Source organism: Candidatus Neomarinimicrobiota bacterium, assembly GCA_021734025.1.
Taxonomy (GTDB): domain Bacteria; phylum Fidelibacterota; class JAANXI01; order JAANXI01; family JAANXI01; genus JAANXI01.
The window spans coordinates 115,344-173,014 of the sequence record JAIPJS010000006.1 but is presented as its reverse complement, the minus strand read 5'-3'; the positions used below and the strand labels follow the sequence as shown (position 1 = coordinate 173,014).

Annotated in this window: 45 protein-coding genes and 1 pseudogene (2 of these 46 cut by a window edge); 44 read left to right on the top strand and 2 right to left on the bottom strand. The window is 50.3% G+C overall.

Translation table 11 applies throughout. The annotated features are described in order from the left end of the window. From K9N57_09085 to K9N57_09065, 5 genes are all read left to right on the top strand, one after another. A protein-coding gene (locus tag K9N57_09085; GenBank protein MCF7804331.1) for an adenylate/guanylate cyclase domain-containing protein crosses the window boundary here: on the top strand, positions 1–1,762 show its 3' portion. 437 nt of this gene lie to the left of the window's left edge; 1,762 of the gene's 2,199 nt are visible here — the last part of the coding sequence; its start codon lies off the left edge, out of view; its stop codon occupies positions 1,760–1,762. A 67-nt stretch (positions 1,763–1,829) separates the two neighbouring features. Then, positions 1,830–3,068 (top strand): M48 family metalloprotease, encoded by a 1,239-nt coding sequence (locus K9N57_09080; protein MCF7804330.1) that lies wholly within the window; start codon positions 1,830–1,832, stop codon positions 3,066–3,068. A 145-nt stretch (positions 3,069–3,213) separates the two neighbouring features. After that, entirely contained in the window at positions 3,214–3,921 is a 708-nt protein-coding gene (locus K9N57_09075) for a CsgG/HfaB family protein (GenBank protein ID MCF7804329.1), read from the top strand. A 21-nt stretch (positions 3,922–3,942) separates the two neighbouring features. Further along, positions 3,943–4,875, top strand: coding sequence for a hypothetical protein (locus tag K9N57_09070; protein ID MCF7804328.1), 933 nt, complete (start codon positions 3,943–3,945; stop codon positions 4,873–4,875). 60 nt (positions 4,876–4,935) lie between these two features. Next, complete coding sequence (locus K9N57_09065; protein ID MCF7804327.1) at positions 4,936–6,330, top strand: LPP20 family lipoprotein; 1,395 nt, start codon at positions 4,936–4,938, stop codon at positions 6,328–6,330. A 315-nt stretch (positions 6,331–6,645) separates the two neighbouring features. On the opposite strand, the gene K9N57_09060 is transcribed toward K9N57_09065, so the two are convergent. Continuing rightward, positions 6,646–7,893 carry a hypothetical protein gene (locus K9N57_09060; protein MCF7804326.1) on the bottom strand — a complete coding sequence of 416 codons (1,248 nt, stop codon included), beginning with the start codon at positions 7,891–7,893 and terminating at the stop codon, positions 6,646–6,648. Between the two features lie 567 nt (positions 7,894–8,460). On the opposite strand from K9N57_09060, the gene K9N57_09055 reads away from it, so the two are divergent. Next, positions 8,461–10,233: an SLC13 family permease gene (locus tag K9N57_09055; GenBank protein ID MCF7804325.1), complete on the top strand. Its 1,773-nt coding sequence runs from the start codon at positions 8,461–8,463 to the stop codon at positions 10,231–10,233. A gap of 495 nt (positions 10,234–10,728) precedes the next feature. On the opposite strand, the gene K9N57_09050 is transcribed toward K9N57_09055, so the two are convergent. Beyond that, positions 10,729–11,700, bottom strand: coding sequence for a GNAT family N-acetyltransferase (locus K9N57_09050; GenBank protein ID MCF7804324.1), 972 nt, complete (start codon positions 11,698–11,700; stop codon positions 10,729–10,731). A gap of 160 nt (positions 11,701–11,860) precedes the next feature. Between K9N57_09050 and eno the strand changes: the two genes are divergently transcribed. From eno to K9N57_08860, 38 genes and pseudogenes are all read left to right on the top strand, one after another. Then, the gene (gene eno / locus K9N57_09045; GenBank protein MCF7804323.1) at positions 11,861–13,138 is read left to right on the top strand and encodes a phosphopyruvate hydratase; all 1,278 of its coding nucleotides are present in this window, start codon (positions 11,861–11,863) and stop codon (positions 13,136–13,138) included. Between the two features lie 6 nt (positions 13,139–13,144). After that, positions 13,145–13,543 (top strand): septum formation initiator family protein, encoded by a 399-nt coding sequence (locus K9N57_09040; GenBank protein ID MCF7804322.1) that lies wholly within the window; start codon positions 13,145–13,147, stop codon positions 13,541–13,543. 123 nt (positions 13,544–13,666) lie between these two features. After that, on the top strand, positions 13,667–15,499 hold the full coding sequence (locus K9N57_09035) for a hypothetical protein (protein MCF7804321.1): 1,833 nt from the start codon (positions 13,667–13,669) through the stop codon (positions 15,497–15,499). A 163-nt stretch (positions 15,500–15,662) separates the two neighbouring features. Further along, positions 15,663–16,508, top strand: a complete 846-nt coding sequence (locus tag K9N57_09030) for a MotA/TolQ/ExbB proton channel family protein (GenBank protein MCF7804320.1) — start codon at positions 15,663–15,665, stop codon at positions 16,506–16,508. A gap of 6 nt (positions 16,509–16,514) precedes the next feature. Beyond that, positions 16,515–17,255, top strand: coding sequence for a flagellar motor protein MotB (locus K9N57_09025; protein ID MCF7804319.1), 741 nt, complete (start codon positions 16,515–16,517; stop codon positions 17,253–17,255). A 14-nt stretch (positions 17,256–17,269) separates the two neighbouring features. Next, positions 17,270–18,073 carry a hypothetical protein gene (locus tag K9N57_09020; protein MCF7804318.1) on the top strand — a complete coding sequence of 268 codons (804 nt, stop codon included), beginning with the start codon at positions 17,270–17,272 and terminating at the stop codon, positions 18,071–18,073. Positions 18,074–18,134: 61 nt separating this feature from the next. Then, positions 18,135–19,853: a hypothetical protein gene (locus K9N57_09015; protein MCF7804317.1), complete on the top strand. Its 1,719-nt coding sequence runs from the start codon at positions 18,135–18,137 to the stop codon at positions 19,851–19,853. Between the two features lie 36 nt (positions 19,854–19,889). Then, complete coding sequence (locus tag K9N57_09010) at positions 19,890–21,386, top strand: N-acetylmuramoyl-L-alanine amidase (protein MCF7804316.1); 1,497 nt, start codon at positions 19,890–19,892, stop codon at positions 21,384–21,386. Between the two features lie 2 nt (positions 21,387–21,388). Further along, positions 21,389–22,231, top strand: coding sequence for a glutamate racemase (gene murI / locus K9N57_09005; GenBank protein ID MCF7804315.1), 843 nt, complete (start codon positions 21,389–21,391; stop codon positions 22,229–22,231). Beyond that, positions 22,231–23,502, top strand: a complete 1,272-nt coding sequence (locus tag K9N57_09000; GenBank protein ID MCF7804314.1) for a bifunctional folylpolyglutamate synthase/dihydrofolate synthase — start codon at positions 22,231–22,233, stop codon at positions 23,500–23,502. Before murI ends, K9N57_09000 begins: the two co-directional genes overlap by 1 nt. 145 nt (positions 23,503–23,647) lie before the next feature. Beyond that, the gene (gene rho, locus K9N57_08995) at positions 23,648–24,913 is read left to right on the top strand and encodes a transcription termination factor Rho (GenBank protein ID MCF7804313.1); all 1,266 of its coding nucleotides are present in this window, start codon (positions 23,648–23,650) and stop codon (positions 24,911–24,913) included. Positions 24,914–25,460: 547 nt separating this feature from the next. Then, positions 25,461–26,648, top strand: a complete 1,188-nt coding sequence (locus K9N57_08990; GenBank protein ID MCF7804312.1) for a pyridoxal phosphate-dependent aminotransferase — start codon at positions 25,461–25,463, stop codon at positions 26,646–26,648. Between the two features lie 24 nt (positions 26,649–26,672). Further along, positions 26,673–26,948, top strand: a complete 276-nt coding sequence (gene rpmE / locus K9N57_08985) for a 50S ribosomal protein L31 (protein MCF7804311.1) — start codon at positions 26,673–26,675, stop codon at positions 26,946–26,948. 1 nt (position 26,949) lies between these two features. Next, positions 26,950–27,933, top strand: a complete 984-nt coding sequence (locus K9N57_08980; GenBank protein MCF7804310.1) for a DUF1385 domain-containing protein — start codon at positions 26,950–26,952, stop codon at positions 27,931–27,933. Continuing rightward, positions 27,930–29,015, top strand: a complete 1,086-nt coding sequence (gene prfA, locus K9N57_08975; GenBank protein MCF7804309.1) for a peptide chain release factor 1 — start codon at positions 27,930–27,932, stop codon at positions 29,013–29,015. The genes K9N57_08980 and prfA overlap by 4 nt, the downstream gene beginning before the upstream one ends. Positions 29,016–29,296: 281 nt before the next feature. Next, the gene (gene prmC / locus K9N57_08970) at positions 29,297–30,181 is read left to right on the top strand and encodes a peptide chain release factor N(5)-glutamine methyltransferase (GenBank protein MCF7804308.1); all 885 of its coding nucleotides are present in this window, start codon (positions 29,297–29,299) and stop codon (positions 30,179–30,181) included. 372 nt (positions 30,182–30,553) lie between these two features. After that, the gene (locus K9N57_08965) at positions 30,554–31,390 is read left to right on the top strand and encodes a geranylgeranylglycerol-phosphate geranylgeranyltransferase (GenBank protein MCF7804307.1); all 837 of its coding nucleotides are present in this window, start codon (positions 30,554–30,556) and stop codon (positions 31,388–31,390) included. A gap of 29 nt (positions 31,391–31,419) precedes the next feature. Next, positions 31,420–34,863 (top strand): DNA polymerase III subunit alpha, encoded by a 3,444-nt coding sequence (locus K9N57_08960; protein MCF7804306.1) that lies wholly within the window; start codon positions 31,420–31,422, stop codon positions 34,861–34,863. Beyond that, positions 34,863–35,309, top strand: coding sequence for a D-tyrosyl-tRNA(Tyr) deacylase (gene dtd / locus K9N57_08955; GenBank protein MCF7804305.1), 447 nt, complete (start codon positions 34,863–34,865; stop codon positions 35,307–35,309). Before K9N57_08960 ends, dtd begins: the two co-directional genes overlap by 1 nt. Before the next feature lie 149 nt (positions 35,310–35,458). Next, positions 35,459–35,869, top strand: coding sequence for a cobalamin B12-binding domain-containing protein (locus tag K9N57_08950; GenBank protein MCF7804304.1), 411 nt, complete (start codon positions 35,459–35,461; stop codon positions 35,867–35,869). Then, positions 35,866–36,579, top strand: coding sequence for a DNA repair protein RadC (gene radC / locus K9N57_08945; GenBank protein MCF7804303.1), 714 nt, complete (start codon positions 35,866–35,868; stop codon positions 36,577–36,579). The genes K9N57_08950 and radC overlap by 4 nt, the downstream gene beginning before the upstream one ends. A 181-nt stretch (positions 36,580–36,760) precedes the next feature. Continuing rightward, positions 36,761–38,311: an acyl-CoA carboxylase subunit beta gene (locus tag K9N57_08940; GenBank protein ID MCF7804302.1), complete on the top strand. Its 1,551-nt coding sequence runs from the start codon at positions 36,761–36,763 to the stop codon at positions 38,309–38,311. An 11-nt stretch (positions 38,312–38,322) separates the two neighbouring features. After that, positions 38,323–39,726, top strand: coding sequence for a hypothetical protein (locus K9N57_08935; GenBank protein ID MCF7804301.1), 1,404 nt, complete (start codon positions 38,323–38,325; stop codon positions 39,724–39,726). After that, positions 39,727–40,617 carry a glycosyltransferase gene (locus K9N57_08930; protein ID MCF7804300.1) on the top strand — a complete coding sequence of 297 codons (891 nt, stop codon included), beginning with the start codon at positions 39,727–39,729 and terminating at the stop codon, positions 40,615–40,617. 558 nt (positions 40,618–41,175) lie between these two features. Beyond that, positions 41,176–41,706: a hypothetical protein gene (locus K9N57_08925; GenBank protein MCF7804299.1), complete on the top strand. Its 531-nt coding sequence runs from the start codon at positions 41,176–41,178 to the stop codon at positions 41,704–41,706. Between the two features lie 90 nt (positions 41,707–41,796). Then, positions 41,797–42,327, top strand: coding sequence for an HAD-IA family hydrolase (locus K9N57_08920; protein MCF7804298.1), 531 nt, complete (start codon positions 41,797–41,799; stop codon positions 42,325–42,327). Positions 42,328–42,371: 44 nt separating this feature from the next. Further along, positions 42,372–44,780: a DEAD/DEAH box helicase gene (locus K9N57_08915; protein MCF7804297.1), complete on the top strand. Its 2,409-nt coding sequence runs from the start codon at positions 42,372–42,374 to the stop codon at positions 44,778–44,780. A 182-nt stretch (positions 44,781–44,962) separates the two neighbouring features. Further along, complete coding sequence (locus K9N57_08910) at positions 44,963–45,400, top strand: dUTP diphosphatase (GenBank protein MCF7804296.1); 438 nt, start codon at positions 44,963–44,965, stop codon at positions 45,398–45,400. Positions 45,401–45,561: 161 nt separating this feature from the next. After that, positions 45,562–46,162: pseudogene (locus tag K9N57_08905) on the top strand (transposase). A 428-nt stretch (positions 46,163–46,590) separates the two neighbouring features. Next, positions 46,591–47,868 carry a glucose-6-phosphate isomerase gene (locus K9N57_08900; GenBank protein MCF7804295.1) on the top strand — a complete coding sequence of 426 codons (1,278 nt, stop codon included), beginning with the start codon at positions 46,591–46,593 and terminating at the stop codon, positions 47,866–47,868. Positions 47,869–48,196: 328 nt separating this feature from the next. Continuing rightward, the gene (locus tag K9N57_08895) at positions 48,197–49,264 is read left to right on the top strand and encodes an endonuclease/exonuclease/phosphatase family protein (protein ID MCF7804294.1); all 1,068 of its coding nucleotides are present in this window, start codon (positions 48,197–48,199) and stop codon (positions 49,262–49,264) included. A gap of 27 nt (positions 49,265–49,291) precedes the next feature. After that, complete coding sequence (locus K9N57_08890; protein ID MCF7804293.1) at positions 49,292–51,283, top strand: S9 family peptidase; 1,992 nt, start codon at positions 49,292–49,294, stop codon at positions 51,281–51,283. 45 nt (positions 51,284–51,328) lie between these two features. Then, complete coding sequence (locus K9N57_08885; protein ID MCF7804292.1) at positions 51,329–51,613, top strand: 4a-hydroxytetrahydrobiopterin dehydratase; 285 nt, start codon at positions 51,329–51,331, stop codon at positions 51,611–51,613. A 147-nt stretch (positions 51,614–51,760) separates the two neighbouring features. Then, positions 51,761–52,453: a ribonuclease H-like domain-containing protein gene (locus tag K9N57_08880; protein ID MCF7804291.1), complete on the top strand. Its 693-nt coding sequence runs from the start codon at positions 51,761–51,763 to the stop codon at positions 52,451–52,453. Between the two features lie 368 nt (positions 52,454–52,821). Continuing rightward, positions 52,822–54,024: an MFS transporter gene (locus K9N57_08875; GenBank protein MCF7804290.1), complete on the top strand. Its 1,203-nt coding sequence runs from the start codon at positions 52,822–52,824 to the stop codon at positions 54,022–54,024. A gap of 568 nt (positions 54,025–54,592) precedes the next feature. Beyond that, complete coding sequence (locus K9N57_08870) at positions 54,593–55,465, top strand: homocysteine S-methyltransferase family protein (protein MCF7804289.1); 873 nt, start codon at positions 54,593–54,595, stop codon at positions 55,463–55,465. A gap of 158 nt (positions 55,466–55,623) precedes the next feature. Beyond that, a complete protein-coding gene (locus K9N57_08865) occupies positions 55,624–56,832 on the top strand; it encodes a glycosyltransferase (protein MCF7804288.1) in 1,209 nt (402 codons plus the stop codon). A gap of 507 nt (positions 56,833–57,339) precedes the next feature. Beyond that, positions 57,340–57,671, top strand: partial view of a ribonuclease H-like domain-containing protein gene (locus K9N57_08860; GenBank protein MCF7804287.1) — the start only. Its footprint extends 979 nt past the window's final position; only the first 332 of its 1,311 coding nucleotides appear in the window; it begins with the start codon at positions 57,340–57,342; the stop codon falls past the right edge of the window.

Here is a 57,671-nt window from a genome sequence, read left to right as displayed (position 1 = left end):
AGTTATCCTGGGGTGTGAGTTACTGGTCGATTCCTCCGGAGGCCTGATTCCGAAACAATTTGGTATTCCCATAGAAGGTAAGAACGATCTGTCCCACATCGCGTATCAGGGAGCTAAGGTGCCGATCGATACATTACTTCACGCCGCTGCGGGATTGGGCATCACCAACGTGCACACTGACCAGGATGGCGTACTTCGGCGGACCCGGCCGCTGTTTACCTATCGTAGTAAAACGCTGGCCAGCCTGCCGATCCGGGGATGGATTGAGAGCGGAGGCTTTGGAGAAATACGGACTGACGGCCAAAAAATCCGGGCGGGTGATCAGCAGATTCCGCTGGACGAAAATGGCGAGTATCTGGTGAACTGGTACGGGCCCGGAGGCCCGGAGGGCGCCTTTCAATACGTACCGATCAGCGCAGTCATTCAGACGGCAAGCGCTCTCAGGTACGGTGGTGAGCCTTCGCTCGATCCGGAGATGTTCCGGGATAAATATATCATCGTCGGGGCTTCGGCAGCAGGACTCAAGGATTTAAAGCCGACCCCATTCACCGGAATCACGCCGTACCCCGGTATGGAGATCTGGGCAACCGTGCTCAGCAATTTCACGCAGGGTGATTTTGTCCACCGAATGCCGGCCTGGCTCACATTTCTTAATACGATGCTTATTGCCTTCCTGGCATACCTTGCCTTCACACAATTTCGTATGCGCTACAGCCATTTGCTCCTGCCGGGAATCGCCCTATTTCTCGTTGGCCTCTCACTCCTTCTCTGGAATACACATCGAATCTGGATGGAGATTGTATTCCCGGCGACCGGATTTGTGTTGTCGTATGTGACGGCAGCGACGCTTAGTTTCGTCATGGAAGGCCGCTCCAAGCTGGAAATCCGCAAGGTCTTCAGCCGGTACGTTCATCCCGACGTAATCCAGAACCTCCTGCGGGAACCGGATATGGTCCAAATGGGCGGAGATGAGATCTACGCCACAGTTTTATTCTCGGATATTTATAACTTTACTACGTTTTCTGAAGGGAAATCCGCTCCGGAACTGGTACAGTATCTGAACGAGTATTTTGACAAACTCACCAGTTTCGTGCTAGACCACAATGGCTTGCTGGATAAATATACAGGAGACGGAATCATGGCGTTGTTCGGCGCACCACTTCCCAGAGATGACCACGCCGTCCTGGCCTGCCAGGCTGCGCTGGCTCACCGGGAGTTTGCGTATTCCCTGACTTCAAACGGAGAATCGGTATCACCGGCGGCACATTTTCACAGGAATACCAGGATTGGTTTGAACTCCGGGCCTATCGTCGCCGGAAACATCGGCTCGGAGCGGCGTACCGATTATACCGCCATCGGCGATGACGTGAACCTGGCCGCCAGGCTGGAAGGCGTGAACAAGGTCTTTAAAACGCAAATTATTATCAGCGAATCGACCTACGCACTGGTGAAGGAAGAATTCCTATGCCGGGAGCTGGACCTGCTCCGGGTCAAGGGGAAGACTGAGCCGGTGAAGATTTATGAACTTATAGATCGCCTCGAAAATGCCACCCGGCATAATACCGAACTCTACAAGCAATACCACGAGGGACTCCTGGAATATCGGAACGGGAACTGGAAGGCGGCGATTTCCATCTTTGGAGAACTGGCCGTTGAGCCGTATAATGATTCACCATCCCAAACCATGCTCGAACGTTCGCAGGTGTTGAAGAAGGAAAAGCCGAAAGAGTGGGACGGCGTGTTTACTTTGACGAGTAAGTAAGACGACCGAGTTTCGGTTCCGGAGTCAGTGCAATTGTGTTATGAATTATATGAAGAAGGGGCGTGCCATGAAAGGATTGCTGAATGTAATAATTTCATTGGTGGTTTTAATTATCGGGTCAACCGGATTCTGCGGCGAAACCGCCACTGTTGAGCGGGAACGGGCGACGCTCCGGGAGGGGCCGGGCTCATTCTTTCCGGCGGTTGCAGAGCTGCAGAAGGGCACGGAAGTAGAACAGCTGGAAGCGCAGGAACACTGGATTAAGGTGTCGGTCGAGGAATTGAACGGCTACGTCTCGGAAAAGGCGGTGCAGGCCGGAAAGGCGAAGTCGGAGGATCCGTTTGCGAAGATGAGCGCTACTCCCAGCGTTACGAAGGTGGCGCAGTCCGGCGTATCCGCTGCCGTCAAGGGATTCGCCGAGAAATACGCACATCGACTGGAAGGGGACGGATCCTTCCTGGAGACACTGTATTCCTACCGGATCGATCCCCGGCGATACCAGCAGTTTCGGCAGGAGACATATGCAGATCGCAATCTCCGGAAACTCAGGCGGAAGGTCGATCTGCCTCGCCAGCGGGGCAGAGATGTTTTCTCTTTCCCCGAGGAAGGCGTAGGACTTGGAATCGCTTCCAGGATTGCCGAACTCGGCATTTACGAAAACCGGAACCTGCAGAATTATGTGAACTTCGTCGGGAACCTGGTAGTGGAGGCCAGCGATTCATGGGATCAGGGGTTTAAATTCTTCATTCTCGACGTTGACAAGGTAAACGCGTATTCCTGTCCGGGCGGCATTGTGTTTATCACAAAAGGCGCCATAGAACGGATGCAAAACGAGGCGGAACTGGCCTGCTTTATGGGACACGAAATCGCCCATGTGGTGCTGCGCCACGGAATGAAGGAACTTGAAAAACGAAAGGTAATGGTCACAGCGGATAACGCTTTCATGGAGTTGGAGAGTGAAACTGAAATGTCTTCCGATATACAATCCACCAGTGACGACCTGGAAAATATCGCTATCGAGTCGTATGAAACTATTTTCTCCGGCCGGCTCCAGGAGTACGAGGACGAAGCAGATGAATACGGTTTAACCATCGCCGCCAGAGCTGGTTACGCCCCGTCGGCCATGGTTGATTATCTCGGTCGGATCTCTGCAGGTAAAACCCTCTCCGGGAACGAGCACTATACCACCGAGCAAAACGCCGAGCGCCGGGAGCAAATAATCCAATGGATTGATGATACCCGTTTCCCGGATGAGCTGTTAGTGAAGGACAGCTCACGATTTGCTACACAGACCGGTGGCATGTAAAACAATAATCTTATTGCCCTTTCTGGGAAATGGATTAAATTAAAATTCGAAATATTCTTGCCTTGCTGACCAGGTTGGTCCGACCGGTACTGGTCTGTTTAGATTCTGCATTCTAAAATAAATCTAATTGGTGAAAGGAATTCCTATGGGTACGGTGAAGAAGGTCACTGCTGTTCTCCTGAGTAGCCTGCTGATGTTCCAATCGCTGGTCCTTGCCCTGCCGCCGGGAGAGACAATCGTGATAGCGATCGTTGATTTTAAGAATACCAGCAATAATCAAGTATTGAATTACCTAGAGAAAGCGATACCGGAATCCGTCATCACGAGTATGGCGAGAAGCGGGCAACTGGAGATCGTCGAGCGGGGCCGTCTTCAGGATGCCATCTCTGAGATGCAGTTGGGTATGTCAGGTATCGTGGATGAACAGACTGCGGTGGAGGTTGGTCGTGCGGTGGGAGCGAATGCTATCCTCGTGGGGAGCTTTGTGACTATCGGAGAAATGATTCAGATAAACGCCCGGCTCATCGATGTGGAATCCAGCAAAATTATCAAGGCTGATACCCGGCGGGGAGCAATCGGGGAAGAGATCTTTGAATTAATGGATCAGATGGCTCAATCAATGGAATATCAAATGGTGGGGGATCGGTCCCGGCCAGTGGCGATCCAGCAGGTTTCCCAGGCGGATTTGCAGAAGAACACTGCGCAAACTCAAATGGAATCCCCTTTTTACTCCAGATGGTGGTTCTGGACAATCGTTGGCGTGGGCGTAGTTGGAGGTACGGCGTACGCCATGTCTGCCGGTGGGGGCGAAAGTAATATTTCAACGGTATCGGTCAGCGTACCGCTGCCGTAAATTGGAATCCGGGAGCCTATTATGAATACCAAGCGAATTATATTGGCGGTGACATTAGTAAGCGCATTCTTAACCGGTTGCGACAGCTTGCTCGTACAATCCCAGGAAAATCACTACTCAGAGGTGCAGTTGTCTCTTTTTTCTGATGATAATACGGGCTTTTCGAAAATTGCATTTATCGATCGGGTTGACCTCAAGATTACAGGTCCTGATATCGAACAGATGGAAGAGACACTTACCATCCGAACCATTGATGGTCAACGAGTAGCGATGGGGGAGTTCGAGGTAGAAAAAGGGGACCTGCGCCGGTTTGCGATCTCGGGGAAAGATGCGGCTGGCCGTCAGCTGTTCCATGGTATGGAAGTCAGGGACCTCGATAAAAACAAAGAAAATGTGGAAATCGCGCTGGAGTGGGATCCGGTGGTCCTCTCGTACGATGATGGGGATTTTGAAGAATTTAGGTATGCGTTGGAATCGCAGGTCGAGTTTATTACCGAATTTCATTCTCCTGTGTATCCCCTGGATTTGGTCGGGGTGCGACTCTATATCCGGGGTGACTACGACTTTGATATTGATATTCTGGATTCAGAAGGAAACTATCTTGATACCAAGCCGGCTGCAGTCCGGACCGCGGGCTTCGGATGGCAGATTTATGAACTTGAAAGCCTGAATCTTGATTTTTCTGACCGGTTCTTTATTTCAGTGTATATCTATGATGGCCCGGATCAAAACAACACCTACGGACCGCATATCGGCTTGGATACAAGTACCAGCGGAAATTCATGGATTTATGACCCATCTGGGGGGAGTTACCAGGAATTTTCCGAAGGAAATTTTGGTATCCAGGCCATTGTCTTGTTTGACGGAGTTACCAAAGCAATGCCTGTAAAGGGAACAGTATCAAACTTATCCCGGTCGTTTCCCAAAATTGAACAATCGGAACGAAACAGATAGGACTGTATATTTGACAAACGCGCCCATATTCGTAATGTAACCCCAGGAGAGGCTCCTGATATGTTTCGTGTATCTGCACAATCCCAAGTAACACAACTCATTTCATCCGTGGTGGGCATTATGCTGTTTGTATCACTCGGTTATTCGGCCGCACCGGATTGGGTGGAAAAACGCCCGGTTGATCCTCAATACTATATCGGTATAGGCGTTGTACAAAAGGATGGCGACTCCAGGGATTACATCCAGCGCGCCAAGAATGCCGCCCTGAGCGACCTCTCTTCGGAAATCATGGTGAATATCTCCAGCGAAGTGATAGACATCGCCGTGGAGCAATCCGGGAAGAGCCGGGAATCGATCAGACAGGAGATTCGGGCTACCACCAAGAGCGAATTGGAGGGCTACGAGGTGGTGGATACCTATGAAACCCGGAAGGAGTATTGGGTTTACTACCGCCTGTCGAGAGGGTTGTGGGAGATGCGAAAAATGGAGCGGATGGAAAATGCCATGGCTCTTTCCAAAGATCTATTGAGTCATGGGGGAAGCCTGCAGGCGGAGAACAATTTTACCGGAGCAATTCGCTACTACCTGCAAGCGTTTGTGCCTATTCAGAAATATGTTGCGGAACCGCTGGAGACCAGCATCAATGGAGAAAATGTTTTCCTGAAGAACAGGATATATGGAGAGCTGCAGGAGACGCTGAGCCGGATTTCGCTCGTACCCGTCAAAGATAACATCAATATAAAAATCGGGAAAAATCCGGGAACACAATTACTGGTCAGCGCAATCTATACCCGGGATGACAATACTGAGGTTCCTGTTATGGATTTGCCGGTAACGTTTACCTTCCTCAGAGGTAACGGGGAAATGCTGTCCAGGGGATTAACCAACCAAAAAGGGACGGCCGCGGTTAGGCTGACGAAAATTACAGCGCCTGATAAAACGCAATTAGTGCGGGCAGCCGTTGATATTGAAAGGCTGCGACCGCCGGATACGACTCTGACCATGGTGGAGGGCATGATCGGCGGCCTGGCTGCACCGGAGACGAGGATCATGTTGAACGTTTCCGGACTGAAAGCCTATATCAAATCCAACGAGCTAAATTTCGGTCAACCACTTGAAGTCCCGTATCTGGAACCGTTGATAAAAAACAGTCTGGCAGCGAATGGGTTCACATTTTCGGATTCCATCTCCGTCGCCGATTACAAAATAGAGGTAAATGCCCGATCCAGGAAGGGTTCCGTTGTATACGGACAACATGTGGCATACGTGGATCTGACGGTTGCTGTCCTGGATATGACCTCGGGCGAAGAAATTTACAAACAGGTCTATGAAGACGTCAAAGGCATACATCTCGATTTCGAGCGCGCAGGACTGAAAGCCTTCGAGAAGGCCGGCGAAAAGCTGGAATACGAATTTACATCGGATTTGCTGGCAAAGTTGTTGACGGAGGAGTGAAGCGTCAGATAACTAAGTCTATGTAAGTAGCGCCGTAGCATGCTACGACGCTATACAATGGATTCGACAAAACTGTTTCAGATGCCTAAAAGGATTTCTGAGAGTACTCTAAAAAGTACATTGCCGTTTGATAATTTAAGTTACTGATGGAAATTAAGAAGAATATGAATAGCCCCGGCATTTATGCCGGGGTAAATAAGAGTATATAGTAAAAGAGAGGGGCTTCAGCCCCTTTTTAGAGCAGACTCATTTCTAATAATAAAGATGCCATCTTTCCAAAAGATGGCATCTTTATAATACAAATATTTGCCCAGTCTAAAATCCGCTGAAGAATCCTACAGTAAACCGGTTCGCTTCGTTTTCGATGTCGAAGTTGTATTCCGTAAGCAATCGAATATTCGTCCCGAGCACGTACGTCCATGTGACTCCTACCGAATGATAATCCAGCGCGTAGTTCGCCTGCGACAGGCCGTTGGAGGCTATAAAATTCGTGACGCCCGGCGCATCCAACAGGTCGGAAGTCCTATAGTTGTAAAGACCGATCAGGTACCAGTTGCTCCGGTCTCCATTTGGAGCATAGATAGCTTCGGCAAGTCCACCCTGGGTTATTACCGGTTCCGCCAAATGAGTAGTATTCAGCATGGGATTGTCGTCCAGCCGCATCAGATACTGGAGGTTTAACTGGACTTTACCGAGTTCCAGCGTGGCATCCGGACCGACCATATTGGTAACATTGGGCCCTTCGCTGGCCAGAACGCCACGCATTGTGGTCTGGCCGTAGTATCCGAACGCTCCCAGCCTGAACATGCCGAAGTTGTGCGACCATCGCAGGAACATGTTTTTAAAATTATCATTGTCGAAGTTGTGCAATCCGTCAGCTTCCGGAATACCGTTTCCGTTCACCAGTTCGAAGATAAAGTCTGATCCCCACGGTGCGGTGTAACCCGCCATGAGTCCACGGTCGTATGTGAGAGCGGTGGGAACCAGTCCGACCTGGGTCCTATAGATTAGGTAATCCTCGTACTCTAGCCGCAGTGCCCTTTTGAACAGCGGATCGGAGACCTGAAACTGTCCGATGGAAAGTCCGATGGGCGTTCCCAGGAAATCCCGAAAGTAGAGGTAGGCATCCTCAACACCGGCAACTTCGCCCCGTTCGCTGACGAAAAAGTAAAAATAGTAGGAAATATTTTCGGTGATCCGGCCGCCAGACAGAAATTTCAGGCTGTAGGGTGTTCGTAGATCGTTAATACGGTGTGCATTATCAGCGCCCGGCTCAAAGTGGGCGTAGGCATCCAGGCGGAAGCCGATAGGCGGCAGTGCCTGGAGCAGCAGATCCGGATCGCCAGTGTCCAGGTGGAACCGGGATGGCTCTTTGCCTTCCATAACAAAACCGTTCCCGGCGAATTCCTCACCAAAATCTTTGAGTCGGGGTGCCGGATCATGGCAGGTGGTGCAGCTCATCCGGTATTTTCGGGCGAAGCCCGGATGTGCCTCCAGTTGGACTGTAATTATTCCTCCCAATAAGAATAAAAATATTAGTGAATGCAACAGTTGCGATCTCATCACATCCCTCCCTCGATTTAACTTGCTAATTCCCTGCGGCTTGCCGCAGGGAGATTCATTTAATAGGTGTCCACGATATCGATCCATGTTTCGTTATGATTGTGCCGAATAGTGCATGCCATTTGCATGTCCGCGAGAAACTAGATGATTCTGTCGTGTTTTTAAGAAAACCACGGGAATACCACCCTCCATTGGAGGCCGTATAACGCCGGAACAGCGGAATGATCATTATATCACCGACTGGCAATTCGGAGAATCGTATTAGGAAAAGCGCAAAAAATATTCCGCCGTAAAGTTTTTTAAATTGCAATATATACAGGGAGTTAATCCTGGATTTTGCAGGAGAGCAAATATACTCATTTGTATAATAATTGCTTTCAACACAGTTTTAGCAATATATTGTTTATTCATAACCAGAATACCTATCCAGGGTTTTTACAGATATCTGATTGATATCCTTCGGTGAAGCCCGAAACGAAAATTGAAGTTTTTGGAAGGTCCGCGAAAGAAACTGATGACCGGAAAACTCACACTTGCAATTTCCAGTGATATGCTTGGGGGTAACCCATGGATATTCTGATTTTGATCATCATTATCGTTGGGGCGGTTATCCTTTTCGCCTCTGAGATATTTCCCATAGATATGGTGGCGGGGCTGATTCTCGGAGCGCTGCTTTTAACTAATTTGATCTCAGTAGACGAAGCGTTAACGGGAGTCAGTAATCCCGCAACGGCCACCATTGCAGCCATGTTTGTGCTAAGTTTTGGGCTGAGTAAGACCGGTGCTATCAATTATCTTGGCGACCGGATTATCCACTATACCAAAGGGAACGTGGGGCGCATTTTCGTGATCTTCCTGCTTGTCGCCTCCATTATTTCCGGATTTATTAACAACACAGCCGCCGTGGCGATATTCTTGCCCATGGCGCTCCAGTTTGCTCACGAATTTCGGTTCAGTCCCTCAAAAATTCTGATTCCGCTCTCGTACGCCTCCATCTTTGGCGGGACGATGACGCTTATTGGGACCTCCACCAACATAATCGTCTCGAGCATCGCTGCGGATCACGGTCTGGGAGCGCTTGGCATGTTTGAGTTTACCAAACTGGGGATCGTATTCGTTGTCGTTGGCTTGCTCTACCTGTTCCTTTTTGCCAGGAAGAACCTGCCGGTCAGGAGTATTCTCTCCAGTCTGACCCAGAAATACCATATGACGCGTTATCTTACCGAACTTCAGGTCCCTGAGGATTCGCCACTGGTTGGTAAAACACCACTGGACAAACAGATCAGTAACCGATACGATCTTAACATTCTCGGCATTGTCCGGGGCAAGCGGAAAATCCTTATCGATATCCGTATTACAAAATTACGGCCCGATGATATTCTGTTGGTCCGAGGCCCGATCGACAGGATAATGCGGTTGAAGGAGCGGGAAAAACTGCTCCTACTGACAGATACCAAGTTGAATGATGAAGAGCTCGCCATTGGTGATAACACCCTGACCGAGGTACTCGTCTCTCCCAACAGCCGACTGATCGGAAGTACGCTGAAGGAGATCGATTTCCGGCGACGATACGGTTGCTTTGTGCTGGCCATCCGGAAACAGGGCGAGACACTGCGGAATAAGATCTCAAACACGCCGATGAGCGCCTCGGATACGCTGTTGATTTACGGATCGAAACGCCGGATCGACGCATTGAAGGATGATCAAAACTTTGTCGTCCTGGAAGAAGTGGACATTAAACTCCAGCGTGGGCATAAATGGATATTCGCGATTACTATCATCCTGGCTGTAGTGTTGCTTGCAGCATTGAACGTGATGCCGATACTGAAGTCGGCGATCCTGGGGGTTCTTGCGCTGGTATTAACGCGGACCATTACAATGCAGGAGGCTTACAAAGCGGTAGACTGGAGCGTTATCTTTCTGCTGGCCGGGGTGATTCCGCTGGGACGAGCCATGGAGAATACCGGACTCGCCCAGATTATCGGTGATTCCGTAGCACAACTTGGCGGTCCGTATGGACCGGTGGTTGTTCTGGGCGCTCTCTACGTAGCAACAAACGTGCTGACGGAAACAATGTCCAACAATTCCACAGCCATTATCATGGCGCCAATCGCTATCACGACGGCTAATGCGCTAAGTGTATCCCCATTACCGTTTCTGATGGCCGTGACGTTCGCGGCTTCCGCCTCATTTATGACGCCGGTGGGCTACCAGACCAATACCATGGTCTATGGCCCCGGTGGTTACAAGTATACCGATTATCTTAAGTTTGGTTTTCCCCTCAGCATCATGTTCCTGTTTATTGCCACGCTGCTTATTCCGATGATTTGGCCGTTCTGATGAGTTTGAAATAGCACACAGTCTCCAACCGTCGGGGAACGCAGATTGAGCAGATGACCGCAGATAAAATGGGTATAGGGTAGGAATAAATAACAAATAAATGAGAAAAGATGTTTGTGGTTCGTGGTTGTTCGTTGTACAGGGCGATTGAGTCGCAGGAGAAATCTGTTTTATCCGAATTGTAGAGACTTACAGTCAAATTGTCCGGAGTCCTCTGTTCACTCAGCCAGGATTAGGAAGGTTTCAACGGTTTTTTGGGATTACGACGAACTACGAACAACCAACAAACACCCGCTGAAGCGGGAACTACCAACAACCGATTTCAATAGACACAGAACTGAGATTGCCATACACTTAGCGGTGTCAACACTAACACTGTAACACGCTAACACTGTAACACGTTAACACTGTAACACACTAACACATTAACACGCTATTCAACTTGTCCCAAAGGTATCCCACTGTAAAACCCCTGAACACTCGAATACTATAACACTATAGTACTGTCTTAACAAACGTATCCCGGAACACGCCGCTGGCGCCGAAACTTTCCTTGAATCGTCCCAGTCCGAAATTGGGATCCTCGTTGACCGTAAATATCCCGAAGTCTAGGTACCGGAAGTGTTGATCAATAGCCCAGCGGATGATTTCATAAAAGAGCAGATTCACCGCGCGGTATTCCTGGTATTCTTCATCGTGACTAATATAAAACGCCAGCACAACGTCCCGGTTGCAGATAAAGTTGACCACGCCGGCGATCATTCGATCGTCCAGATACGCGCCGAACAGATTGATGCGATCCGGGAACAGGTTTGCGAGGTGCTCTAACTCCTCAAGGGTATGCGTTGGTTGTACATCGTGGCGGATTTTTAAGTTTTTCTTTAATATAGCATAGAAATCAGCATAGTCGTCGGTGCGGCGGACTACAACGCCTTCCTTAAGCGCTTTCCGGTAATTTCGCCGCGCGGAAGAACGGAATTTTCCAAGGTTACCCTCGATGGATGACTCCAGCGTCAACATGCTCGAAATTTCGCGCTTGAGATAATCAAAGCCGTGCTTGTAGAGCGCAAAATCCAGATAGTTCGTAATCCGTCGGTTGTAGATATACGGCGGATGCGTCATCACAATTTGCTCAATGTCGGAATCTCCGGCTTCCCTGAGGAGCCCTTCCACCATATTGTAAGCATCCCGGATGCTGATATCTTCCTGGTACACGAAGCCGCCATATGATGCGCCGCGGTGACTGAATAGCGTCGTCATTTCATCGTACTCCACTTTGACTGCCGGCAGCAGTGCATACGGCTGTTCTTTTTTCATCACCACGTATGATTGGTCCTCAAATCGATCTTTCGGATGATACGAGAGAAACTGTCGGGTGTGAAAAATGGTCCCGTTATTTGCGGACCAGACGAACTCATCCCATTCTTCATTGGAGAGTTCATCTGCCGGGAGAAATTCAATAGCCATAACGCCGGTAAAATTAGCAGTACGGCAGGACTGAAGCAACCAATAGAATCGATTCTGCCATCCGTTATTTCCTCACGCCAATCAAATTGACACTTCCTGTGGCAGGCGCTATATTGCCATGATATTTAAGAATCATAAATACCAAACGAACGGAGTGATGATGTTTGAAATTACCAATGTAATTGCGCGGGAAATCCTGGACAGCCGGGGTAATCCCACTGTCGAGGTTGAAGTCGTTTTGGACGAAGTTTTTCTCGGACGGGCAGCCGTGCCATCCGGCGCCTCCACCGGAGTGCATGAAGCCCTGGAATTGCGGGATGGCGACAAGGATCGCTACAACGGGAAAGGCGTGTTAACGGCGGTGCAGAATGTCAACGAGATTATTGCGCCCGAGCTCATTGGACAGGTCGGCTCAGAGCAGCCGCTGGTTGACCGGATTATGCTGGAACTGGATGGGACGGAAAATAAGGAAAAACTCGGTGCGAATGCAATTCTTGGCGTTTCATTGGCAACCGCCCGTGCCGCTGCTGACGCATACGGGCTGCCGCTATATCGGTATCTCGGCGGCTCCAATGCGAAGGTGTTGCCGGCGCCGATGATGAACATTCTGAACGGCGGCAGTCACGCCGACAACAATGTGGATCTGCAGGAGTTTATGATTTATCCGCTGGGAGCGAAAAGCTTTCGGGAAGCCCTCCGGATGGGCGCCGAAACGTTTCATCAGTTGAAGAAAGTCCTGAGTGATCGTGGACTGAATACCGCTGTTGGTGATGAAGGCGGTTTCGCTCCGGATCTGAAGTCCAATGAAGAAGCTATCGAAGTGGTACTGGAGGCGGCGGACAAAACTCCATACACTATCGGAGAGGCTCTCTTTATTGCATTGGATCCGGCATCCAGTGAATTTTATAACAGCGACAGTGGAAAATATGAACTGGCCTCAGAGAACCGGAATCTCTCCCCGGAAGAGATGGTCAAATTCTGGGAAGACCTGGTCGGCAAATATCCCATCGTTTCTATCGAGGACGGGATGGATGAGGATGACTGGAACGGGTGGCAGATGTTGAACGACGCCATCGGTGACAAGACTCAGCTGGTGGGTGACGATCTGCTGGTTACAAATCCGGTGCGGCTGCAGAAAGCCATTGACGAGGATGCTTGCAACGCTATTCTGATTAAGCTAAACCAGATCGGTACCGTGACGGAAACTATGGATACTATTGAACTGGCCAAGCAGCATGGGTACAAATCGGTGATTTCACATCGATCCGGTGAAACCGAAGACACGTTTATTGCGGATCTTGCCGTGGCTACCGGAGTTGGCCAAATCAAAACCGGATCGGCTTCGCGGTCCGATCGGGTGGCGAAATATAACCAGTTACTCCGCATCGAAGAGCAGCTGTTCGAACAGGCGGAATTCCTGGGGAAAGACGCGCTGTAATAATTCGTGGGATTCTTTTCAAACATATTTTCCAGGAGTACCAAAAAGAAGCGCAAGAAGCGTAAGAAAAAGGCTAAACGCGCCCGGCGGGAAGGTACCGGGCGCGCCAAGGCCTTTCTCTGGTGGCTCATCGGGTTATGTACCGCGCTCATCTTTATCATGGTGTTTGTCCTGAGTGACCATGGCCTGTATCAGCTGTGGCAGCTGAAGCAGGAACAGGCGGTCATCGAGCAGCATATCAAGGAACTGGAAAAGGAAAACGCCGAATTGGTCACCGAGCGGAACCGGCTCCGGGATGATCTGGAGTACATCGAAAAGTTAGCCAGGGAGCGCTATCGAATGGCCGAGGAGGGTGAAAAGGTGTTTCGGGTGATTCCCAAGACCAGTCAGAACAAATCGGAATAGGAAACGGTAACTTATTGTCCGGGTTTTCGTGATTTCTCCCATATTCGAAAAATGACATCACCTCCGTTGTTATTGAAATTCTACCTTTTTGGATTTGGTTATCTATAGAATCGGTGAGGTCTCTTGAAGTTTTCTCGTTGGATAGTTGGTAGTCTGCTGGTTTGTCTGGGACAGGGGCTGCTTGCCCAGCCCTCAGATTCCACCCAGTTTGGCTTCCATCAGCAGAATTCGACTTATCGATGGTATAATCAGTTTCAGTATGACGGCCAGATCAGCCAGGTGTCTTACGAGCTCACCAATTCGTTTATCAGTACCATGACAAAGATCCATGAATCTAACCGGCAGTGGAAGGATGATCAGCAGTTTGACGGGCGCTTTTACGGGCCGATGCCCAAGAGCTGGAACTGGGAACTTCGGGGAAATCTGCAATGGTATAATGATGAACAATCCGGCTATTTCAACGACGCCAGAACGGGACATGCGGCTCTTGGGGCCAGACGAAACAGCCGGAATCTGCAGTATTCGCTTTTTAGCGGATTCAAACAGGATATTCGTCGACAGTTTATAGATGACGGCCCGACACTTTCCGGTCGATTACGCCTCAATCAACAAAATTGGGGTGGATATATCACCACCGGTCAGGTGCAACTTGATGGCGAAAATCTGGATAACCGTCAAAACCGGACCTACGCCACCCGCTGGAACGTCTCCAAACAATTCTCCCCGGGGGTCTCAGACAATCTCTCGATGAATTTCAGTCAGAGAAAACGCTCCTACTACCTGAATTCCGGAGCAGTTGAAGTCCGGGAAGAATCACAGCAATACGTTTCGAACCAGCTTCGGTACAAGATTGCCGATCCATTGGCGATGAGGTTAAATACCGAATACGCCAAACGGGCGACGAATATTGAGACACCGTTTGTCGAATCCAGTGCAGTTCAGCATAAAAATCGGGAGAACTATGACCTTCGAAATTCTCTGGGATTGTTTTTGGATATTGGTCCGCTGAAAAATGAATTTTTTGCACGATATGAACTGCAGCAGAACCTGTATACAACCCAGGTACGAGATACGTTGATTGCCGCAGATCGCCTTCGCAGACAAACGCCTCCCGATGACAATAGTAATTTCATAGAACTCGAAGGTTCATCCCGGATGGGGATTGGCTACAGGGATTCACTCAAGTTTTCTTCTTCGGCCAGCCGGTTGCAGTACAACACGCCGGATTCCACGAACTTTGACGATCGGGACGAAGTGCGAACCCGGTACGGGTTGGAATATTTTCACTTGGTCGCCCCGGAGTACCGGTTCAGGGCCGGGACGGAGGTACTTCTGAATCACTATGTTTATCTCTTCAGCCGAAGAAGTGCTGAAAATTACCGAAACAGGGTATTTAGGCTGTATACAGGGTTGGATAAAAAGACCAAATCCTGGTATTGGAACACCTCGGCTGAGGTGCTCGCCAACTACTATGATTACGATTTCGATGATCTGCTCAACCAGGTCAGAAGTCTCGCGTTTCGCCATATGATTCTCAAACAGCAGATCCGGCATCCCATTTGGAATAATTGGCAGGGTCAGTTCCGGTTCGAACTTCAGCTGGAGGACCAGGGCAGGCTGGACTGGGAAGCTTTTATCGAAGAATTAATGCTGGAGCGCCAGATCGGAGAAATATCTTACCAGGTCGCATTAGTGGGAAATAGGGTCATAACCGGGTACGCCGGATACCAGTATCAACGACGTATTGATTGGCGCATTCAGAATGAAGAGAGGCTGACAGCGGAACGGATTTATACGCAGGGGCCGGTTTTTCAGATTATCTATCGTCAGGCTGGGATGCCGGTGCTGGTATGGGAAGGAACGCTATTAAATGTAACCCAGGAAAACGTGCAGCAGGGAACCCGAATTACCTATCCAATTACGCATCTCAGGCTGCAGGCCTCCTGGCGTTTGTAGATCGCTATTCACAATATCTGGGACTTTTTTTATTTGCAGTCACGCTGTAAAACGTGTACAATACGAGCACTCTTTTTTATATCGTTACTCAAGAATCAAACAGAGAATTTGGTTCTATTTTACGTATTCGTAGAATGACCAGCACTGCAGACAGGGGAACTGAATGGATATTGCGACCCTTTTTGGACTGTTAGCCGGAGCCGGGCTTATAGTGACTGCCATCATTACCCAGGGTACCACGGGAAGCCTTGTGGAGTTTATTCACCGGGAATCGCTGATGATTGTTTTGGGGGGCACCATCGCCGCCACCCTCATAAACTATCCGCTGAAGGCGGTTATTGGGGTATTCGGTGTCGTAAAGAATGCGTTTAAACGACATGGGTCAGAATACCAGGATATCATTACCTATTTTGAAGAAACCTCGAAAACAGTTTATGAGAAGGGTATTATGGCCCTGGAAGGGACGCTGGACGATATTGACGATCACTTTCTCAGGAATGGCTTGGCGCTGGCAATCAACGAGCGTAACCCAGACAACCTTCGGAACTACCTGGAACTGGAGCTGAACAATATTCATCGCCGGCATCAACAGGGATCCGAGATCTTTTTTTACATGGGACAATATTCGCCCGCCTTCGGAATGCTCGGGACGATTATCGGGCTCATCATCATGATGAAAACCCAAATTACTATACCGGATTCAACCGGGGCATTCACCATGGCGACGGATTTTAATTTGCAGCAACAATTCACCGACCTGTTGAACGGCATGGGTTTGGCGCTGATTACGACCTTTTGGGGAGTCTTACTCGCGAACCTGGTCTTTCTGCCGCTGGGAGGAAAACTCGAGCGACGTTCGGAAGATGAGCTGATGATGAAAGAGATAATGATTGAGGGCATTCTTTGTCTCCATGCCAAAGACCATCCGCTGGTGGTTAAGGATAAACTGAGTACATTTGTGCCCCAACGAGAGCGGGAGATGTTTGCGAACCAGAGCGGGGGGCGATAGGGAATTATGAGTGCCTCGAACACCAGTCAGAACCGGCGAACTCCTGTGACGCGCAAACGCGCATCCAGAAGCGTCTGGTTGATCACGTATGCGGATATGGTGACCGTGCTGCTGACGTTTTTCGTTATGATATTCATCTACATGAAAGAGGCGGAAAACAGTATTGATCGCTGGCTGGATCAACTCATGAATCAAACCTATGCTGAACTCACGCGGTACGTTGACCAAAATGAAATCCGCGGGCTGGAAATTGAACGGGTGACTAAAGGGATCAGGATTATTTTATCAAGCGGTGTCATGTTTGACCCTGGTTATGCGGAACTCAAACAGAAAATTCGCCCGGTGATTTCGGAGGTGGGGTCAGTCATCGACAATTCGACCCTTATTCATATTGAGGATAATCCGCAGTACAGTGAGCTGATACACAACCTGCGACAGCAAAATCGTGATTTAAAAGTTGATATACGCGTAGAAGGGCATACGGATAGCGATCCGTACGTGGGCCGCGAGTTTGAGTCCAACTGGGAGCTTTCTGCAGCCCGTGCGCTGGCAGTGGTCAAGTATATGGCCGCCAGCACCGGACTGAGCGAGAGCAAATTTTCCGCACTGGGATACGGCGAATACCGGCCCATTCTCTCCAATGATTCCGAGGAAAACAAACAGCGGAACCGGCGGGTGGAGGTCTATCTGGATGCCAACCTGGTGCAAAACGGCGGTGAACACGTTGTCGATCGCCTGAACGATTAACGGCTGCAAACATTATGGGACTTTATCTCCGGAGGATAGGACTTGTCTGTCTGTTCCTGATGGGAACCCTGGCTGAAGGCGCCTTCGAGCGCCAACGGGCCCCGGTGCTTCCCTGGAACAACCCCGCACTGGGAGTTGCTGGGGTAATAGAGGATAATCCCGCTCAACTCGGGATGCTTAATTCGCCCCTTGTTGCCGCCTCCTACACAAACCTGTTTGGGATCCGAGCGCTGCAGATGGGGCGAAGTGCCTTCGTTTTTCCAACGTCGCTCGGTGTAATCGGTGGCGGCACATCTATTTTTGGAAATACGGGGTATTCCGAACAACGATATGCTGTTGCTTTTAGTCGAACAGTGACCGAGGAGGGCACAATCGGATTGAGTGTCAACGGGTACCAATTGTCGGTCCCGAAATACGGTAATGCGGGGGCGTTTTCCATAGATATTGGGACGGCCTGGCGTGTCTCGGACCAGGTGAGATGGGAACTGGGGTACTCCAACCTGTCCCGAGCAAGTATCGGAAAAGGTGCCGAGCCAATTCCCCAGCAGATATTCTCTGCGTTTCGGTACTCGCTGCCGGAAACGTTCTCAGCGCAGATTTCACTTCGGCATGACCTGCGATATCCTGTCCGGCTTGGAATCGGCTTCGGGTATGTCCCGGTTCCATGGATTGAGGCCGCTGCCCAATTCCTTACTGAGCCATCCAGATTTCAAATGGGCGTAAACCTTCACTGGAAATGGATTCATGTCCAATACGTGCTGGAAACCCACCAGACTTTACCCCTTACTCACCGGTTTGGGCTTGTGCTTGATTTTTAATTTACCGCACGCTTCGGGGCAGGGAAATTTGCCCGGTAGATATGCGGACCAGCTGGAGAGTATGGAGTCTGAAGAGGCGGCCATCGCCCTTCATGATGAATTTTTGTATCTCCATGAGCACCCGCTATACTGGACCGATTTGAATTCGAAGAAACTCAATACAATTCCGCTCCTTACAGTCACAGAGCGGGATAGCCTGCTCACTATCAGAAGTCGGCTGCCCGATCCGGAATCCTGGGAATCGGTTGAAAAGTACTTCTCGCCAGATGTGATGGAAATTTTGCGTTACCTGGTACTTCTCGGGCAGGAGCAACCGGTCGCTGGAGAGATCCGGTGGCGGGGTAAATCGACTGATCCCGCCGACTTGCAATCGTATACCCGGTTTCGTCTGAGTCAGAAAGGGCGATATACTAGCGGCATAGTACTGGAACGGGATCAGGGAGAGTCGTCCATCACCGATCAAATTGCCGGTGGCATTGAGTTGCACAATGTACCATATCTTGATAAAGTGCTGCTTGGTGGATTCCGGATTGGGTACGGTTCCGGACTAGCCTTTGGGACATCAATGGGATTGTCGAAATCAAGCAGCGCGGTGGGGAATGTCGATCGAAACGGAACGCGCCTCCGGGTGAACGAGTCCAGCCTGGAATCGGCTGGTTTTACTGGCGTTGCGATACAGGAAAATTGGGGTAATCATCACTTTCAAGTTGCCGGAGCCTATTCCCTGAGAGACGGGGAGTGGGATGGACAGCAGCTCGTACTCTCCAAATCCGGACTCCATACAACGGAGAGAAGTGCGCTCCGTGCAAATCGAGTCGGTGAAGAACTCTTGACCGGTGCATACTGGTTCAAATCAAAAGGAAGAATAATCGGGTTCCAGGGATCGGGAATATCATATCAAGACAGAAGAAGCGAAAAACCCATCCGCCGGGATAAAACAAGGAGTGTCTGGCTGCAAACGGACAATTTCCAACACGAAACGGCATTAGATGCGTCTGATAATCGGGCGCATTTCTCTTCCCTTCGTCGGGATATTTCCTTTGCGGAATTCGTGGTTGCTCATCGCTGGTATGCCCCGACTTACCGCGCAGAATATGCCGGTGGATTTGGCGAGTATCACGGTACTTCGAATGAAGAGGGCTGGTATATTGGAATGGAATCGAAGCTGGGCGACACCCGCTGGTACTGGTATTTTGACGCCTTTCATGAAATTGAAGGAACATCAAATCCACCGGGCTCAGGGACCGAGTGGTTACTGCGTTGCGACTGGCGGCCGCGATCACGGATGCTTATTACCGGCTATATCAAAACCGAATCGAAGGAAATCCCTTTCACCCAATCGGCGAATGGCGTTGTACACATCACCAATTTGTTGCGTGAGAAAAGGCATTACCGTGCCGAGTGGCGGTATCGCTGGGAATCCGGGAGAACCATCACTGTGAAGACGGATTATATTGTTACGGACTATTCTGAACGCCAAATTACTGGCTCACAATGGGCGTATCGTCTGACCTTCCCTTGGCGAAAACGGAACCGCTATCAGGTATTTTTAGTCCCGTATAATGTTGCGGACAGTGAGGCGTCTACATACTATTTCGTGATGCCGGTGTACGGTACTATGCAATTGATGCGACAGACCGGTTCAGGGCTTCTGTTTGGCCATCAATTGCGAATACAAATGTCTGATCAAGCCGAAATAACCATTTTTCATTTGCAACGCCAAGAGGAAAGGTCAATATTATACTCCGTCCTTGCCGTACAAATGGATATTGCTTTCTAATACTGTAGGGCATATATTCATAGCAACTTATCGGATATGCTTAAGAAACTACTTCAAGTCATCGGTTCTGGTGTGGTCTTTACGCTCCTGTTAGGGGCGCCGAATCTCTGTGCCCAGCAGCAGGCTCCCGCGCAGACGGTGACCGAGTTCCGCAATCTGAACGGGATGAATTATCTGTCCGCCTCCCGGTTTGCCGATATCTTCAAGGTCAAGACCTATTTCAACGCCCAGTCCCAGAAAATGATCCTTTATCTGCCGGATCAGCGCCTCAAATTTTCGGCGTATAGTTCATATATTATGATTAATTCGGAGATATATCATCTTCCCACCGAAGTCTTGCCCTCGAAGGATGATTTGCTCATTCCGGTCGCTTCTTTTGTGGATATTATCCAGCCACATCTCGGATTTACCATGCGATATGAGGCATCGGTACCGGAGTTACAGGTCAACTATGAACCGGTGAACATTACGAACCTCATTGTCGAAGAGAAAAAGAACGGGACCTTAATTCGGTTTCCGGTTACCCGGACATTTCGCGAGACTGAATATAAGGCCTGGCAAGGTAATGCAGGCTGGTTTTACCTAACAGTTGCCGGCGGGTATATCAATGAGCAGGAGCTGGCAGGTGCAGCACCCGGCGGTGTAATCCGGAAAATCGTTCCGATTCAGATGGACGGGTCGGTGCAGTTCTCATTCCGGCTGCGGGAAAAAATTAAGGATTATGAAATCTATCAGAATTCCAATCCCAGAGAAATCGTGATCAGTCTACGGAAGCCATCGTTTAACGGTTCCGTGGAGCTAAATGAGGCCAGAAACCGGTGGAAACTGGATCGAATAGTACTGGATGCCGGACACGGCGGTAAGGATCCGGGCGCTATCGGGCATGGCGGCATGTACGAGAAGCATGTCGTTCTGGATGTGACTAAGCGTGTTGGCAAGCTCATTGAAAAGAATCTGCCGGATGTGGAAGTAATCTATACCAGGAAAACCGATAAATTTATCCCGTTGCGCGAGCGGGCGAAGATTGCCAACGAGAAGAACGGAAAACTGTTTGTGAGCGTTCACGCCAACTCCAACGGAAATAAAAATGTTCGCGGATTTGAGACATATTTACTCCGGCCCGGAAAAACCCAGGATGCTATCGATGTGGCGGAGCGGGAAAACGCCGTAATCCGGTTTGAGGAATCCACCGAAATATACGAACAGTACGAAAACGAGCAGCTTATCCTTGCGACCATGGCGCAAAGTGCATTTATGAAGGAAAGCGAAGATTTCGCCAGCCTGGTACAGCAAGGCCTGAACCAAATAGTGCCCAGCAAAAACCGTGGCGTGAAACAGGCCGGATTTTATGTGCTCGTGGGTGCATCTATGCCGAATATTTTGGTGGAAATTGGTTTTCTCACGAATCCCAGAGAAGGGAAAAACCTCGGCTGGTCCGAGTATCGCCAGAAAATCGCCAACGGCATCTACGAAGGCATCCGGGATTTCAAAACAAAGTACGATCAACAGATTACGGAACAAGCATCTCTGTGAGTATTTCATCGGGACACGCTCCCCTCGGCATTTTTGATTCAGGACTCGGCGGACTGACCGTTGTTCGCAGGATTCAGCAGGTTTTTCCTGATTTGCCCATTCTGTACTACGGTGATACGGCACGCGTGCCGTACGGCACAAAAAGCCCCAAAACAGTCACGCGCTTTTCACGCCAAATTGTAGAATTCCTGATTGCACAAAATGTGCAGGCCATCATGGTGGCGTGTAATACAGCCTCGGCCACGGCGGTCCCGACGCTGAAGACCGAGTACGACATCCCAATCTATGGGATGGTGGAACCGGGCGCGCGTGCAGCGCTGAAAGCAACCTCAACCGGACGGATTGGTGTGATTGGGACAAACTCCACAATTCGTTCCAGTGTATACAAAACTGCGTTAACATCTTTGGACACCAGCCTTGAAGTTTTCGTGAAAGCGTGTCCGCTCTTTGTGCCATTGGTTGAGGAGGGCTGGGAGGACCATCCGGTGGCGGAAATGACTGCCAGGGAATACCTGGACCCGCTGATTGAAGAGAAAATCGATACGCTGATATTAGGCTGTACGCACTACCCGCTGCTTATCAACACACTGAAGAAAATTTTACCTGATAAAATCCATATCATTGATAGCGGGGTGGCGGCAGCTAACGCCCTCCAGGACGTTGTTGAATCTGCAGTGCCTCCCGAAAATAAGTATAAATATTACGTCAGTGATACGCCGGAGCGCTTTGCGGAAATCGGTGCTCGTTTCTTGGGGCGTCCCATGGAAAATGTGCGCTATTTTGACGTGGACCGCCCATGGACCCACGACGAAATTCAGTCCGCGCCACGGATTAAAATCGCCTGATGACAAACTATCAGGACACACTCCGATATCTGTATAACCTGAAGAATCGCGGGATTAAACTAAATTTGGATCGGGTGCTCCGGTTTCAGGAAGTGCTCGATTTTCCGGATCGATCGTATCCCTCGTTTCATATTGCAGGGACAAACGGTAAGGGATCCGTGGCTCATTTCCTCGCTGCAATGCTCCAGGCCGGCGGCAATTCCGTTGGGCTTTATACTTCCCCCCACCTAATCAGATTTAACGAACGGATTCGCATTAACGGCACGGCAATCCCGGATAAAAATATCGTGGCGTTTGTGCGTAAATGGCGGGACTTCATCGACGAGAACAATCTGACTTACTTCGAAACCACCACCCTCCTTGCCATGGATTATTTTCGGCGTCAAAATGTCGATGTGGCGGTGTTGGAAACCGGGCTCGGGGGACGGTTGGACGCCACGAATATCGTGACGCCGCTGGTGTCGGTGATTACGTCCATCGGGCTGGAGCATACAGAACAGTTGGGGAGCACATTGCCAGAGATTGCAGGGGAAAAGGCGGGTATCATCAAGGCAAAAGTTCCATGCGTGATCGGCGATATCGCACCAGAAGCCGAACAGGTTATCGTGAAAAGGGCTTCGGAACTCGAAGCGCCTCTTTGGAAAGTGATGGATGAATTAGATCCGGGAATTATCCAAATCTCGAATAGGGGGGAGACTGAATTTACTATTACCCGAGATGGACAGACCGAGAAAATCTGTCTCGCGCTAATTGGCCGGCAGGCTGCGGTGAATGCGGCAATCGCTCTGACAGCGCTGAAGGCACAAGACCGTTTTTACCTTCCCTGGGAAAAACAAAAAGAGGCCCTCGAGTGCGTAACTATCCCCGGGCGGATGCAGCAGGTGAGCGAATCCCCGCGGATGTATTATGACGTAGCGCATAATTATGACGGTATGAACCAGTTACTTACAAACCTGCGCATTCTGCATCCGAATTCGAATTTTCGCTTTTTAATGAGTCTCAGTGAATTGAAGGATATCTCTGACTTTAATACTATTATTCCCAAAGAAAATCCGGTGGGAATCATGACGATTGATACAATGCCGATGCATCCGGAAGACTATTGGCGGGAAGCGCTGCCGGAACACGAGGTAATCAATTATGGCCGCAATTGCGAGGCAGTGCAACATTTCCGCGATGATTGCTCCGCGGAAGATATTGGTGTGATTGCCGGGAGTCATTATATTGCAGAATCTGTATACCGGGTTTTTAATTTTTCCCTTGACTCATAAACGTGGTGTATTAAATTCACTGCACTAAGCATCCGGTTAACGTGTACAAAACGATAGAATTGTAAGCGGGACTCACCAACCATCACTTTTACGAAGAACCTTCTAAAACAATACAAATAATTAACACAAAACGGCGGCAAACATTATGAGTGCGACAGAGCGATTAGATATTAACGATCTGCAGTCGATGAATATCAAGGAACTGACCAAAATGGCTCAGGACCTGCAGATCCCCGGTTATTCGGGATTGAAAAAGCAGAATCTTATTTTTCGGATTCTGGAAGCTCAGGCGGAACAGGAGGGCCTGATATTTTCCAAGGGGGTTCTGGAAATTCTGGAAGACGGATACGGATTCCTGCGGTCACCGGATTACAATTATACGCCGGGGCCGGACGATATCTACATCTCTCCGTCGCAGATAAAACGGTTTGGGCTGCAAACCGGGCATGTAGTGTCCGGACAGATTCGTCCCCCCAAGGAAGATGAGCGCTTTTTTGCACTTCTCAGGGTAGAGGCAGTCAACTTTAAGCGCCCGGACGAGATTAAAAACGTCATGATGTTCGACAATCTGACGCCGCTCTATCCGGAAGAACGGTTTCAACTAGAGCACGATCCCAATGATTACTCCACCAGAATCGTGGACCTGATTTCACCCATTGGAAAAGGCCAGCGTGGTCTCATCGTTGCCCAGCCGAAGACCGGTAAAACCATTTTACTCCAAAAACTGGCGAATGCTGTAATTGCGAACCATCCGGACTCAACGCTGATTGTACTGCTCATCGATGAGCGGCCGGAGGAGGTCACCGATATGCAGCGCTCGGTAGACGCGGAGGTCGTCAGCTCGACCTTCGACGAACCGCCGGAACGGCACGTCCAGGTAGCCAATATGATCCTGGAAAAGGCCAAGCGGATGGTGGAGTTTGGTGAGGACGTGGTGATTCTACTGGACAGTATTACCAGGCTTGCGCGAGCACACAACGCCATAATTCCGCACTCAGGCCGGATTCTCTCCGGTGGTCTGGATTCCAACGCCCTGCACAAACCGAAGCGCTTTTTCGGTGCCGCCCGAAATGTGGAAGAGGGTGGTAGTCTGACAATTATAGCTACCGCACTTATCGATACCGGTAGCCGGATGGATGACGTAATTTTTGAAGAGTTCAAGGGCACCGGTAATATGGAGCTGGTCCTGGACCGCGAACTCAGCGACCGGAGAACCTTCCCAGCCATTGATATTAACCGGACGGGTACCCGCCGCGAGGAACTCCTCCTCAGCGAGACCGAACTGGCACGCGTCTGGATCCTCCGGAAATTCCTCCAGAAGATGTCTGTGGTGGAATCCATGGAATTCCTGCTGGACAAGATGAAGGGCACCAAGGACAACGACGAGTTCCTTCGGTCGATGAATCAGTAGGCATACCGGTTTATCAGATTGGATTTCTCTAATACCTTGGGTCTCACCTGGAGCGAACTGTTAACGTTATCAAACCAGTTTTTATAGCCGGATTTTTTGGCACTTTTTTTAAAAAAAGTGCAAAGAGAAAAACTTTCTGCTGCTTATCATCCATTGCCTTGACAAAGAAGGAAGGGCATTCTGGATATTACGAATAATCCAATCTTAATTGCTTTTCCAAGCCTCAATTTTCTCCTTTAATATCTCTCCTTTTGTCTTGATACAAAAGGAGACAAAAAATCAAGGCAGTGTTTTCAATTTTGTCCGCTGATGTGGCTCACTCAGGGCCAAAACTCAGTCATTTCATTCTCTCAGACAGCTGGTTCTGGCTGTTCTTCACTCGCCACCGCGGTGCCCAAAATTGAAAACAAGGCCAACCCAAACAACGAATAACTTTGCATTTTTGACCTTTTGCATCAGGACAAAAGGGCTGTTTCGTATTGTCACTTGATATTCAACCAAGCTCAAACGAACTTACGCAAGCTAAATAAAAACGGAATAAAACCATATGAGATTTGCCGATAGAATAGAACGAATTCAGCCATCAATGACGATGGCAATGAAAGATAAAGCCACCACCCTGCGGAACCAGGGAGTTGACGTCGTGGACCTGGGCGCTGGCGAGCCGGATTTTGACACGCCGAAGCATATCAGAGAAGCGGCCAAACGGGCCCTGGATGCAGGGCACACTCGATATACTAAAAACGTCGGAATTGACCCGCTTCGGGAGGCGATTTGCGATAAACTGAAACGCGATAACGGGTTGCAGTATAGCCCGAATCAGGTGATTGTCTCCAATGGCGCTAAGCATGTACTGTTTAATACGATGATGTCAATTCTGGGTCCCGGAGACGAAATTATTATCTTTTCGCCGTACTGGGTTTCTTTCCCGGAGATGGCGAAACTGACCGGCGCCAATCCGGTGATCGTGACTCCAGAGGAGTCTAATAATTTCGAACCGGAAATCGAGCAGGTCCGGGAAGCGATGACTGAAAAGACCCGGGCAATTCTGGTAAATTCGCCGACGAATCCGTCAGGAATGGTTTATTCCGAGGAAACCGTACGTGGATTGACGGATCTCTGCCTGGTAAATGACCTGTATCTGATTTCCGATGAATGTTATGAGCGGATTACCTTTGGAAGGGAGGCAGTTTCGCCGGCGAAATATGAGGAGAGCGCGGAGCTGATTATTACTGTTCAGTCCATGTCGAAAACTTACGCGATGACCGGCTGGCGGGTGGGCTACGCCGCCGGGAATGAGACGTTGATTAAGAACATGGCTACAATCCAAAGCCAGAGTTCCTCCCATGCAAACTCCATCGCACAGTACGCGGCACTGGAGGGATTGACCGGGGAACAGAGCTTCCTGGAAGAGTTTCGGAGCCAGTATTTGGAGCGCCGGGATTACATCATTGGTCGAATAGAAAATATCCCGAACATGACGTGCGTTAAACCTGAGGGCGCGTTTTATGTCTTTCCGAATATTGGTGGTTATTTTGGAAAATCGTACAACGACAACACAGTGAATAGTTCTTTGGACATGGCAAATTTTCTGTTGGACGAGGCGCACGTAGCAGTTGTACCCGGTGGCGCATTTGGTGCCGATGAAAATGTACGTATCAGCTATGCCACATCATTGGAGGAACTTGAACGCGGTCTGGATCGTATTGAGGCTGCATTGGAAAAACTGAATTAAGCAAAGAATGAAGGAGTAGAGGTTATGAAAAAAGGAATTCATCCGGATTACGAGATGGTGACTGTTACATGTTCGTGCGGGAACACCTTTCAGACCCGGTCGGCATCCGGAGATATGAAGGTGGAACTCTGTTCGGAGTGCCATCCGTTTTTTACCGGGAAACAGAAGATGATCGACTCCGCCGGCCGTATCGATAAGTTCCGCGCCCGGTACGGAGAGAAGGATGACAAGAAAAAGGCCGAGGCAAAGAAGTCCGAATCCAAGAAAGAAGAAGCCGCCGCTGAAGCCGAAGAGAAATAAGGTGCGATTTCGTCTTTTGCCGCTGCTGGTAATGGCGAAATCCACTATACTGGTCGGTGGCCAGGCAGTCATCGAGGGGGTAATGATGCGTGTTCCGGGTGGATACGCCACCTCCGTACGACGCAAGGACGGATCAATTACCACTGACCGAAACGAGTGGACGCCGCTTACGCAGCGATTCAGGTGGGCGCAGTTGCCGATTGTCCGCGGCGTGGTTGCGCTGTTTGAATCCATGAAACTCGGGATGGGCACCCTTCAGTGGTCAGCAGATATCGCCATGCAGGATGAGGAAGACCATCCGGAAGATTACAAAGAGAGCAAACTCGCTACATTTATAACCACAGTATTTGCCCTGGCGCTTGCTCTTGGGTTATTTCTGGTGGCACCGCTCTGGATCACCACCAAAGTCCTCAACATCGAAGAACAGATGCTGGCGTTTAATCTGGTCTCCGGTGGTTTCAGAATTCTGTTTTTCCTGATGTATCTCATCATTATCTCCCAAATTCAGGACGTGAAGCGCCTGTTTGAATATCACGGCGCCGAGCACAAGGTTGTCTTCAATTTTGAATCGGGGCTGGATCTGTCGTGGGACAATACCAAAAGATTTACAACCTTCCATCCACGATGCGGTACAAGTTTCTTGTTCATTGTTATGATTTCTGCGATCCTGATGTACGCACTACTCGATACAGTATTACTAGCCGTTCTCGGCACCATCAATCTGCCGATTCGCGTTCTTGGCCATCTGGTCTTTTTGCCATTAGTTGCCGGAGCGTCCTACGAGGTTATCAAACTTACCAGTGCAAATATGGACAAGATTTTCTTTCGGGGATTGGCCAAACCCGGACTCTGGCTCCAGCGGATTACCACCAGCGAGCCGGATGAGAGCCAGGTTGGCGTTGCCATCACCGCCCTGGAGAATGCATTCGGCGACGAATATACAGAGTATGCCGGCAAGGAATATGTTGCGGAGGCGGTGGCATGAACAGCAACAACCTTGCAGAACTCCTGGAAAAGCTGGAGAAAGTGGAGGATCGGTATAATGAGATTACCCACATGCTTTCCGACCCGGATGTGATCGCTGATACGAACAAATTCCGGGATCTCTCCAAGGAACACAACGAACTTTCAGAGGTTGTGGAAGCGTACAAGCCGCTTAAGGAAATTAATGATCAGATTGAAGAGGACGAAGAAATCCTCGAGAGCGATGACGATGAGTTGAAGGAGCTTGTACGCGACGAACTGGACGAGCTGAAGGAACAGCGGGAAAAGATGGCGCAGGATCTCCGGATGATGCTAGTGCCCAAAGATCCCAATGATGAAAAGAACACTATTGTCGAAATCCGTGCTGGAACCGGTGGCGACGAAGCGGCCTTGTTTGCATCGGATTTGTACCGGATGTATCGGCGGCTTGCTGAAAAGAGCGGCTGGAAAATTGAGCAGCTCTCCAGCAATCCAACCGGAGTCGGCGGATACAAGGAAGTGGTGTTTGCGGTTGCCGGTGAAGGTGTCTACGGAACCATGAAATTCGAGAGCGGCGTTCACCGGGTGCAGCGGGTCCCGGAGACCGAGAGCAGCGGCCGGATTCATACCTCAGCAGCCTCAGTCGCCGTCCTCCCCGAGGCGGAGGAAGTGGACGTGGATATTGATCCCAATGATCTGAAAATCGACGTGTATCGTTCCACTGGTCCCGGTGGGCAGAGCGTCAACACCACGGATTCGGCAGTCCGAATTACCCACGAGCCGACCGGACTGGTCGTCCAGTGCCAGGACGAAAAATCTCAGCACAAAAATAAGGCAAAGGCACTGAAGGTGTTGCGCTCTCGTCTGTTGGCAAAGAAAGAAGAAGAACAGCAGCAGCAGCGGGACGCACAACGGAAGTCCATGGTGAGCACCGGCGACCGGAGTGCCAAAATTCGTACTTACAATTTCCCCCAGGGACGGGTCACCGATCACCGGATCAACTTTACCACGCACAACCTGGACAGCGTTCTGGATGGCGACCTTAAGGAAATTCTGGAACAGCTTAAGGTCGCCGACCGCATGGAAAAGCTGGAAGCGGTGTGAGTGGGTACCATAGTTTTATCATAATAGCCAATTTGTACAGTGGAGACGTTACATGATAAACCAAGCACCAAGTGTGTCATCCCGAGCGGAGTCCCACCTGGTCGGGACGCCGCCGAGGGATCTCGTCGTTTCTCCTCAATACCATTATTACTATGGGATTTAAGAAAGTTGGACGCAAAGTACGAGGAGGTTCTTCGCTTCGCTCAGAATGACAGTTTTTTTAACCTCACACAGCCTCCATGTAGCGTCTCTATAAAAACAGTTAATACTGCTTAGATAACATGTCCGAAACTACCACAGAACAAAAAACCTGGCGCGTCCTCGACCTGATAAACTGGACGACGGATTACCTCAAAGAAAAGGGATTTCCTGCGCCACGGAGCGATGTGGAGTGGTTGCTTATTCATGTGTTGGATTGCGAACGAGTGGAGTTGTATACCGATTTCGAAAAGCCGCTTCAACCTGGAGAACTCAGTGAATTCAAGGCGTTACTGAAGCGACGGCTCAGCCATGAGCCGGTGCAATATATCACGGGCGAGACAGAATTTATGGGGTATCCATTTGCGGTGAATGAATCGGTGTTGATACCCCGGCCGGAGACGGAAATACTTGTGGAACATGCCGTGGATTGGTTAAGGGAAAGAGAATCATCCGGAAGCAGGGTGTTGGATATCGGCACCGGCAGCGGTTGCATCGCCGTCAGTTTGGGGAAACTGGTTCCGGGAATAGAGGTTACGGCATTGGACAATTCGCTGGAAGCCCTGGACGTAGCAAGGAGTAATGCTGAGCGTAATGGCGTCGCTGAGCACATTGAATTCCGGGAGCAGAATATTCTGCAAACCGCTCCACCAGATAAATACGATCTCATCATTAGTAATCCCCCGTACGTCGCCAATAATGAGATAGAGGGTCTACAGGAGGACATCCGGAAATATGAGCCAGAAAATGCTCTTGTGGCTGGTGAAGAAGGACTCACATTTTATCAATATTTTGCGAAATATGCGCACCAGTGGATCACCGATGGTGGTCGATTCATGCTGGAGATCGGCGGGACGCATCAGTCGGAGGCAATCCGGGAACTTTTTGCAAATGATGGCTGGTCAGATATTTCAATCATTAAAGATTATAACGAACAGGATCGGATTGTAATAGCCGTACCGGAGTAATTCAGCAATTTTGTCTCGCAATTCGCCACATCGAATCATTCCAAGCCGGGATTCCATAAGTTTTCTGGGTATAAATCCCGCGTAAAATAAATTAATAAAACTGATAAAATTGTATTCTGCCGACCCTTTTAGGGTTGGTAAACCCTGAAAGGGTCTCTTTTGACGAGGGTTCGTAGCCAACGTTAGATTGACCTCACCATGAGTCTCCCGACTATGGGATGGGGCGAATCCCGAGTTTATTGATTAAGGATTTTAAGATGTTTAGCATTGCCAGTCCATCGTCGGGCTGATAGTGCTACTCCCTTCAAAAATATCCGTTTATTTTCCATCTCCCGTTTGTTTGCCAAGCTGCGAAATCCTATATTTTACCTTGTGAATCGAATAATCGCCTACATAAAACTGACGCGTCCGCTGAATGTGGTGATTGGGATTTTGGGCGTTCTCCTGGGCGCTTACCTTACCGGTGATCTTCGGATTGCGGCGGCACTGTGGTGTGCGGTCATAACGGTGATAACCTTCACCGGGGCCGCCAACGCCATTAACGATTATTACGATTACGAAATTGATAAAATTAATCGCCCCGAGCGACCTCTGCCTGCTGGTCTGATCCCTCGATCTCATGCCCGGATTTTTGCATACGCCATGTTCACTATCGGAGTCGTTTCTTCAGCGCTGATTTCATCGCTGGCATTTGCTATCGCTGTCGGCTCTGCCGGGTTCTTGGTTGGCTACTCCAGGTGGTGGAAGCGCCAACCCATCTTTGGGAACGTTGTTGTGGGACTGATGATCGGGGTCGCGTTTGTCTATGGTGCCGCCGCGTTCGGGGATCCCTGGGCAGCTTGGCCTCCGGCGTTTATGGGGTTCCTGTATACCTGGGGGCGCGAGATAATTAAAGACCTGGAAGATGCCGAAGGAGACGCATCACTGGACGCAAAAACCTTACCGTTACTTGTGGGGGAATCCAGAGCAAAATTTTTCTCAAGTGGTCTATTTCTTCTGTTGATTTTTGGAGTGCTCGCCCCCTATCTTATGAACATCTATAACACGCTTTATTTGATCATGGTGGTGGTAGGCGTCGATGTCCCGATACTCTACATTACAGTTCAGTTGTGGCGGTCGCAATCCTCTGCAGACTATCGCCGTTTAAGCCAGATCCTAAAGGCTGATATGTTCGTCGGTCTGCTGGCAGTATTTGTTGGAACTTTTTAACCTAAAAAATCACGGATTAGCATACAATTATGTCAGAATTTGTTCATCTTCATAATCACTCAGATTACAGCCTGCTGGACGGCGCATTCTCCGTGGACAATCTCGTCGGCGCGGCGGTTGAGAATGATATGTCTGCCGTGGCCTTGACGGAGCATGGCAATCTCTTTAGCGCAATCCAGTTTTACAAGAAGGCGAAACAGGCCGGCGTCAAACCGATTTTCGGATGCGAGTTGTACGTGGCACAGAAGTCCCGGTTTGAGAAAAAAACCACTAATCGCGGGGGCTGGGGTTACAATCATTTGGTAGTGCTGGCGAAAAATAAGACCGGCTGGAAGAATTTGATGAAGCTGGTCTCCTTTGGCTATCTGGAGGGGTTTTATTATCGCCCGCGGGTGGACAAGGAACTGCTCAGGCAGTACAGCGATGGTCTGATTGCGTCTGCGGCGTGCCTGAAGGGTAGCGTGCAAGAAAAGATTCTGGATGATGACTACGAGGGCGCAAAGAAAGAGGCTCTGGAGCATTACGAGATTTTCCAGGGGGATTACTTCCTGGAGCTACAGCGACACTTCATAGAAGCTGAGGACATTGTTCGCGAGGGGCTTAAAAAGATTTCCAAAGAGACCGGGATTCCGATGATCGTGACCAACGACAGTCACTATATGCGGAAAGAGCATCACAACGCGCATGATGCCTTAATCTGTATTGGCAGCGGAAAGTTGATCACGGACCAGAAGCGCATCAGTTACGCGACGCCGGAATTCTACTTTAAAACACAGGATGAGATGTTCGACCTGTTTCCGGACGATATCGAGGCGATGGAGCGCACAGCGGAAGTCGCCGAAATGTGCAACGTGGATATCGAAATGGGCAACCTGTTGTTGCCGGAGTTCCCAATCCCGGAAGATGAGGATGTGAAGGAAGCCGATGGCTACCTCCGAAAATTGACCGAGGAGGGCGCCCGTGATCGTTACGGCAGTATGTCGCCGGAGATTCAGGAACGGATGGATCATGAGCTCGGCATTATTGAGAATATGGGGTTTGCCGGATATTTTTTGATTACCCGGGATTTTGTCCAGTATGCCAGGGATAAAGACATCCCGGTGGGACCGGGGCGGGGATCCGCAGCTGGCAGCTTGGTTGCCTACGCGCTTGAAATTACCGATATCGATCCCCTGGAACACGATCTGCTGTTTGAGCGATTCCTGAATCCCGAACGTGTCTCTATGCCTGACATCGATATCGATTTCTGCTACAATCGCCGGAACGAGGTGATCGAATACATCCGGGATCGCTATGGTGGAGAATCCGTTTCCCAGATCATCACCTTCGGAACTATGAAAGCCAAGGCGGTCCTCCGGGATGTGGGCCGGGTACTCGGCATGTCCTACGGCGAAGTGGATCGCATCGCCAAACTTGTTCCGAATACGCTGGGGATATCTCTGGAAGAGGCTATCGGTCAAGTGAAAGAACTTCAGGAGGTAGAGGAGCAGGACGGCGATCACAAGAAACTCATTGAATATTCCAAGGTGCTGGAAGGGATGCACCGGCACGCCTCCATTCACGCCGCTGGCGTTGTGATCGCACCGGGTGAACTTACCGATTACGTTCCGCTCTACAAATCCACGGACGGCGACGTCACCACCCAGTGGGACATGGTAAACCTGGAAGAAGTCGGCCTGCTGAAGATGGATTTCCTCGGGCTTCGCACGCTTACGGTCATTCAGGATGCCGTGGATATGGTGCGGGACAGCCGCGGCATAGAGATCGATATCGATGAAATTCCCATGGATGATCAGAAGGTCTACAAGACCTTCGCCGACGGCAATACCACCGGAGTATTCCAGTTCGAATCCTCGGGGATGAAGGAGTATCTCCGGAAGCTGAAGCCGAATGCATTCGAAGACCTCATCGCCATGAACGCACTGTATCGTCCGGGCCCGATGGATATGATAGACGATTACATCGCCCGGAAGCACGGAAAGGCGGAAGTCGAGTACATTCATCCTTCGTTGGAACCGATTCTGGAAGACACGTATGGCATTATCGTCTACCAGGAGCAGGTGATGCAGATCGCGCACCAGGTGGCGGGATTCAGTCTGGCCAAGGCGGATATTATGCGGAAGGCCATGGGCAAGAAGAAGCAGGACGTGATGGACAAGCTGGCATCCGAGTTTGTGGACGGCGCTGTTGAGAACGGTTTGGAAAAGGCGACGGCCGAAGAAATTTTTGATCACATCGTCAAGTTCGCCCAGTACGGATTTAACAAGAGCCACAGCACGGCATACGCCCAAATCGCCTATAAAACCGCCTATCTGAAAACCTACTATCCCGAGGAATTCATGGCGGCCAACCTCACCAGCGAGATGACCGATACGGATCGGGTGGTCATCCTGACCAACGATTGTCGCAAGATGGGTGTTGAGGTGCTGCCGCCGGACGTCAACTCCAGCGAGGCAAATTTCTTTCCCAGGGATAACGCGGTGGTCTTCGGCCTGAACGCCATCAAGAATGTCGGATTAAAAGCGGCCGAAAATATCGCTGCCGTCCGCAAGGAAGACGGACCGTATGAATCCATCTTCGATTTCGTGAAACGGGTGGATCTCCGGTTAGTGAATCGCAAAGTGCTGGAGAGCCTGAACAAGGCCGGCGCCATGGATTCGCTCCCGGGCAACCGGGCGCAGCGGGATCAGATTATCGAATCCGCTCTGCAATTCGGCCAGCGGTACCAGGCCCAGATGGACGACACCCAGGTGGATCTGTTCGGCACTTCTGCCGGTGGTGTGGAGAGCGTGATTAGTACGCCGTCTCTCCCGGATACGCCGGAGTGGGGCGCACAGGAGCGGATGAAGGAGGAAAAAGCGCTCATCGGATTTTACCTCACCGGGCATCCGCTCCAGAAATACGAAGATGTGCTCAATGCCTTCAATTCCATCGATATGGCTGACCCGGAATCGGTCAACGGGAAGGAGAATGTTCGGGTCGGCGGTATGGTTTCCGATATGAAGATCCATTATACCAAGCGCGGCAACAAGGAGATGGCGTTCGTGACCCTGGAGGGACTACAGGGCCAGGCCGAACTTGTGGTCTTTCCCGATACGTATGCCGAAACGAAAAATATCCTGAAGCCAGATAATATGATTTTTATCGAGGGGAGACTTTCCGATCAAAACCGGGATGACGACGAAATCAAACTCATCGCGTCCAAGATAATCCCGCTGGAACAGGCGCAGGAAAAATTCGCAAAAAATCTGCATATCAGCGTTGAAGTCGATAAAATGAAAGTCACCGATGTGGAAGATCTGAAGCGGCTCACCGCCCGGTTTGACGGCGATTGCGGTCTGCTGTTCCACATCAATACCGCCACCCAAAATACCCGGATCGTCCGGGCCAACAGTTTTACCATCAATCCGGATCAGCAGCTCATCAGCCGGCTGCGAAATCGGTTCGGCACCGAGAACGTCTGGTTCGACTGATGATTGCGATTCTGCAGCGCGCCACCGACGCCCGGGTGGAGATCGACGGGAACACCACGGGCGCCATCGATCACGGTTTGGTTATCCTGCTGGGTGTGTTCGAAGGCGATACCGGGGAGGACGCCGATTATCTCGCCGATAAATCCGCCAACCTGCGGATCTTCAACGATGAAAACGATAAGATGAACCTTTCGGTCAAAGATGTTGGCGGCAGCGTGCTGGTTGTGTCACAATTTACGCTGTGTGCAGATACAAGAAAAGGGCGCCGACCGAGTTACATCAATGCGGCGAATCCGGAAGTGGCGGACGAGTTGTACGAATATTACATCGAGCAACTCCAGGACGCCGGAGTCCCGGTGGAGAGTGGAGAGTTCGGCGCCATGATGGATGTGCATTTGACCAACAAGGGGCCGGTCACCATAATCCTGGACAGTCGGGATCGATAATTACCGAGGGGGTGAAGACCCTTATTGGATTTGGATAGAATACCCCGCCATAAATGGCGGTGCTCTTCAAAAGGAAATTAATAGTCCCCGGCTTCAAACCGGGACAAAATACATTGAAGCCTAACAGGGCTTTAAAATCGGATAAATAAATGAATAGAAAAATTCGCGTCATTATTGCCAAGCCAGGCCTGGACGGCCACGATCGGGGTGCCAAGGTCATGGCAAACGCCTTCCGGGATGCCGGGATGGAGGTTATCTACCTCGGGCTCCGCCAGACTCCGGAGATGATCGTGGATGCCGCGGTGCAGGAAGACGCAGACGTTATCGCCCTGGGAATTCTCTCAGGCGCTCATATGACCCTGTTTCCCAAAACATTGGAGTTAATGAAAGAGAACGATCTGGACGATGTACTCCTTACAGGCGGCGGAATCATTCCCGAAAAGGACATGCGTGAACTGAAAAAAATGGGCGTTGGGGAGCTCTTTGGCCCCGGGACACCGACGACTGACATAGTCGATTACGTTAAATCCTGGGTCAAGGAACACAGGGAAGCGGGATGACTGACCAACTCAAAGATCCGGCGGCGTATCACGGTCGCATCACAGACTGGCCGGAAGACGAGCGTCCCAGGGAAAAGCTGGCCAAGCTCGGCCCGGATCAATTATCGGTGGCAGAATTGCTGGCCATCGTCGTGGGCGGCGGCACCAGGAAGATCACCGCCGTCGACCTGGCAAAGACCATGCTGAAACAGTCCGGCAGCCTGCATAGATTGGCCGAATCCAGCATCGGCGACCTGAAAGATTATAACGGGGTTGGCGACGCCAGGGCCATCACGCTCCAGGCAACATTCGAACTGGCACGCCGGCTGGAATCCCAACGCAAGAGCCGGGAGAAAATATCAGTCAAATCGCCTAAGGATATCGCGGGGAAATACATCCCGCTGATGCAGAACCTGAAGCACGAAGAGTTCCGGATTATCATTCTGAATAATTCCAATTACGTGGAGCGGGATGTTGTAGTGAGCAAGGGACATCTCACCGCCAGCCTGGTGCATCCCAGGGAAGTCTTTAAATTAGCCATTGCCGAAAGCGCTGCCGGCATCATCCTGTTGCATAATCATCCCAGCGGCAATCCCGAGCCGAGTCCCGACGATATCAAAATTACGAAAAAATTGCGCGAAGCCGGGAATATGATGGATATTCCGGTTCATGATCATATAATTATTGCCGGCGACGATTATACGAGCTTCGTAAATCGCGGTCTCATTTAATCTTGAAATGGTTTATTCCTCTCACATATTAGCGCCTATTACCAGACAATCTCTGGATGCCGCTCTGGGAAGTCACTCTGAGCCCGTCGTGAGCCGAGTCGAACGACCTGTTGAAGAGCGACTTCCCCTTTCAGGAACATTCGCTAAATTCAAAACCTAACGAATACCATAGAAATTTATCATGGCCAATCAGGATAAAATCGACGAACTACGCAAACTGAAGGAAGAAGCCAAACTCGGCGGCGGTGAAGATCGGATCGAGCGCCAGCACGAGAAGGGGAAACTGACCGCCCGGGAGCGGATCCAGCTCCTGTTCGACAAAGGCACCTTCGAAGAGATGGATATGCTGGTGACCCACCGGTCGCATAACTTCGGGCTGCAGGAGAAGAAATTCCGGGGCGACGGAGTGATTACCGGATACGGCAAAGTAAACGGCCGTGAAGTCTTTGCCTACAGTCAGGATTTTACGGTGCTCGGTGGTTCCCTCTCGGAAGCACACGCCGAAAAGATCGTCAAGATAATGGAGTTGGCCATGAAGACCGGCGTGCCGGTCATCGGTTTAAACGACTCCGGCGGCGCCCGGATTCAGGAAGGCGTAGTGAGCCTAGGCGGGTACGCGGATATCTTCCTGCAAAATACCCTGGCCAGCGGCGTTATTCCACAGATTTCAGCCATCCTCGGCCCGTGTGCTGGCGGGGCGGTCTACAGCCCGGCGATCACCGATTTCATTTTCATGGTCAAGAATACAAGTTACATGTTTGTCACCGGGCCGAATGTGGTGAAAACGGTGACTCATGAAGAGGTCTCTTCGGAGGAACTCGGCGGTGCCATGACCCACGCTACAAAGAGCGGTGTGGCGCATTTTGCATACGATAACGAAGTTGACGTCATCGAAGGAATAAAACATCTCCTGGAATATATCCCCCAGAATAACCTCGAAGACGCTCCGGGGATCGAGATCTCTGATACGGCAGATCGAATGGATGAAGATCTGGATACGCTGGTACCGGACAATCCCAACAAGCCGTACGATATGCACGAAGTAATTACCCGGATTGTTGATAAGAAATCGTTCTTTGAGGTACACGCAGATTACGCTAAAAACATCATCGTGGGATTTGCGCGGCTGGACGGACGCTCCATTGGTATCGTCGCCAACCAGCCGGCGGTTCTGGCTGGAGTGCTGGACATCGACAGCTCAGTAAAGGCAGCGCGATTCGTCCGGTTCTGCGACGCGTTCAATATTCCGCTGGTCGTCTTCGAAGACGTGCCAGGATTCCTCCCCGGAACGGAACAGGAGTGGGGCGGGATCATCAAGCAGGGCGCTAAACTGCTTTACGCTTTTAGCGAGGCTACGGTCCCGAAAGTGACGGTGATTACCCGAAAGGCGTACGGCGGCGCATATGACGTGATGAACTCCAAGCATATCCGGGGCGATATGAACTTTGCGTGGCCCACTGCGGAGATAGCCGTCATGGGCCCCAAAGGAGCTGTCGAGATTATTTTCAGACGCGAAATCGCCGAGGCGGACGATCCTGAAAAAGTAACGGAGCAGCGCACGGAAGAGTTTCGGGAAAAGTTCGCGAATCCTTATATTGCAGCCGAACGCGGATTTATCGATGAAGTTATCGAGCCGCACCGAACGCGGCCAAAACTCATCGCGACACTCAAAATGCTGGAAAATAAGGTGGATTCTAATCCCCGGAAGAAACATGGAAATATTCCATTATAAAGGTTAGAAGTATGGTACTTTCACTCGAATATGTTAAAGAACACGTAGAAGCAAATCCGGATTCGCCCCTGTTTGCCTATTATGCAGATCTTCTCCTGCAGGCAGGGGACACGGCCGGTGCGTATCAAACCTGCAGCGAAGGGCTGGAGCATTATCCGGAATTTGCCACTGGATGGTATATTTTCGGAAAGATTTCCCAGGCCAGAGAGGAGCCGGAATTTACAAAGACTTGCTGGATGAAGGCGCTCTCTATGGATCGGATGGCACTTCAAGCGGCGGAAGATTTACTTCAGTCAGAAGATCTGGATCTCTCTCCGGAAGAAATCCGATCGGCGGCACAGGCAATATTGACGGTAGACAGTGAGCATGGGTTAGCCCGGAAGCGGCTGGATGAAATTACGACGCAGGAAGAAAAGGAGGCCGGGGAAACAACCGATATTCCGACCTCCGAAATGGCGGAAACCTCAAAAGTATCAGAAGAGGGAGAAGGGGAGGCTGCTGAAAGTGCCCGGGAGGAACTGACCGAAGAATTACCTGCCGAAGAACAATCTGAAAAAGAACAAGCCCCGGACGCTCCATTAAAGGGAGCGGAAGTGCAGGAAGAGCCGGAAGATTTTGAGGAAAATGAAAAGGAAGAGGTGCCGGCAGAGCAGTCCGAAGACGATTTAGTCAAGGAAGCGTTCAAGGAAGCCTATAAAGACCAACCGAAATTTCAACCGCCGGAATTCAGCGGGGAAATGGCATCTGAGGGGAAAGAGGAAGATGAGATTGAGTTTAGGCGTCCGGAATTTGAACCGGAGACGATTGATAATGAAGCGGGAGAAATCGACGAACCAGAGGACATTGATAAAGAGGTTGTAGCGGAAATTGCCCGCAAAAAAAGTGATGACGACGAAGAGATAAACTTCGACGATTTTGATGTGGAGCGGGAAGAGATTGAAAGCGTGATGAATGTCCTGCGAAATCGCCTGGGAAAGGATTTTGACCCCTCGGAAATCTCACAGGAAACCATCGACGAAGTCCGCGCAGAACTACGCGGACGATCTGAGCCGGATATGACTGATGAAGAATTGGCAGCAGATTCTGACACCGGGAGGAGAGAAGAAGAACCGGACGATAAGATCACAGTATCGGAAGAAGGTGACAGCGGACCACTGGTGGTGCCGGGGCCTGAGGAGACTACAGGGGATGAGTCGTCTATGGTTACAAACCGGTCCAGCATAAAGATTACTTCCCGGATGGCTACGTTCACCTTTGCCAACGTCTTGAAATCCCAGGGATTGTACGAGCAGGCGTACCAGGTGCTGGACCTGATGCGCGAGAAATCCGACGAGATTGACCGGATCGAGGAAGAACAGTCCGCGCTGGAGCAACTGATCGAAGAACGCCGGCAACAGAGGCGCTCTGCGGAATAGATGCCCACCGAACTTTCTATTGTCATCGTCACCTATAATAGTGGCAAAGATATCGATACCTGTTTGGATTCCGTATTCCGACAGGCGCAGTTTTTCAACGCCGAAATCATTGTCGTTGATAATAATTCCCGTGATAATACTCTTGAAGTAGTTAACCGGTATCGTGAGCAGTCCACACCACTGATTACTATTACCAATGAAGAAAACCGCTATTTTGCACCCGCTGTTAACCAGGGGCTGGATATGGCATCCGGCGGTTACCTATTGATTTTGAATCCGGATACCAGGTTGGAGCCGGAAGCACTGTCGCTGTTGCTGGGGTATATCCGGGGCGACCGAAAAACCGGAGTGGTAGCGCCCCAGTTGGTGAATCCGGACGGTACAATTCAACCATCCTGCCGGCGGTTTCCAAGGCCACGGGACGTTGCTTTTAACATCTTTGGAATCAACCGGATATTTTCGAATAGTGAGTTCTTCAACGGGTGGAAGATGGGGGACTTTGACCATCGACAAATCCGGGAAGTGGATCAGCCGCAGGGCGCTGCATTACTGACGTCAAAAATTGTGCTGAATAAGGTAGGCGGGTTCGACGAAGATTTTCCCATGTTTTTCAACGACGTGGACTGGTGTTTCCGGGTGAAACAGGCGGGATACCGGATCGTATTTAATCCCCAGGCCAAAGTCGTCCACACCAAAGGCACCAGCGTGAACCGATACAAAGTCCGGATGGTTATCTTTTCCCATGTGAGTTTCTTTCGGTTTTTCGAGAAACATTACGACAGAGTACACCAACAACTATTTAATCTGATGGCCGGTATGCTCCTTTATTTCAGTATCCCGTTTCGTGTGGTGGGGATTTGGGTTCGAAGTCTGATTGAAAGACTGGGATAGGGTATTAGGTATAAGGGTATAGGGGATTCGGGCGTAAAAAAGCAGAGTCTCCCGCTTAAAGTCCGCGAAGCGGGTTTAAGCGGAGGTTCAGAAAAGAGGGAGAAAGGTCTCGTTTTCACCAAACACAACTCACCCACTTGTTCTCCCTCTCTTCGAAAGAGAGGGAGAGACGTGAGGTCGAAAGGGGTAGAGCAACGTTCCACTTCCTCTTCGGAAGAGGAAGGGGACAGGGGATGGAGTTGTGTTGTTGGTGCAGAAGAGACAACACTCCCTAAACCAGCATGAGCCCGGTCGAATGACCGAGAACTACCAACACGAGATGCATTACAGCACTGGACAAAGGACCCGTGGCGTATTTAACTATAGCACTCTAACACGGTAACACCATAGCACACTGTTACTTGCCCCGCAGGGATCCCTTTGGGAAACACCTGAACACCCAAACACTGTACACTGTGGTCGGATTACAATCTTTTTTGGTTTATGGATAATACGAGTTAAATTTATGCATATAATTTCCGTCGTTTGTGTCAGGTAAAGAATGAGAGAGAGGATCCCATGCTGTCTGATAGATTAGTGAGACTTGTGGAACGGCAGGCCGAGCGCCTGGAGCGACAGTGGCTGAAGAACCTGCAGTCGCATCCGGCGACGCCATCGTATCACGACAAAGATGATATTGAGTTAACTCGGAATGTGCGGGAGGTTTATAACCATCTCGGCAAGTATATGAACGACGAATATGACCCGGAGGAACTGGCTCATTTTCTAATGGAAATTGGCGCCCGGCGACGGGAGGAAGAAGTCCCATTAAGTGAACTCACGTTTGCAATTATTCTGGCGCGGAGGAATCTCTGGGATTTCATTATGGGCGAAGGCATTATCACCTCCAGCCTGGAGTGGTACCAGGTGAACGAATTTTGGCAGCGCGCCGCCAACTTCTTTGACAAGAATATCTATTTTATTGTTCACGGATATGAAAATGCCGAGGAATTTAAGCAGTCTCCTAAAGATACCATTTCCAAACTGCTCCATGCGTTTTCACTGGGTATTCTCCCGGAAGTCGATAAACAAAAAGTGTCACAGGCCTGACCGCTGGCACCACCGGATACCAGACCCGTACTGCTGACTGACCTTGGTAATGTCCTGGTCAAGGTCAATCGGGGTGAGGCGCTCAACACATTGGAGGATATTCTCCAGACGCCGCGTGAGCAGCTACTTCCATTCTTTGAAGATATCCATCCATTACATCGTGAACTCGAAACTGGTGAGATCGAACCGGACGTATTTCTCCGCAGGATGTCGGAAGAACTAGGTCGATCGGAAACAATTGAACTTAACCAGGTTCGCGGTATCTATGGCACCAGCTTTTCCCGGATGGAGGAAACGATTCAGACCATTGATGAATTTCGACCGGAGATCCGCGTAATTATGCTCTCCAACACCAACGCTATCGATATCCCGTACATCGAGGAGCAGTTCGGGCTTGTCAGCTGGGCGGATGATGCCATCCTCTCCTACCAGGTCGGCATGCGCAAGCCGGACCTGGAGATATACGACTATGCCATCGATGAGTACGAACTGGATACAGAGCAGACGGTTTTTATCGATGACAAATCCGAAAATATCGACACAGCGCGTAAAGCTGGTTTGCGCGCGGAGATCTATCAGTCGGCAGCCCAGGTACGGGAACTGCTGAAAAAATTGGCATAGCCAGGCCTTTTCGCAACACTCAACATTTCACCCGGTAAAATTCTATGGAACAGACCCTCACCATCCCGGAAATATTAAACCGGTTCGAAGGCAGCAAGCCGTTCCGGTATAACGTGACTGCCAAGAAGGATTATCCCCGCAAGAAGGCTCAATACGCCGGTTTTCCCAGCGATGTGGATAGCCGGCTGGTCTCTGTGCTGAAACGCCGCGGCATTGACGAACTCTATAGCCATCAGCGGGAATCGTACGACGCTCTGGCAAATGATGAAAACATCGTCGTCGTCACGCCCACCGCATCCGGGAAGACGCTCTGTTACAACCTCCCGGTGATGCAGACCATGTTGGAGAACCCGTCCGCACGTGCGCTCTATCTGTTTCCTACCAAAGCGCTCTCCCAGGATCAGATGCACGAACTCAACGAGATGATCACCGCGCTGGAGGACGAGGAGCCGGACAATCCGGATCTGGAAATCAAGACCTTCACGTACGACGGCGACACGCCGCAATCCGCCCGGAAGGCCATCCGTTCCCAGGGACACGTAGTCATCACTAACCCGGATATGCTCCATACGGGCATCCTGCCTCATCACACTAAGTGGATTAAACTGTTCCAGAATCTGGAATACATTGTCATCGATGAACTGCACTACTATCGCGGTGTGTTCGGGAGCCATCTGGCGAACGTGATACGGCGGCTGAAGCGGATCTGCAATCACTACGGCGCCGATCCGAAGTTCATCTGCTGTTCCGCAACCATCGCCAATCCGCAGTCGCTGGCTGAGCGGATGGTCGAGGAGGACTTTCATCTCATCGATAACAATGGTGCACCCCACTCCAACCGGACGTTCTACTTTTACAATCCGCCGGTGGTGAATAAGGAACTGGGTATCCGGGCAAGCTACATCAAGCAGGCGCGGAACCTGGCGCGGCCGTATCTGGAGAACGACATTCAAACAATCATTTTTGCCCTGAGTCGCCTGAACGTGGAGGTGCTCACCAAGTATTTTAAGGACAAGTTCGGCCGGAAACTCGGCGAACCGGAGAAAATCGCGGGGTATCGTGGCGGCTATCTTCCAAATTTACGCCGGGAGATCGAAAAAGGCATTCGCGAGGGCGAGATCACCGGCGTGGTCAGCACCAACGCGCTGGAGCTCGGTATCGATATCGGAAGTTTGGATGTCTGCGTCATCGCCGGCTATCCCGGCACCATTGCCAGCACCTGGCAGCAGGCGGGACGCGCCGGCCGCCGGGGCAAGGACTCGGTGACCTTCCTGGTGGCCCGGAGTAATCCGCTGGATCAGTATATCGTGACCCATCCGGAGTACTTTTTCGAGAAATCGCCGGAGAACGCGCTTATCAATCCCAACAACATTACCATTCTGCTGGGCCACATGAAGTGTGCGGCGTTCGAACTGCCGTTCAAAGAGGGCGAAACCTTCGGTGCTATCGATTATGATGACGTGAAGGCCATGCTCGAATTTTTGCAGGAGAACGGTGTAGTGCGGAAGATGGGCAATCAGTGGCACTGGACGGAGGATTCGTATCCGGCGCAGAACGTCAGTCTGCGAAGCATTGCCGAAGAGAACTTCGTCGTGGTGAACCGGGACGACGATAACCGAATCCTGGCGGAGGTGGATTATACCAGCGCACCGCAGACCATTTATCCCGAGGCCATCTATCTTGCCGAAGGGAACCAGTTTGTAGTGGAAGAACTGGACTGGGAAAACCGGAAGGCGTATGTCCGGGAGACCGACTCGGACTACTTTACCGATGCTATCGACTATACCAATGTGCGCATCCTGGACGAATTCGAGGACAAGTTTTCCGGCGAGATCCAGGTAGAGCACGGGGAAGTCCATGTGGTAACCAAATCCGTGGGATATAAGAAGATTAAATTCTATACTTCGGAGAACGTGGGCTACGGCAAGATCGAACTCCCGGATCAGGAGATGCACACGACGGCGTACTGGTTTACCATTCCTGAGCGATTATTGGAACAATTGCCCTACCAGCGCGCCGACCTCATCGATGGCATCCTGGGGATGTCCTATGTACTGCACTACGTGGCATCCCTGAGTCTGATGTGCGAAATTACTGATATTGATCGCGCCATTGGGGACAAATCCGCCGAGTGGTACGTTCGAAGCACTGGATTTGAGCGAGGCGTCTACTCCTCGCCCAACGGCGCCGAGGGCGAGACTGAAATGAGCGCTAGCGAGTTGCAGCAGTTTCAGCCGACCATCTTTCTGTATGACAACTACCCCGGTGGCGTCGGATTCAGCCCCGAACTGTTCGACGAGCACGATATTCTCCTGCAGCGGGCGCTGGACGTTATCAGAGATTGCCAGTGCGAAGAGGGCTGTCCCAGCTGCGTCGGCCCGACCAAGGAAGTAGGTGTGCGGAGCAAGGAAGTGGCCATCGGGATTTTGGAGCGGATAATCGAAAAAAAATAGCACGCAGATGACGCTGAAACAACGGATAACCGCAGATTAAACGGCAGAAAAGATTAACAAAAAAATTACTCAGAATGAATAGCCCCGGCTTTTCCCAGCGGGATCCCTGTGGGGTAAGCCGGGGATAAATGAGACCCCAACAATTAGGGGCTTCAGCCCCCGTAAAAATTGGAATCAACTCCATGCACCTTAAAATCAAACCACTCAACGATTCAGTTCGCGAATACTACGAAGATCACGGGCACTTTCACGACGGCGATGCGGGGCTGGACCTCTACTGTCCTGAGCGGATAGTCTTCGAACCGGGCGAAACCAAACCGATTCAACTTGGCATCGCCTGCGAGAACGAGGAATATCGCCCGTACTGGCTCATGTCCCGGTCGAGCATCTCCAAGACCCCGCTCCGGATGAGCAACGCCATCGGACTCATCGACGCCGGCTACCGCGGCGAACTCATGGCATACTGCGATAACATCAAGGACGAACAATACACGGTAGAGGCCGGACAGCGGCTGTTTCAGCTGGTCGCCATGGACGGCTCGCCAATTCACTACGAATTAGTTGATGAACTTTCTGATACTACCCGGGGCGCGGGTGGGTTTGGGAGTACGGGGCGGTAAGAAGGTGACAGAGTTGTTGGTAGTCCCCTCTTCAGAGGGTGTCGGGTTTTCTATTTGATGTAGTTTAAAAAAACCGCTGAAGCGGTGACTACCAGCAAGATCGGAGTTTTGTTTAAGGAGATTATTTACATTTATCGTATTGAAGGAATCAACTAGGTTCTATGTACGAATACAGAGATTTATCTCCGGAGGAGCGAAGGGCGATTGTAGAAGCTCGTAAAGCAAAAGGTTATCCACCACATTCTCCCCCCGCATCCTGATTGGGAGGATCAGAAGTACTATTTAATCACTGCAGCATGTTACGAACACGACCATTTATTGCGCAGGGAGAGAAGAAGCGAATTATTCCAATTATGGACAGACCATTACGACAATTCAGATTATAAATTATACGGATGGGTAGTTTTATCAAACCACTACCATTTACTTGCGAAAATTATCGATTCTACAAATTTTGGGTCAAAAATTGGGCGAATTCACGGGACAACATCCTATAAATGGAACAGGGAGGACGGATTAACAAGAAAACGCAAAGTCTGGTATAAATACTCTGTTCGGGTGATTCGATCTAAAAAGCATTTTTATACGACTTTGAATTATATTCATTTTAATCCAGTGAAGCATGGTCACGTTGAATCTCCATATTTATGGTCAAATAGTAGTGTGCATTGGTATCTGGGAAAATATGGGAGAGAGTGGCTTCAGAGTTGTTGGATTGATTATCCGGTGCGTAATTACGGGATGAAGTGGGATAAATATTGAAACTATTTGTATAGTCATGATTGAGAATGACAGACCAGTTGGTAGTGCCTCTTCAAAGGGTAGCCGTTTTCTCCGAAATGATGCTTAAAAAAAGAACCGCTAAAGCGGTTACTACCAACCGGATCGGAGCAAGAGAGTTGCTGGTAGTTCTCTCTTCAGAGAGTTTTGTTCATTTTTGAGGGATATCTAAGAAAGGAAGAACCGCTAACGCGGTTACTACCAACCGGATCGAAGTGAGTTTGTTGTTGGTAGTCCCCTCTTTAGAGGGTGTCGTTGTTTTTTAAAAAGGTTGTTGCAAAAATACCGCTGAAGCGGTGACTACCAACAAGATCGAGTTTGTACGGCTCTCCCAATTGGAATAACCACCCGGAAGTGTTAATTTATTTGCTCAAGTAAGTATCTAATCCGACGACGGAGGTTGTGACCAAATGACGTTGACACTCGATTTCTCGAATATTTATCCTTTTATTCCTGAAAACGAACTCGAAGAATTTACTGAGAAAACTCGTCCGGCATTTAATACCGTGTTGAACAAATCCGGTGCGGGGAATGACTTTTTGGGATGGCTGGATTTGCCTCAGCAGGATCCCGGAACTCTTGAAAGAATTCGGGAAATCGCCGGGAAGATTCAGAACAAAGATGCCACACTGGTCTGCATCGGCATCGGCGGATCGTATCTGGGTCATAAGTCGGTGATCGAAGCACTCCGGCCGCATACCGATCGAATTCTGTATGCCGGACAAAATATCAGCGCGGATCACCTGCAGCACATTCTGGATGTCATCGAAGAGCGGCAGGAAGTCTATCTGAATCCCATCTCCAAGTCCGGCACCACCACCGAGCCGGGGATTGCGTTTCGTGTGCTGCGCAAGTGGCACGAATCGCGCTACGGGGAGCAGGGATCAGCATCCCGAATTGTGGCAACGACCGACAGTTCGAAAGGTGCTCTCAGAGAATTATCCGACCAAAAAGGCTACCAGACATTTGTTATTCCTGATGATGTGGGCGGCCGCTATTCCGTCCTGACACCGGTGGGGCTGTTTCCCATTGCTACAGCCGGCATTGATATAGAGCAACTCTTGACTGGCGCGGATGCCATGAGAAAAAATGCCACGGTCGATTCCATGGATAACCCATCACTTAGGTATGCAGCTGTTCGGGCGGCACTTTACGAGCAGGACAAAGCGATCGAAATTCTTTCCACGTTTGAGCCGCGATTACAGTACTTTACCGAATGGTGGAAGCAGCTGGCCGGCGAGAGCGAAGGAAAAGACCGGGAAGGACTCTTCCCGGCTTCTGCTGTGTTCAGCACAGATCTGCACAGCCTGGGACAGTGGATTCAAGATGGTCCGCGAAATATTATGGAAACGTTCCTGACGGTGGCAAACTCGGATAATGCTATTACAATCGAAGAGTCGGACGAGAACGCCGATAACCTGAACTATCTCGCCGGCAAGAGTTTTGACGAGATCAACGAGAAAGCATATCAGGGAACGGCACAGGCGCATACGGACGGCGGTGTGCCGAATCTGATCGTGTCGGTGGATAGTTTGTCCGAACAATCCGTGGGAGCGCTGATTTATTTCTTTGAAATGGCGGTGGCAATTACCGGATATCGGATGGGCGTAAACCCCCTTAACCAGCCCGGTGTGGAGGCGTACAAGACGAATATGTTTCGGTTGCTGGGAAAGCCGGGTGTTGAATAGCACGCAGATTGGCGCGGAAACAACGGATGAACACGGATAAAAAAAACAGATCAACCGCAAAGACGCGAAGACGCAAAGAAGATTAAACACTGAAAAACACGAAAACACTGAATATCGAAAAACAAACAACTAACGACGAACTACGAACTACGAACAAAACTCGCTAAAGTGGGGACTACCAACACGATCACTCTTCACACAAGGCTATGACAGTTTTTAACAATAATACATTAACACGGTAACACAATAACACATTTTTGTGTTACTCGAACACTCGTCCCGGAGGGATCCCTTTGGGAAACACCTGAACACTTGAACACACTATACTATGAAAACCCATAAAACGCTCCTGGTTCTGCTCGTTCTTCTCCCGACCGTAATCCTCGCTCAACAGTCGTTAACTGTCTTAACCTTAAACGTCTGGTCCGGCCTGGATTACGAGGGCGTCTGGGAGATGGGTGAGTATGAGAGCGAATCCCAGCGGAATCAGCGGTACGAGATTTTGGTCAGGGAGTTAAAGGATCTCGCTCCGGATGTCATTTGTCTTCAGGAGGTGAATCCGGTGCCGGAGTATGCCAGGCGGCTGGCGCGGGAACTCGATTATCAGGCATACGGTTTCGTCGGGATGGGTGGAATTCACCTGGGCCCGGTTGGCATTCCGGTGAATTTCCGGGAGGGGGACGCAATCCTGGTGAAAAAGGAATTCGCCGTGGAATCTCTGGGACGCAAAAAACTCTCCGGCGGCGGAATCTCCACCAACTGGATTACCCTTCATCTCGAGGAGATTAATCAGATTATGGGGCTGCGAATATCCAGAGATGGAGATACCGTTGATGTGTACAACACGCATCTCCACGCTGGACCGGATTATGCCGGAGCGCTGAGGGATAAAATCCGGGCTTTGTGGAAAAGTCAGAAGATTACATCGGAAAAATTCACCTTGCTGCGGGACCAATTTCAGGCACACCAGGATCGCCGGATGCTGGAGATCGGTAAGGCGGTTCGGTTCATTCGTAATCATTCGAAATCCGGCCACCCGGTTATCTTTGCCGGTGATTTCAACATGAGACCGGAATCCGGGGAGGCCGACGAATTGACATCACTGGGGTTTGTTGATACCCACGAGCAGGCAGGTTCCGGTCCCATGTATACGTGGAATCCGCTGGAAAACACGAATATCAAACAACATTATCATCGTCCGGACTATGACGCTCCAATCGCCGATCGGCTGCGGTGGTACGCGGATATGACGGCCAGGCGTATCGACTACATCTGGTTTAGGACAGAGGAGGGCGACATGAGCGTCGAGCGCGTTGCATTGTTCGGCGATGAAGCTCAGGGAGGCATCCATCTGTCAGATCATTTTGGCTATGTTTCCGAATTTGTACTGGAATAGAAAGAGTTGGTTCGAAAGGATAACGAGATGAGCAAAGTACCGTTTACAGCTGAAGATTTGTATAAAATCCATTTTGTTGGATCTCCGGCGATTTCCCATGCCGGGGATGAGATCGTATATGTGGACAAAACAATTGAGAGGGAAGAGCATAAAAAGTATTTCAGTCACCTCTGGATGGTGAAAACCGATGGCGAATCGGAGCCCAGGCAGATGACTTTTGGCAAGACGAAAAATTTCATGCCGGAATGGGCGCCGGATGACTCGAAAATCGCATTTATCTCGGATAGGAACGAGGACGTTTCACAGATTTTCATTTTGCCACGGGATGGAGGCGAGGCAAAGCAGTTAACCGATCTCGACCGGGGAGAAATTAAGGAGTTTGCCTGGGCGCCGGACGGCGAAAAAATTGCCATTGTCTATGCTAAATCCACGGCGCCGACGGATGACGATGGCAAACCGGAGGAGCGCGTCGTCCGTCGTATCACCAAAAAGTGGTGCAAAATCCAGGGCAAGGGATTCATCGATAACGAGTACGGACAGATTTATATTGTCGATACCAATACGGGCAACGCGACGCAACTAACGGATACCGATTACAACCATGGTTCGCTGTCGTGGATGCCGGATTCCGATGCGATAGTCTTTGGAGCTAATCCGACGGAATCGGAGGATTTCGACCTCAATGGTGATCGGATCTACATCCAGCGACTGGACGAAGAAACCGCCCGGGAGATCCCAAGACAGGATGAAGGCCCGGCATCCCTGCCCAAGGTATCTTCGGACGGTAAAACAGTAGCCTACGTGGGGCATACTGACCCCGATGAAGCGTGGGGCGCAGCCCATCAACATCTGTGGCTGGTGCCGACCGACGGCAGCGCGCCTCCCACAAACGTGAACCCGGATTTCGGGCGCACCATCGGCAATAATTTGATTCACGATATGGGCGGGCCGCCGGTCCAGGCTGCTCCCATCTGGTCCAGTGACAGCCAGTATGTGTATGTGCCGGTTAGTAATGAGGGAAGCATCCACCTTTACCGGTATTCGGTAGCAACGGGGAGTTTTGAGGCGGATGTGCTGCAGAGCGGCGATCTGACCTCGGTGACGTTTGACGATGATCAGAATGTGATGGCGTGTATACGGGCGAATGCGGTCAAGCCGGCTGAAGTGCATATCCGTGATTTGCAGACGGATACGTGGAGTCGTCTCACTGCTCATAATGATGCATTGCTGGACGACAGGGAAGTAGTAAAGCCGGAAGAATACTGGGTTGATGGCCCAAACGGGAAAATCCAGAGCTGGATTATGAAGCCTGTTGGTTTTGAAGAAGACAAACAATATCCAAACGTGATGGAAATCCATGGCGGGCCGCGCTGCATGTATGGCGACGCGTTCTTCTTCGAATTCCAGCTGCTGGCATCCAGAGGATATACGGTGTATTACTGCAATCCCAGTGGAAGCCAGGGCTACAGCGAAGAGTTTGCCCGCTCCATCACCAACGACTGGGGCTCCAAAGATTACGTGGACTGTATGACCGTTGCCGAGTATTTTGCCGAGTTCGATTTCATCGATCCGAAGCAGGCGGGCGTGACCGGCGGGAGTTACGGTGGCTATATGACTAACTGGATCATCGGCCATACGGATCACTTCAAAGCAGCGGTAACGCAACGTAGCGTGGTCAATCTTGAAAGTATGGCCGGGACCTCTGATTTCGGCTTCGCTGACAAGATGGAATTTGGCGGATACATCTGGGAGAACCCGGAGGGTTATCGTAGGATGTCGCCGTTGACTTATGTGAATAAAATCGAAACACCGCTGTTGATCATCCATGGGGAACAAGACCTGCGCTGTCCTGTGGAGCAGGCGGAACAGCTGTTCACCGCGCTGAAGATGCAGAACAAAACCGTGGAGTTTCTCCGGTTTCCGGAGGAGTCGCATGAGCTCTCGCGGAGCGGCCGGCCGGATCGGCGGGTCGTCCGCCTGGAGGCCATTTGTGATTGGTTCGACAGTTATGTAAAGTAAAATAATAAATGATGGAAATAATGAACCGACGAAAGGAGGAGAATTATGCCAGAACTCCTGAACGATGATGCCATTGAGGAAAAGTTAGGCGGACTGAACGGATGGGAACAGGACGGAAAGAAAATCACACGAACCTTCGAATTCGATGATTTTATCGGATCAATGGAATTCGTCAACAACCTGGTGAATCCCGCGGAGACCATGAACCACCACCCGGATATCGAAATCAGTTATAATACGGTGACCCTGTCTCTGACTACCCATAGCGAAGGCGGACTGACAGAAAACGACTTTGAACTGGCCGGACAGATTAACGAAATTGCTGCCTGAAAGTATGGAGCGAAAATTAAACGCCCAAAAGATGCCATCCCGTCCGGACGGGTTGGCATCTTTGGTTTTTTGAACGGCGAGAGTGTTGTGTGTGCTGGGCCGCCTGTATTTATAGAAATTTAAACTCTTTTAAAACCGGAGCAAACCATGCCCAAAACCATCATGGGAATAGACATCGAAACTGTACCGCAGCGGGAATATGGGGATTTGTCGCCGACGGTAAAAGAATGGGTCGATAAAAAATTGCTGAAGATCAACGCCTCCAAAGAAGAGGAGGACGTTTGGGATTACAATAAACTTGCGAGTCTGGATGGCGACCTGGGGCAGGTGATCTGCATTTCCATGGGATTGTATGACGAGGAAACGGATACGATCCGCCTCAAATCGGTGATTGATAAGGAAGAAAGGTCCGTTTTAGACGGATTCAACGAGGTGATAGGAAATTTCCGGGGCGATTACCTGCACTATAACGGACTGAGTTTTGATATTCCGTTCCTGTTGCAGCGCTATGCATATAATCAAATTGAAGAAGCCGACGGGCGATTAAATTCACTAGCCCGCTATCGTACCTCGCCACACTTCGATCTGATGCAGGTTTGGGCAAACTGGGATTACACCAAAATGAAGTCACTGAATGTGCTGGCCAACATCGTGGAGATGCCTAATCCCAAGGATGAACTCGACGGTTCCATGGTTTACCAGTATTTCAAAGAGGGCAAATTGGATGCTATCCGTCAGTATTGCGAGTTCGATACGGCAACCGTGGTGAATCTGTATCACAGGCTCATCGAAAAGCAGGATGTGATTCCGCTGGAACGGTATGAGTTTTCGGGGGAATAGAATGATCCGGGATGCAAGATAAGCCTTCGAATGAGATTCCAAGGCTTATAGGATCCTCAGTTGCCGTTATGAAGTCAGGATAATAAGCCTCGCAATCTCATTGCGAGGCTTTCAATTTGTTTACATAATTTCTTATTCACGTCTCTACATGAGTTCTCTGAATATTTCAGAGTATCCTGCCTACTATTTATCACAAAGGGCAGTATATTTTATCGAAACCTGCTATAGCCGGAGGAACAAAATTTTTTCTAGCCCTACATGTTTCAAAGCGAAATGTAGGGTGAACTGTATATAAAAATTGTAACCTACCGTCGCAATCCTCATCCAAATCCATTACATTAGCGATTTGTGAAAATACAAGGAGACGAATGGCGTCCATAACCGAATCCCTGGGAATGAACCGTGAAGTGATGGCGCTGTCCGGCGCTCGCTTCGTGGATGCCTTCGCCAACAGTATCCTGATTATTATCCTGCCGCTATACGTGGCCGAGATTCCATCTGAGCATCTGGCTTTCCCTGTTGAAACATTGGTCGGAATCCTCATCGCCACGTTCGGTTTAGTGAGCTCATTCAGCCAGCCATTTGCCGGACGGGCCAGCGACCGGCTGGATCGCCGGAAGATTTTTATTGTATCCGGGCTCCTGCTGATGGGCGTGGCAACTTTCGTGTTCGTCGAAGCGGAGCAGTTTCTGCATCTGGTGCTCATCCGGGCGACGCAGGGGCTCGGATTTGCGCTGACCATTCCCGCGACGCTTTCCCTGATGTCCGAATATACGGAGAAAAGTTCACGCGGTGGCGCCATGGGCATTTTTACGACCATGCGGATGGTCGGCTTCGCCACCGGACCGGTGTTGGGTGGTGTAATCCAGGTGCATTACGGGTTTAAGACTGCATTTTATGTGGTTGGATTACTCTCCATACTAGGAGCGGGAATAGTCTATCTGATGGTGCGGGAACCGGAGAAACTGGAGACCGAGGCTGCTCAAGCCCGGCAACTTCCCAGCTTCCGGGATTCGATTTCCAAAGAATTTATCATCCTCGGCATCGCTTCAATTATTATGGCCGCTGCGATTTCTATGATGGTGGCACTGGAGAATGAATTCAACCACCGGCTCTCCCAAACGGCAATTGGATTTGGATTGGCCTTCTCAGCGTTAACAATAAGCCGCGTCTTTTTGCAGATTCCGCTGGGGAAGGCTGCGGACATCTGGGGCCGGAAAATTGTAATTATTCTAGGTTTTATCGTCCTAGCCCCCACTACTCTCATGCTGGGATTCGTGCAGACGACCGGCCAGCTGGTCATGGTGCGGTTGGCACAGGGCATCGGGATGTCCGGGATCTCGGCACCGATCTTTGCCATCGCCGGGGACAAGGCTAGCGAAGGGAGTTCCGGCACCCAAATGAGCATTGTGACTATGTCCTTTGGTCTCGGTATCGCCGGCGGACCGGTCTTGGCCGGGGTGATGTCCGGCTATGTCGGCTTTCAGTCACCGTTTATTGTTGGCGGTGTTCTTTGCCTTGTAGCCGCCTGGTTAGTGGGGCAATTTGTGACGGAAACGATTGTAAGATGAATGTTGAACTAAAGAATTTCCAATATCGAATTTCGAATTTGCCAGAGCGAATTAAAAAATCATTTCTCAAACACAACTTATCCTCTTGTTCTCCCTCCCTTCGAAGAGAGGGAGAGACGTCTTTTCAATTCCAAAGATCTTCGTTCTCCCTTCCTTTTCGGAAGAGGACAGGAGCCCAGTCCCAACGGGATCCCGATGGGGAGGGATGGAGTTGTATTAGTCCAAGAGGAAATATTTGGATTTCTTCAATATGCTATTGGTTGGGGCAGCACATCCCACAGGGCTTCTTCCTAAGGGCCCCCATGGGAAATCCGCCGAAGGCGGTGAATATCAACCGGTGAAACCGGTGGTGAGGGAATACGGATATGCTCCGACAACCCCAAAGGGGTTGAATATTGTTCTGAAACATCACTTCAATCCCTTCAGGATTGTTAGGGGTTTGGCATTTTTGACCCCGAGTTGCACTCGGGGCTATTCATCTTGAATCCCGGAGGGATTCACTTCCGGCGTAAAACTGGTCGAATTCGGTCGCTTGCTGCCAATCATCATTTTCGGTATAATGTAATCGATGAACTTCACTGATTACCTCCAATCGAACTGCCCAATCCTGCTGGATGGCGCCATGGGAACGCTACTGGATTCCCGCGGATACGATCTCCCGGCACCGGTCTGGTCGGCAAAGATATTGGAGGAAGAGCCAGAGGCCATAACCAATATCCACCGGGAGTATCTGGACGCGGGAGCGCAGCTCCTGACGACGGCGACATTTCGCACTACGGAGTACGTGTATCAACAGGTGGGTACACCGAAAATTGCCAAGGATTTGAATAGTCGGGCTGTCCAATGTGCCAGAGATGCCATTGGCGATCAGGAGAATCGGTTTGTCGCCGGATCAATTGCTCCAATTGAGGACTGCTACCGTCCCGATATGGTGCCGGAGAGGGAAACGTTGTATTCAGAGCATCGTAAGCAGGCGGAGTGGCTTGTGGATGCTGGCGTGGACTGCCTGCTGTTTGAAACCATGAACAGTATCGGAGAGGCAGCGGTTTGCGGTCGGATTGGGGAAGAATTAGGCACGCCAACTTTTATCTCTTACACCGCAAATTCTGTTGATACCATCCTCAGCGGGGAACCGGTGAGGGATGCCATGGAATCGGCGGCACAATTCAATTCACTGGGAGTGCTTATTAACTGCACCCGTCCGGAGATTACGGCCGCTATCCTCAGTCAATATTCGGGAACTGTCGATATGCCATTGGGTGGATACGCCAATTTGGGACTCTCGAATCCGGAGCAGGGCGGGACGATTTCCGGGACGCTCGCACCCGAAGAATACGCAAAAATCGTTTCCCGTTGGCCTATCGATAACCTGGCATTAGTTGGTGCCTGCTGCGGTTCGACGCCGGAGCATATTCGGGCATTGGCCGACTTGTTCAGTTGAAGTTCAACCAAGCGAGGTCGCTGGCGGATTTGGCCATAGTATTACGTATTTCGTATTGCGTAATTTAACTGTCAGCAACGCTTGAAGCGGTCACCGTCAGGAGGAAGTGTTGTACATAATAATCGTATTAGAAATTTTCAAGTCATAAAGAAGTTACAATGGCCAAAATAATCTTCACCAACATCCCGGAACCGAACCACTTGTTCCCGATAATTCCGTTTGGGCAGGAGTTCGTGGATCGTGGACATCGTGTTCAATTGGCAACCGGAAGGCAATTCAGACAACTTATCAGCCAGGCCGGGCTGGATTTCGCTGAGATAGGAGTTTTTGAAGATTTTACCGTGCGCAACTCTCCGGACGGTTTCGAGGATCTGTACGATTCGCTCATAAATATTACGAAACAATATGTCGAGGAATATCTGTCACTATTCCGGGAGACCGAACCGGATCTTATTGTTACCGGGAGCCTGGATTACGGCGCCGCCATTGCCGCAGAAAATTTCGGTGCACCATGGATTGTGCTGGCGAACAACCCGGGAATGCTTGAGCCGGAGGGAAGTTTGCCGTATACGGGGCGTGGAATATCCGGGGCCGGTATTAAAACGAATATTATCCGGTATTTCCACCGGCGATTTCTCGCAAGGTATTCTGAGCCGCTTAATCAGATACGTAAGAAGCAGGGGCTCGACCAAATTGAAAATCCGTTCACGACCCAAATGGTGCGGGCCGACGAGTACCTGGCGCTGGCGTTTCAATCGATGGAGCCGGGAGAGCCGGCATTTCCAGATGTGGTGGATTTTGCCGGGCCGGTCTGCTGGAGACCGGACGGAGATGGTAGCGATTGGGATTGGATAAATGGTTTGCAGTCGCCGGTGGTGCTGGTGCCGCTGAACGAGGTTGATACCCCGGACAATCACGTTTTGGTAAAACGATTGGTTGAAGGAGTGGGCGATACAAACCTTTCGGTCATCATCGAATCAGAGAAGGAATTTCAGACAATCAATTGGCCTGAGAATTTCGTGAAAAAAGATCGATTACATCTCGATTCTCTTCTTCCGGAAATTCATCTGATGATTCACCGCGGAAATTATTTAGCATATGCCCAGGCGGTTCGGGAAGGGCTGCCGTCTATCATTGTTTCAAGCAATGCTGAGAGTCGGGAAAACGCTGTCCGGGCGGAACAGGCGGGCATTGCAAAAGTCACTGATATCGACGGATTCCGCTCCGGCAAGATCGGTGAGATGATCTCGGAACTCCTCCGGGAGCCGCTTTACAGGATGATGACCGAGCGGCTGAAGGAGCAATTGCGGGGGCGGGGTATTGCGGGGGAGGTCGCAACGAACCTGATCTCTCGATATAATTTTTAGGAGCATCTCTCCTTCACGATTTCTGATAATTTTACGCAGCAAAACAAGCGATAACCAATTGATATAATTGAATGTAGAGACGTTCCATGCAGGCTGTGTGAGAATGCAATTTCAAGAGGTTTTTTCTCATGGTTCCGGGAAATTTTCTGTGTCATGAAAACCGTATTAACCCATTGTTATTGTTAGCTGTAGAGACGTTTCATGAAACGTCTCTACAGAGAGAATAATCCAGTGTTTAGCACTTATTTTCTCCTTGTTTTTTTGTTTTCACACAGCCTCCATGGAACGTCTCTACCGGACGAATTCGCCAATGTCTCGCCTGTAATTCCTTGATAATCTGTTTTCGCGCAGCCTGCATGGCACTCACTACAAGCGAAATTATTTAGTTTTCATAAGTGAGATTAACAAAGATGCCATCTCTGCCGGAGATGGCATCTTTTTATAACTATTTTACTTTTGTCTTCACCTGTCAGATACCCTACATTACGCCTTTCCCGGAGCAAATTTATGTCTGATATCAAACGACAATTACAACAGTTACACGGATCGGGTGACCCGTCCGGCGGGAACGGTACGTCGTCGATTCAGGAGAAGCTAAACCGGTTGTACAACCGTTCCGGCGAATCGGGGGGCACCGCCGAAAAGTATTTCCCGGAGGAAAACGTCCGCCGGGCGTACAAGCGGCTGGAGGAGTTGGTTCCGGGTGAGTATATGAATACCCCCGCCGGTGATATCTACCGGGCCCGGACGACTTACGATGCGGATTATATCCATGGAAATTGCAGCATCGATGAATATTTCGATATCGACATCAGGCGATTGTTCGAACTTGGGAAGTT

Bases quoted from the DNA above. Each gene is read 5' to 3' on its own strand.
- K9N57_09080 (MCF7804330.1), top strand. From the start codon at position 1,830: ATGAAAGGATTGCTGAATGTAATAATTTCATTGGTGGTTTTAATTATC.
- K9N57_09075 (MCF7804329.1), top strand. From the start codon at position 3,214: ATGGGTACGGTGAAGAAGGTCACTGCTGTTCTCCTGAGTAGCCTGCTG.
- K9N57_09070 (MCF7804328.1), top strand. From the start codon at position 3,943: ATGAATACCAAGCGAATTATATTGGCGGTGACATTAGTAAGCGCATTC.
- K9N57_09065 (MCF7804327.1), top strand. From the start codon at position 4,936: ATGTTTCGTGTATCTGCACAATCCCAAGTAACACAACTCATTTCATCC.
- K9N57_09060 (MCF7804326.1), bottom strand. From the start codon at position 7,893: ATGAGATCGCAACTGTTGCATTCACTAATATTTTTATTCTTATTGGGA.
- K9N57_09055 (MCF7804325.1), top strand. From the start codon at position 8,461: ATGGATATTCTGATTTTGATCATCATTATCGTTGGGGCGGTTATCCTT.
- K9N57_09050 (MCF7804324.1), bottom strand. From the start codon at position 11,700: ATGGCTATTGAATTTCTCCCGGCAGATGAACTCTCCAATGAAGAATGG.
- eno (MCF7804323.1), top strand. From the start codon at position 11,861: ATGTTTGAAATTACCAATGTAATTGCGCGGGAAATCCTGGACAGCCGG.
- K9N57_09030 (MCF7804320.1), top strand. From the start codon at position 15,663: ATGGATATTGCGACCCTTTTTGGACTGTTAGCCGGAGCCGGGCTTATA.
- K9N57_09025 (MCF7804319.1), top strand. From the start codon at position 16,515: ATGAGTGCCTCGAACACCAGTCAGAACCGGCGAACTCCTGTGACGCGC.
- K9N57_09020 (MCF7804318.1), top strand. From the start codon at position 17,270: ATGGGACTTTATCTCCGGAGGATAGGACTTGTCTGTCTGTTCCTGATG.
- K9N57_09015 (MCF7804317.1), top strand. From the start codon at position 18,135: ATGGAGTCTGAAGAGGCGGCCATCGCCCTTCATGATGAATTTTTGTAT.
- K9N57_09010 (MCF7804316.1), top strand. From the start codon at position 19,890: ATGCTTAAGAAACTACTTCAAGTCATCGGTTCTGGTGTGGTCTTTACG.
- K9N57_09000 (MCF7804314.1), top strand. From the start codon at position 22,231: ATGACAAACTATCAGGACACACTCCGATATCTGTATAACCTGAAGAAT.
- rho (MCF7804313.1), top strand. From the start codon at position 23,648: ATGAGTGCGACAGAGCGATTAGATATTAACGATCTGCAGTCGATGAAT.
- K9N57_08990 (MCF7804312.1), top strand. From the start codon at position 25,461: ATGAGATTTGCCGATAGAATAGAACGAATTCAGCCATCAATGACGATG.
- rpmE (MCF7804311.1), top strand. From the start codon at position 26,673: ATGAAAAAAGGAATTCATCCGGATTACGAGATGGTGACTGTTACATGT.
- prfA (MCF7804309.1), top strand. From the start codon at position 27,930: ATGAACAGCAACAACCTTGCAGAACTCCTGGAAAAGCTGGAGAAAGTG.
- prmC (MCF7804308.1), top strand. From the start codon at position 29,297: ATGTCCGAAACTACCACAGAACAAAAAACCTGGCGCGTCCTCGACCTG.
- K9N57_08960 (MCF7804306.1), top strand. From the start codon at position 31,420: ATGTCAGAATTTGTTCATCTTCATAATCACTCAGATTACAGCCTGCTG.
- dtd (MCF7804305.1), top strand. From the start codon at position 34,863: ATGATTGCGATTCTGCAGCGCGCCACCGACGCCCGGGTGGAGATCGAC.
- K9N57_08950 (MCF7804304.1), top strand. From the start codon at position 35,459: ATGAATAGAAAAATTCGCGTCATTATTGCCAAGCCAGGCCTGGACGGC.
- radC (MCF7804303.1), top strand. From the start codon at position 35,866: ATGACTGACCAACTCAAAGATCCGGCGGCGTATCACGGTCGCATCACA.
- K9N57_08940 (MCF7804302.1), top strand. From the start codon at position 36,761: ATGGCCAATCAGGATAAAATCGACGAACTACGCAAACTGAAGGAAGAA.
- K9N57_08935 (MCF7804301.1), top strand. From the start codon at position 38,323: ATGGTACTTTCACTCGAATATGTTAAAGAACACGTAGAAGCAAATCCG.
- K9N57_08930 (MCF7804300.1), top strand. From the start codon at position 39,727: ATGCCCACCGAACTTTCTATTGTCATCGTCACCTATAATAGTGGCAAA.
- K9N57_08925 (MCF7804299.1), top strand. From the start codon at position 41,176: ATGCTGTCTGATAGATTAGTGAGACTTGTGGAACGGCAGGCCGAGCGC.
- K9N57_08915 (MCF7804297.1), top strand. From the start codon at position 42,372: ATGGAACAGACCCTCACCATCCCGGAAATATTAAACCGGTTCGAAGGC.
- K9N57_08910 (MCF7804296.1), top strand. From the start codon at position 44,963: ATGCACCTTAAAATCAAACCACTCAACGATTCAGTTCGCGAATACTAC.
- K9N57_08900 (MCF7804295.1), top strand. From the start codon at position 46,591: ATGACGTTGACACTCGATTTCTCGAATATTTATCCTTTTATTCCTGAA.
- K9N57_08895 (MCF7804294.1), top strand. From the start codon at position 48,197: ATGAAAACCCATAAAACGCTCCTGGTTCTGCTCGTTCTTCTCCCGACC.
- K9N57_08890 (MCF7804293.1), top strand. From the start codon at position 49,292: ATGAGCAAAGTACCGTTTACAGCTGAAGATTTGTATAAAATCCATTTT.
- K9N57_08885 (MCF7804292.1), top strand. From the start codon at position 51,329: ATGCCAGAACTCCTGAACGATGATGCCATTGAGGAAAAGTTAGGCGGA.
- K9N57_08880 (MCF7804291.1), top strand. From the start codon at position 51,761: ATGCCCAAAACCATCATGGGAATAGACATCGAAACTGTACCGCAGCGG.
- K9N57_08875 (MCF7804290.1), top strand. From the start codon at position 52,822: ATGGCGTCCATAACCGAATCCCTGGGAATGAACCGTGAAGTGATGGCG.
- K9N57_08870 (MCF7804289.1), top strand. From the start codon at position 54,593: ATGAACTTCACTGATTACCTCCAATCGAACTGCCCAATCCTGCTGGAT.
- K9N57_08865 (MCF7804288.1), top strand. From the start codon at position 55,624: ATGGCCAAAATAATCTTCACCAACATCCCGGAACCGAACCACTTGTTC.